The 53783-nt window shown below is 68.1% G+C and carries 58 protein-coding genes and 4 tRNA genes (1 of these 62 running past the window's edge); 33 read left to right on the top strand and 29 right to left on the bottom strand.

What is annotated here, in order from left to right; all coding sequences use genetic code 11:
• The 12 genes from ACE3T8_RS08575 to ACE3T8_RS08630 form a co-directional block, all read right to left on the bottom strand.
• Nucleotides 1-316 (bottom strand): GTP-binding protein (locus tag ACE3T8_RS08575; RefSeq protein WP_374608486.1); only part of this gene is annotated, 316 nt, incomplete at its 3' end.
• A 27-nt stretch (nt 317-343) separates the two neighbouring features.
• Nucleotides 344-419: transfer RNA gene (locus ACE3T8_RS08580), tRNA-Thr, on the bottom strand.
• A 38-nt stretch (nt 420-457) separates the two neighbouring features.
• Nucleotides 458-531: transfer RNA gene (locus ACE3T8_RS08585), tRNA-Gly, on the bottom strand.
• Between the two features lie 68 nt (nt 532-599).
• Nucleotides 600-685, bottom strand: a tRNA-Tyr gene (locus ACE3T8_RS08590).
• A 93-nt stretch (nt 686-778) separates the two neighbouring features.
• Complete coding sequence (gene ychF, locus ACE3T8_RS08595) at nt 779-1870, bottom strand: redox-regulated ATPase YchF (protein WP_374608488.1); 1092 nt, start codon at nt 1868-1870, stop codon at nt 779-781.
• Between the two features lie 58 nt (nt 1871-1928).
• Complete coding sequence (gene pth, locus ACE3T8_RS08600) at nt 1929-2513, bottom strand: aminoacyl-tRNA hydrolase (protein ID WP_374608733.1); 585 nt, start codon at nt 2511-2513, stop codon at nt 1929-1931.
• A gap of 60 nt (nt 2514-2573) precedes the next feature.
• Entirely contained in the window at nt 2574-3224 is a 651-nt protein-coding gene (locus ACE3T8_RS08605) for a 50S ribosomal protein L25/general stress protein Ctc (protein WP_374608490.1), read from the bottom strand.
• 109 nt (nt 3225-3333) lie between these two features.
• Nucleotides 3334-4293, bottom strand: coding sequence for a ribose-phosphate diphosphokinase (locus tag ACE3T8_RS08610; RefSeq protein WP_374608492.1), 960 nt, complete (start codon nt 4291-4293; stop codon nt 3334-3336).
• 93 nt (nt 4294-4386) lie between these two features.
• Nucleotides 4387-4462, bottom strand: a tRNA-Gln gene (locus tag ACE3T8_RS08615).
• Nucleotides 4441-5349 carry a 4-(cytidine 5'-diphospho)-2-C-methyl-D-erythritol kinase gene (gene ispE / locus ACE3T8_RS08620; RefSeq protein ID WP_374608494.1) on the bottom strand — a complete coding sequence of 303 codons (909 nt, stop codon included), beginning with the start codon at nt 5347-5349 and terminating at the stop codon, nt 4441-4443. The genes ACE3T8_RS08615 and ispE overlap by 22 nt, the downstream gene beginning before the upstream one ends.
• An 8-nt stretch (nt 5350-5357) precedes the next feature.
• Entirely contained in the window at nt 5358-6023 is a 666-nt protein-coding gene (gene lolB / locus ACE3T8_RS08625; protein ID WP_374608496.1) for a lipoprotein insertase outer membrane protein LolB, read from the bottom strand.
• Complete coding sequence (locus tag ACE3T8_RS08630) at nt 6020-7702, bottom strand: tetratricopeptide repeat protein (protein WP_374608498.1); 1683 nt, start codon at nt 7700-7702, stop codon at nt 6020-6022. The genes lolB and ACE3T8_RS08630 overlap by 4 nt, the downstream gene beginning before the upstream one ends.
• 67 nt (nt 7703-7769) lie before the next feature.
• Between ACE3T8_RS08630 and hemA the strand changes: the two genes are divergently transcribed.
• Genes hemA through ppk2 form a run of 6 tightly spaced genes read left to right on the top strand, consistent with a single transcriptional unit; the run spans nt 7770 to nt 12248 of the window.
• Nucleotides 7770-9035, top strand: a complete 1266-nt coding sequence (gene hemA, locus ACE3T8_RS08635; protein WP_374608500.1) for a glutamyl-tRNA reductase — start codon at nt 7770-7772, stop codon at nt 9033-9035.
• Nucleotides 9032-10120 (top strand): peptide chain release factor 1, encoded by a 1089-nt coding sequence (prfA, locus tag ACE3T8_RS08640; RefSeq protein ID WP_374608502.1) that lies wholly within the window; start codon nt 9032-9034, stop codon nt 10118-10120. The genes hemA and prfA overlap by 4 nt, the downstream gene beginning before the upstream one ends.
• Nucleotides 10121-10122: 2 nt before the next feature.
• Nucleotides 10123-10587 (top strand): N-acetyltransferase family protein, encoded by a 465-nt coding sequence (locus ACE3T8_RS08645; RefSeq protein WP_374608504.1) that lies wholly within the window; start codon nt 10123-10125, stop codon nt 10585-10587.
• A 34-nt stretch (nt 10588-10621) separates the two neighbouring features.
• Nucleotides 10622-11140, top strand: coding sequence for a molybdenum cofactor biosynthesis protein B (gene moaB, locus ACE3T8_RS08650; RefSeq protein WP_374608506.1), 519 nt, complete (start codon nt 10622-10624; stop codon nt 11138-11140).
• Nucleotides 11141-11142: 2 nt separating this feature from the next.
• Entirely contained in the window at nt 11143-11475 is a 333-nt protein-coding gene (locus ACE3T8_RS08655) for a helix-turn-helix domain-containing protein (RefSeq protein WP_374608509.1), read from the top strand.
• Entirely contained in the window at nt 11472-12248 is a 777-nt protein-coding gene (ppk2, locus tag ACE3T8_RS08660) for a polyphosphate kinase 2 (RefSeq protein WP_374608511.1), read from the top strand. The genes ACE3T8_RS08655 and ppk2 overlap by 4 nt, the downstream gene beginning before the upstream one ends.
• 3 nt (nt 12249-12251) lie before the next feature.
• On the opposite strand, the gene ACE3T8_RS08665 is transcribed toward ppk2, so the two are convergent.
• The 4 genes from ACE3T8_RS08665 to ACE3T8_RS08680 form a co-directional block, all read right to left on the bottom strand.
• Nucleotides 12252-14045, bottom strand: coding sequence for a tetratricopeptide repeat protein (locus ACE3T8_RS08665; protein ID WP_374608513.1), 1794 nt, complete (start codon nt 14043-14045; stop codon nt 12252-12254).
• A gap of 78 nt (nt 14046-14123) precedes the next feature.
• The gene (locus ACE3T8_RS08670; RefSeq protein WP_374608514.1) at nt 14124-14399 is read right to left on the bottom strand and encodes an acylphosphatase; all 276 of its coding nucleotides are present in this window, start codon (nt 14397-14399) and stop codon (nt 14124-14126) included.
• Between the two features lies 1 nt (nt 14400).
• Nucleotides 14401-14961: a TlpA family protein disulfide reductase gene (locus tag ACE3T8_RS08675; protein WP_374608735.1), complete on the bottom strand. Its 561-nt coding sequence runs from the start codon at nt 14959-14961 to the stop codon at nt 14401-14403.
• A 19-nt stretch (nt 14962-14980) separates the two neighbouring features.
• On the bottom strand, nt 14981-16252 hold the full coding sequence (locus ACE3T8_RS08680; RefSeq protein WP_374608516.1) for a YihY family inner membrane protein: 1272 nt from the start codon (nt 16250-16252) through the stop codon (nt 14981-14983).
• Between the two features lie 85 nt (nt 16253-16337).
• Between ACE3T8_RS08680 and wrbA the strand changes: the two genes are divergently transcribed.
• The 4 genes from wrbA to ACE3T8_RS08700 are packed head-to-tail and all read left to right on the top strand — an operon-like array spanning nt 16338 to nt 19372.
• A complete protein-coding gene (wrbA, locus tag ACE3T8_RS08685) occupies nt 16338-16931 on the top strand; it encodes an NAD(P)H:quinone oxidoreductase (protein WP_374608518.1) in 594 nt (197 codons plus the stop codon).
• A complete protein-coding gene (locus ACE3T8_RS08690) occupies nt 16928-17269 on the top strand; it encodes a DUF2069 domain-containing protein (protein ID WP_374608520.1) in 342 nt (113 codons plus the stop codon). The genes wrbA and ACE3T8_RS08690 overlap by 4 nt, the downstream gene beginning before the upstream one ends.
• Complete coding sequence (locus tag ACE3T8_RS08695) at nt 17266-18840, top strand: sulfotransferase (protein ID WP_374608522.1); 1575 nt, start codon at nt 17266-17268, stop codon at nt 18838-18840. Before ACE3T8_RS08690 ends, ACE3T8_RS08695 begins: the two co-directional genes overlap by 4 nt.
• 43 nt (nt 18841-18883) lie before the next feature.
• Nucleotides 18884-19372: an asparaginase domain-containing protein gene (locus tag ACE3T8_RS08700; protein ID WP_374352919.1), complete on the top strand. Its 489-nt coding sequence runs from the start codon at nt 18884-18886 to the stop codon at nt 19370-19372.
• Between the two features lie 90 nt (nt 19373-19462).
• On the opposite strand, the gene ACE3T8_RS08705 is transcribed toward ACE3T8_RS08700, so the two are convergent.
• Both ACE3T8_RS08705 and sufT read right to left on the bottom strand, forming a co-directional pair.
• Nucleotides 19463-21691 carry a M4 family metallopeptidase gene (locus tag ACE3T8_RS08705; RefSeq protein WP_374608524.1) on the bottom strand — a complete coding sequence of 743 codons (2229 nt, stop codon included), beginning with the start codon at nt 21689-21691 and terminating at the stop codon, nt 19463-19465.
• Nucleotides 21692-22140: 449 nt separating this feature from the next.
• Nucleotides 22141-22692 (bottom strand): putative Fe-S cluster assembly protein SufT, encoded by a 552-nt coding sequence (gene sufT, locus ACE3T8_RS08710; protein ID WP_374608526.1) that lies wholly within the window; start codon nt 22690-22692, stop codon nt 22141-22143.
• A 68-nt stretch (nt 22693-22760) separates the two neighbouring features.
• On the opposite strand from sufT, the gene ACE3T8_RS08715 reads away from it, so the two are divergent.
• A complete protein-coding gene (locus ACE3T8_RS08715; protein ID WP_374608528.1) occupies nt 22761-23219 on the top strand; it encodes a hypothetical protein in 459 nt (152 codons plus the stop codon).
• Here ACE3T8_RS08715 and ACE3T8_RS08720 read toward each other — a convergent pair.
• Nucleotides 23185-24573, bottom strand: a complete 1389-nt coding sequence (locus ACE3T8_RS08720; RefSeq protein WP_374608530.1) for an NAD(P)(+) transhydrogenase (Re/Si-specific) subunit beta — start codon at nt 24571-24573, stop codon at nt 23185-23187. The two genes, ACE3T8_RS08715 and ACE3T8_RS08720, sit on opposite strands and share 35 nt — an antisense overlap.
• On the bottom strand, nt 24570-24869 hold the full coding sequence (locus ACE3T8_RS08725; RefSeq protein ID WP_374608532.1) for an NAD(P) transhydrogenase subunit alpha: 300 nt from the start codon (nt 24867-24869) through the stop codon (nt 24570-24572). The genes ACE3T8_RS08720 and ACE3T8_RS08725 overlap by 4 nt, the downstream gene beginning before the upstream one ends.
• A gap of 199 nt (nt 24870-25068) precedes the next feature.
• On the opposite strand from ACE3T8_RS08725, the gene ACE3T8_RS08730 reads away from it, so the two are divergent.
• The 3 genes from ACE3T8_RS08730 to ACE3T8_RS08740 are packed head-to-tail and all read left to right on the top strand — an operon-like array spanning nt 25069 to nt 26435.
• The gene (locus ACE3T8_RS08730; RefSeq protein WP_374608737.1) at nt 25069-25626 is read left to right on the top strand and encodes an RNA polymerase sigma factor; all 558 of its coding nucleotides are present in this window, start codon (nt 25069-25071) and stop codon (nt 25624-25626) included.
• Nucleotides 25623-26000, top strand: a complete 378-nt coding sequence (locus ACE3T8_RS08735) for a hypothetical protein (protein ID WP_374608534.1) — start codon at nt 25623-25625, stop codon at nt 25998-26000. Before ACE3T8_RS08730 ends, ACE3T8_RS08735 begins: the two co-directional genes overlap by 4 nt.
• A gap of 3 nt (nt 26001-26003) precedes the next feature.
• Nucleotides 26004-26435 carry a DUF3106 domain-containing protein gene (locus tag ACE3T8_RS08740; protein WP_374608536.1) on the top strand — a complete coding sequence of 144 codons (432 nt, stop codon included), beginning with the start codon at nt 26004-26006 and terminating at the stop codon, nt 26433-26435.
• Nucleotides 26436-26482: 47 nt separating this feature from the next.
• On the opposite strand, the gene ACE3T8_RS08745 is transcribed toward ACE3T8_RS08740, so the two are convergent.
• Nucleotides 26483-27574 (bottom strand): NAD(P) transhydrogenase subunit alpha, encoded by a 1092-nt coding sequence (locus ACE3T8_RS08745; protein WP_374608537.1) that lies wholly within the window; start codon nt 27572-27574, stop codon nt 26483-26485.
• A 77-nt stretch (nt 27575-27651) separates the two neighbouring features.
• On the opposite strand from ACE3T8_RS08745, the gene ACE3T8_RS08750 reads away from it, so the two are divergent.
• The 3 genes from ACE3T8_RS08750 (at nt 27652) to ACE3T8_RS08760 (ending at nt 29900) form a co-directional block, all read left to right on the top strand.
• Nucleotides 27652-28239, top strand: coding sequence for a nitroreductase (locus tag ACE3T8_RS08750; protein ID WP_374608539.1), 588 nt, complete (start codon nt 27652-27654; stop codon nt 28237-28239).
• Between the two features lie 4 nt (nt 28240-28243).
• Nucleotides 28244-29137 (top strand): 5'-3' exonuclease H3TH domain-containing protein, encoded by an 894-nt coding sequence (locus tag ACE3T8_RS08755; RefSeq protein ID WP_374608541.1) that lies wholly within the window; start codon nt 28244-28246, stop codon nt 29135-29137.
• 217 nt (nt 29138-29354) lie between these two features.
• Nucleotides 29355-29900 (top strand): NUDIX hydrolase, encoded by a 546-nt coding sequence (locus ACE3T8_RS08760; RefSeq protein ID WP_374608542.1) that lies wholly within the window; start codon nt 29355-29357, stop codon nt 29898-29900.
• A 6-nt stretch (nt 29901-29906) separates the two neighbouring features.
• On the opposite strand, the gene pip is transcribed toward ACE3T8_RS08760, so the two are convergent.
• Both pip and prmC read right to left on the bottom strand, forming a co-directional pair.
• On the bottom strand, nt 29907-30851 hold the full coding sequence (pip, locus tag ACE3T8_RS08765) for a prolyl aminopeptidase (RefSeq protein WP_374608544.1): 945 nt from the start codon (nt 30849-30851) through the stop codon (nt 29907-29909).
• Nucleotides 30852-30913: 62 nt separating this feature from the next.
• Nucleotides 30914-31747, bottom strand: a complete 834-nt coding sequence (gene prmC, locus ACE3T8_RS08770) for a peptide chain release factor N(5)-glutamine methyltransferase (RefSeq protein ID WP_374608546.1) — start codon at nt 31745-31747, stop codon at nt 30914-30916.
• Between the two features lie 161 nt (nt 31748-31908).
• On the opposite strand from prmC, the gene ahpC reads away from it, so the two are divergent.
• From ahpC to ACE3T8_RS08805, 7 genes are all read left to right on the top strand, one after another.
• The gene (ahpC, locus tag ACE3T8_RS08775) at nt 31909-32508 is read left to right on the top strand and encodes an alkyl hydroperoxide reductase subunit C (RefSeq protein ID WP_374608548.1); all 600 of its coding nucleotides are present in this window, start codon (nt 31909-31911) and stop codon (nt 32506-32508) included.
• Nucleotides 32509-32662: 154 nt separating this feature from the next.
• A complete protein-coding gene (ahpF, locus tag ACE3T8_RS08780) occupies nt 32663-34246 on the top strand; it encodes an alkyl hydroperoxide reductase subunit F (RefSeq protein WP_374608549.1) in 1584 nt (527 codons plus the stop codon).
• Nucleotides 34247-34249: 3 nt separating this feature from the next.
• Nucleotides 34250-34675: a VOC family protein gene (locus ACE3T8_RS08785; RefSeq protein WP_374608551.1), complete on the top strand. Its 426-nt coding sequence runs from the start codon at nt 34250-34252 to the stop codon at nt 34673-34675.
• A complete protein-coding gene (gene oxyR / locus ACE3T8_RS08790; RefSeq protein ID WP_374608553.1) occupies nt 34672-35577 on the top strand; it encodes a DNA-binding transcriptional regulator OxyR in 906 nt (301 codons plus the stop codon). Before ACE3T8_RS08785 ends, oxyR begins: the two co-directional genes overlap by 4 nt.
• Before the next feature lie 11 nt (nt 35578-35588).
• On the top strand, nt 35589-36254 hold the full coding sequence (locus tag ACE3T8_RS08795) for a hypothetical protein (RefSeq protein ID WP_374608555.1): 666 nt from the start codon (nt 35589-35591) through the stop codon (nt 36252-36254).
• A 49-nt stretch (nt 36255-36303) separates the two neighbouring features.
• Nucleotides 36304-37290 (top strand): CapA family protein, encoded by a 987-nt coding sequence (locus tag ACE3T8_RS08800; RefSeq protein WP_374608556.1) that lies wholly within the window; start codon nt 36304-36306, stop codon nt 37288-37290.
• A complete protein-coding gene (locus tag ACE3T8_RS08805) occupies nt 37287-37670 on the top strand; it encodes a hypothetical protein (protein ID WP_374608558.1) in 384 nt (127 codons plus the stop codon). The genes ACE3T8_RS08800 and ACE3T8_RS08805 overlap by 4 nt, the downstream gene beginning before the upstream one ends.
• A gap of 15 nt (nt 37671-37685) precedes the next feature.
• On the opposite strand, the gene msrA is transcribed toward ACE3T8_RS08805, so the two are convergent.
• The 3 genes from msrA to ACE3T8_RS08820 all read right to left on the bottom strand — a co-directional run bounded on the left by msrA (nt 37686) and on the right by ACE3T8_RS08820 (nt 40852).
• Nucleotides 37686-38336, bottom strand: a complete 651-nt coding sequence (gene msrA / locus ACE3T8_RS08810) for a peptide-methionine (S)-S-oxide reductase MsrA (protein ID WP_374608560.1) — start codon at nt 38334-38336, stop codon at nt 37686-37688.
• A gap of 66 nt (nt 38337-38402) precedes the next feature.
• Nucleotides 38403-40589 (bottom strand): diguanylate cyclase, encoded by a 2187-nt coding sequence (locus ACE3T8_RS08815; RefSeq protein WP_374608562.1) that lies wholly within the window; start codon nt 40587-40589, stop codon nt 38403-38405.
• Nucleotides 40586-40852: a DUF2007 domain-containing protein gene (locus ACE3T8_RS08820; protein ID WP_374608564.1), complete on the bottom strand. Its 267-nt coding sequence runs from the start codon at nt 40850-40852 to the stop codon at nt 40586-40588. Before ACE3T8_RS08820 ends, ACE3T8_RS08815 begins: the two co-directional genes overlap by 4 nt.
• Before the next feature lie 107 nt (nt 40853-40959).
• Between ACE3T8_RS08820 and ACE3T8_RS08825 the strand changes: the two genes are divergently transcribed.
• The 3 genes from ACE3T8_RS08825 to rlmM are packed head-to-tail and all read left to right on the top strand — an operon-like array spanning nt 40960 to nt 44331.
• On the top strand, nt 40960-42708 hold the full coding sequence (locus tag ACE3T8_RS08825; RefSeq protein WP_374608566.1) for a glutamine--tRNA ligase/YqeY domain fusion protein: 1749 nt from the start codon (nt 40960-40962) through the stop codon (nt 42706-42708).
• Nucleotides 42708-43283, top strand: coding sequence for a nucleoside deaminase (locus ACE3T8_RS08830; RefSeq protein WP_374608568.1), 576 nt, complete (start codon nt 42708-42710; stop codon nt 43281-43283). The genes ACE3T8_RS08825 and ACE3T8_RS08830 overlap by 1 nt, the downstream gene beginning before the upstream one ends.
• Nucleotides 43279-44331, top strand: a complete 1053-nt coding sequence (gene rlmM, locus ACE3T8_RS08835) for a 23S rRNA (cytidine(2498)-2'-O)-methyltransferase RlmM (RefSeq protein ID WP_374608739.1) — start codon at nt 43279-43281, stop codon at nt 44329-44331. The genes ACE3T8_RS08830 and rlmM overlap by 5 nt, the downstream gene beginning before the upstream one ends.
• A gap of 90 nt (nt 44332-44421) precedes the next feature.
• Here rlmM and ACE3T8_RS08840 read toward each other — a convergent pair whose 3' ends face one another.
• Together ACE3T8_RS08840 and ubiH are read right to left on the bottom strand one after the other, a co-directional pair.
• Nucleotides 44422-45624 carry an FAD-dependent oxidoreductase gene (locus tag ACE3T8_RS08840; protein ID WP_374608570.1) on the bottom strand — a complete coding sequence of 401 codons (1203 nt, stop codon included), beginning with the start codon at nt 45622-45624 and terminating at the stop codon, nt 44422-44424.
• Nucleotides 45621-46853: a 2-octaprenyl-6-methoxyphenyl hydroxylase gene (ubiH, locus tag ACE3T8_RS08845; RefSeq protein WP_374608572.1), complete on the bottom strand. Its 1233-nt coding sequence runs from the start codon at nt 46851-46853 to the stop codon at nt 45621-45623. Before ubiH ends, ACE3T8_RS08840 begins: the two co-directional genes overlap by 4 nt.
• Before the next feature lie 44 nt (nt 46854-46897).
• Between ubiH and ACE3T8_RS08850 the strand changes: the two genes are divergently transcribed.
• The 3 genes from ACE3T8_RS08850 to ACE3T8_RS08860 are packed head-to-tail and all read left to right on the top strand — an operon-like array spanning nt 46898 to nt 48971.
• A complete protein-coding gene (locus ACE3T8_RS08850) occupies nt 46898-47467 on the top strand; it encodes a DUF6580 family putative transport protein (RefSeq protein ID WP_374608574.1) in 570 nt (189 codons plus the stop codon).
• An 18-nt stretch (nt 47468-47485) separates the two neighbouring features.
• On the top strand, nt 47486-48037 hold the full coding sequence (locus tag ACE3T8_RS08855) for a cob(I)yrinic acid a,c-diamide adenosyltransferase (RefSeq protein WP_374608575.1): 552 nt from the start codon (nt 47486-47488) through the stop codon (nt 48035-48037).
• A gap of 22 nt (nt 48038-48059) precedes the next feature.
• Nucleotides 48060-48971: a histone deacetylase family protein gene (locus tag ACE3T8_RS08860; RefSeq protein ID WP_374608577.1), complete on the top strand. Its 912-nt coding sequence runs from the start codon at nt 48060-48062 to the stop codon at nt 48969-48971.
• A gap of 13 nt (nt 48972-48984) precedes the next feature.
• Here the strand turns inward: ACE3T8_RS08860 and msrB are convergent, their stop codons facing one another.
• A complete protein-coding gene (gene msrB / locus ACE3T8_RS08865) occupies nt 48985-49389 on the bottom strand; it encodes a peptide-methionine (R)-S-oxide reductase MsrB (protein WP_374608578.1) in 405 nt (134 codons plus the stop codon).
• Between the two features lie 133 nt (nt 49390-49522).
• On the opposite strand from msrB, the gene lptD reads away from it, so the two are divergent.
• The 3 genes in view from lptD to pdxA are tightly spaced (at most 13 nt apart) and all read left to right on the top strand, a layout consistent with a single transcriptional unit that may run on beyond the window.
• On the top strand, nt 49523-51820 hold the full coding sequence (gene lptD, locus ACE3T8_RS08870) for an LPS assembly protein LptD (protein WP_374608580.1): 2298 nt from the start codon (nt 49523-49525) through the stop codon (nt 51818-51820).
• Nucleotides 51817-53244, top strand: coding sequence for a peptidylprolyl isomerase (locus tag ACE3T8_RS08875; protein WP_374608582.1), 1428 nt, complete (start codon nt 51817-51819; stop codon nt 53242-53244). Before lptD ends, ACE3T8_RS08875 begins: the two co-directional genes overlap by 4 nt.
• Nucleotides 53245-53257: 13 nt before the next feature.
• Nucleotides 53258-53783: the 5' portion of a 4-hydroxythreonine-4-phosphate dehydrogenase PdxA gene (gene pdxA, locus ACE3T8_RS08880; protein WP_374608584.1), read on the top strand. Its footprint extends 449 nt past the window's final position; the window shows 526 of its 975 coding nt (coding positions 1-526); its start codon is at nt 53258-53260; the stop codon falls past the right edge of the window.

Raw genomic sequence — 53783 nt, forward strand, 5'->3', positions numbered from 1 at the left:
ACACCAGGATCGCGCCGTCCATCTGCGCCGCACCCGTGATCATGTTCTTCACGTAGTCCGCGTGACCCGGGCAATCCACGTGCGCGTAGTGGCGCGTCGCCGACTCGTATTCCACGTGCGCCGTCGAAATCGTGATGCCGCGCGCCTTCTCTTCCGGCGCCGCGTCGATCGCGTCGTACGCCTTGAACTCGCCGCCAAAACGCTCCGCGCCCACCTTCGTCAGCGCCGCCGTCAGCGTCGTCTTTCCGTGGTCCACGTGGCCAATCGTGCCCACGTTCACGTGGGGCTTGGTGCGCTCGAACTTACCCTTTGCCATGGCTGCGTCTCGTTTGGAGGCTGGATATGGTGCTCACGAAAGGAATCGAACCTTCGACCTCCTCCTTACCAAGGAGGTGCTCTACCGACTGAGCTACGTGAGCGAGTTGTGACAGGGGGGCCGTGCGTTGCAATGCAATGGTGGAGCGGGAGAAGGGAATCGAACCCTCGTAATCAGTTTGGAAAACTGAGGTTCTACCATTGAACTACTCCCGCGCCGGGAGCCCTGCCTGTGTTGCACCGGTAGCTGGTAAGGCCGCCGGGTACCGCGAAATCCGTGGAGCTGGTGGAGGGAGGTGGATTCGAACCACCGAAGGCGTAAGCCAGCAGATTTACAGTCTGCCCCCGTTGGCCGCTTGGGTATCCCTCCGATTGTCCTCGATGGCGAACCGAAGCCCTCCAAAGAGCCCGCAATTTTGACCACCCGCCGCAGGACTGTCAACGCCTTCGTGCAGAAATTTGGTCAGACGTTGAAGCGGAAGTGAAGTACGTCGCCTTCCTGCACGCGGTATTCCTTGCCTTCCAGGCGCAGGCGGCCGGCGTCGCGGGCACCGGCTTCGCCCTTGTACTTGAGGTAATCGTCGTAACCGATGGTCTCGGCGCGGATGAAGCCCTTCTCGAAGTCGGTGTGGATCACGCCCGCGGCCTGCGGCGCGGTGGAACCGGCCTTGACCGTCCACGCACGGACTTCCTTGACCCCTGCGGTGAAATAGGTCTGCAGGCCGAGCAGCTTGTAGGCCGCGCGGATGACGCGGTTCAGGCCGGGTTCGTCGAGGCCAAGGTCCTTCAGGAACTCGTCGCGGTCGGCGTCGTCGAGCTGGCTCAACTCTTCCTCGATGGCCGCCGAGACCGGCACCACTTCGGCACCCTCGCCCGCCGCGCGGGCGCGCACCGCATCCAGGTGCGGGTTGTTGTCGAAACCGTCTTCCAGCACGTTGGCCACGTACATGACCGGCTTCAGGGTGATCAGGAACAGGTCGCGCACCGCCGCCTTGTCGTCGTCGGACAGGCCCAGCGAACGCGCCGACCTGCCTTCGTTCAACCCGGCGCTGATGCGTCCCAGCACCTCGGCGCGCGCCTTGGCGTCCTTGTCGCCGGTCTTGGCGGAACGCTCCGCCTTGTTCAGCGCCTTGTCGACCGACTCGAGGTCGGCCAGCGCCAGCTCGGTATCGATGGTGTCGATGTCGGCCAGCGGGTCGACCTTGTTGTTGACGTGGATGACGTCGTCGTTCTCGAAGCAGCGCACCACGTGGGTGATCGCGTCGACTTCGCGGATGTGGGCCAGGAACTTGTTGCCCAGGCCTTCGCCGCTGGCGGCACCGGCGACCAGGCCGGCAATGTCGACGAACTCGACCGCAGTCGGGATCACCTTCTGCGGCTTGACGATGTCGCTTAGCGCATTCAACCGCGGATCCGGCACCGGGACGATGCCGACGTTCGGCTCGATCGTGCAGAACGGGAAGTTGGCGGCCGCGATGCCGGCCTTGGTGAGCGCATTGAAGAGCGTGGACTTGCCGACGTTCGGCAGGCCGACGATGCCGCATTTGATGCCCATGTCGCGTGTTGCTCCGTTGTCGCGCGGCTGCTGGCCGCGCGAGGAAAAATCGGTTGGATCAGCTCGGCCGCGGCGTATGCAACCGGGTCATCGCGTCCTGGTAGTTGCCATCCATCGCCAGCGGCAGCACGCCGATGGCGTCGTCGATGGCACGCAGGATGCTCGCCTCGTCGTCGCGCCCGGGCTTGCCCAGCACCCACGGCGTGACCTTGTCCTTGTGCCCGGGATGGCCGATGCCGACCCGGAGGCGGTGGAACTTGCCATGCCCGAGCAGGCGCATGGTGTCGCGCAAGCCGTTCTGGCCACCATGGCCACCGTCGAACTTGAGCCGTGCCACGCCGGGCGGCATGTCCAGTTCGTCGTGCGCGACCAGCATTTCCTCGGGCTCGATCTTCCAGTAGCGCAATGCCGCGGTGATCGACTTGCCCGAGAGATTCATGAAGGTCGCGGGCCTCAGCAACCAGACATCGCGGCCGGCGATGTCGACCTTGGCGATCTCGCCGAACAGCTTGCTGTCCAGCCCGAAGCGCGCGCCCGCCTGTTCCGCCAGCGCGTCAATAAACCAGAACCCGGCGTTGTGCCGGGTTCGGGCGTGTTCGGGTCCGGGATTGCCCAGCCCGACGATGAGGCGCAAGCCTGCCATCGCGGCATCGCAAAGCAATGCGGGCATCCCGCCGGCGCGAACCGGCGGGACGCGACGCGATTACTTGTCGTCCTTCTTGGCGGCCTTGGTCGCCGGCACTTCCGCGGTTTCCGGCGCGGCTTCCTCGACGTCTTCCTTGCCGTGCTTGGCGATCACGACGGCGACGTCGTGTTCCTTGCCCAGCTTCAGCTCCGGGATCTCAACGCCGGCCGGCAGCTTCAGCTCCGACAGGTGGATGATGTCGCCGACGGCCAGGTTCGACAGGTCGATCTCGATGAACTCCGGCAGGTCCTTCGGCAGGCAGCTCACTTCGACGTCGTTCAGTTCGTGCAGGACGACCACGTCGGCGGCCTTGCCCGCCGAGGACTTGTCCTCGTTGAGGAAGTGCAGCGGCACCTTCGCGCGCAGGGCCTGATCGGCGCTGACGCGCTGGAAGTCCAAGTGCATGACCAGCTGCTTGAAGGGGTGGCGCTGGATGTCGCGCAGCAGGACCTTCTGGATGTCGCCACCGAGGCTCAGGTCGAGGATCGAGGAGTAGAACCACTCGTTCTGCTGCGCCAGCCAGACCTTCTCGTGGTCGAGCTGGATGGCGACCGGATCGATGCCGCCACCGTAGACGATGGCCGGGATCTTGCCGCTGGTGCGGAGGCGGCGGCTCGCACCCTTGCCTTCCACTGCGCGGCGTTCGACGTTGATTTCATGCGTTGCCATGTTGTTTCACTCTCGTTGCGTTGGAACCGCCTCGCGGCGGCGATGTCACTCACCCGCGACCAGGTGAGTGGGGTGCGATGCCGGGGACCGGCATCGCGGATTCTCGGCGTCAGTCGACGTAGAGCGAACTGACGGATTCGCCGAACGCCACCCGGCGGATGGTTTCGGCCAGCAGCTCGGCCACGCTGAGCTGGCGGATCTTGGGGCAGGCCTTGGCGGCGTCGGACAAGCGGATGGTGTCGGTCACCACCAGTTCGTCCAGCTGCGAGCGGGTCACGTTGTCGATCGCCGCGCCAGACAGCACCGGATGGGTGCAGTACGCCGCGACCTTCAAGGCGCCACGCTCCTTCAGCGCGTTCGCGGCGGCGCACAGGGTGCCGGCGGTGTCGACGATGTCGTCGACCAGCACGCAGGTCTTGCCCTCGACGTCGCCGATGATGTTCATCACCGTGGACACGTTGGCCTTTGGCCGGCGCTTGTCGATGATGGCCAGGTCGGCGTCGTCCAGCCGCTTGGCGATCGCGCGTGCACGCACCACGCCACCCACGTCGGGCGAGACCACGATCAGGTTGTCGGTGCCATGCGCACGCCAGATGTCGGCCAGCAGCAGCGGCGACGCATACACGTTGTCCACCGGGATGTCGAAGAACCCCTGGATCTGGTCCGCGTGCAGGTCCACCGTCAGCACCCGGTCGCAGCCGACCGCGCCGAACATCTTGGCGGCCACCTTGGCCGTGATCGGAACGCGCGAAGACCGCGGGCGGCGATCCTGGCGGGCGTAGCCGAAGTACGGCACCACCGCGGTGACGCTGGCCGCCGAGGCGCGCTTCAGCGCATCCACCAGCACCAGCAGCTCCATGAAGTTCTCGGCGGTCGGCGCATTGGTCGGCTGGATGATGAAGACCTCCTGCCGGCGCACGTTCTCCTCGATCTCGACCTGTACTTCGCCGTCGGAGAAGGTGCTGACCAGGGCCTTGCCCGGACGCACGCCAAGTTCGCGGCACACCGCATCGGCCAGCGGCCGGTTGGCATTGCCGGAAAAGACCAGGAGATTGCGATCGTCTTGCATGGTGGGTTCCGCTGCGCTCTGACCGTGGCGGTGCAATGGACCGCGCTGGCACGCTGCGCGGCGGGGAAATGACGAACATGCAGCACTGGAAAATGGCAGGGGCGGAAGGATTCGAACCTACGCATGCCAGGATCAAAACCTGGTGCCTTAACCGCTTGGCGACGCCCCTGCATTGAAACCTTCCATTGCATCCAGCAATGGCGACCGATCCGCACCTCGCGCCAGCCAGGCATGGAGGCCGGGCGGAAGCGAGGCCAGCGCCGCTTCGGCGGACTCGCGATCTGCGAATTCGACGAAACAACCACTGCCGGAACCCGTCAAGCGCGGCCTGCCGATGCGTGCCAGTTGCGCGAACAGGGCCTCGACGGCAGGTTCACGACGGCGCAGCACCGGCTCGAACGCATTGTCGAGCACAGCCCCTGACGGGGATGATCCGGAAAGGAAGCCCGCTATTTTCGCGGGTGCAGCATTCCGCGTCAAATCAGGGGCTTGGAACAGGGCCGCTGTGGCGGAATGGACGCCCGGGCTGGCCACCACGTACCAGGCCGGCGGCAGGTCGACGGCGGTCAGTTCATCCCCCACGCCTTCGGCCCAGGCGTTGTGGCCGTGAACGAACACCGGCACGTCCGCGCCCAGCTGCAGGCCCAGCGCCGCCAGCCGGTCGATGCCGAGATTCAGGTTCCACAACCGATCCAGCACGACCAGAACGGTCGCAGCATCGGACGATCCACCACCGAAGCCGCCCCCCATCGGGATCTTTTTTTCGATGCCGATATCGGCACCTTGATGGCCATTCGACTCTTCTTGAAGGATTTTAGCGGCCCTCACCATCAGGTCGTCGACTTCGGAAACCCCTTCAGCACCGGCACCGACCCGGGCGATGACACCATCCTCTCGCGACCGCAGGTGGATGCCATCGCCCCAGTCCAGCAGCCGGAACACCGTCTGCAGCGTGTGGTAGCCATCCGCTCGACGACCGGTGATGCGCAGGAACAGGTTGAGCTTGGCGGGCGCGGGCCAGCGGCTCCAGCCTTCGGTGGCAGGGAAGTCCGCCATGCGCCGGATCAGTCCACCGCCCAGCGGTCCACCACCAGGCGTACCCGGTCCGCGTTGCGCTCAGCGGTGATCCGCGCCGGCAGATCCACTCCGCTGATGGCGTCAGGCTTCCAGTCGGCGTAATCGATGATCCAGCCGGCCTGCTCGATGCGCTGCACCCGCCCGTCCTCGCCATAGCCGACCAGGGCCGCGCCGAACGCGGCCTCGCTGGCCCAGGCGCCACGCACCCAGCAGCCCAGGCCAGCGATGGGGATGTCCCAGCCCGTGCGCTCGCGCAACAAGGCCGCGGCATCCCTGCCACGCACCGGGCCGTCGGGGACGCCCTGCAAGGTCGCGCCCTCCACATCGACCTCGAGCGCCCAGCCCTGGCGGGTGACCGGTGCGGTCAGTTCGATCCTCGCCTTGCCGGCGGACTGCGACCACTCGATGCGGCCGCTGCCACCGTCCTTGCCGTTGGACAGGGCGACACGGCCGGTCATGGCCCACGCCGGGCTGGCGCAATCGCCAGCGGCCAACCCCAGGCGTTCGATGCGCTGGCGCTGGGCCACGGCCTGCGCCGAATCGGCGTCGGTCCCGATGATCGTGCCGGGCGCCGCTTGCCGGGCGACAGGCATGCCCTGGCAGCCGGCCAGCACGGCCACGCCCAGCGCGGCCAACACGACCCGCGCATTCACGCGCCGGTCGCCTGCAGGGCGCGCTGCAGCGAGCGATTCTCGGGATCGATCTTGCGCGCTTCCTCGAAGTACTTGCGCGCTTCCTCGCGTTCGCCAAGGACCCACAGCACGTGGCCGAGATGGCTGCCGATGTCGGCGTCCTTCTGCAGCGCGTAGGCATGGCGCAGGTGGTCGAGCGCCTGGCGCGGCTTGCCCAACCGGAACAGCACCCAGCCGTAGCTGTCGATGATCGCGGCGTTACCCGGCGCGGCAACACGCGCGCGGTCAATCAGCTCCAGCGCTTCGCGGTAGCGGGTGGTCCGATCCGCGAGGGTGTAACCCAACGCGTTGAGCGTGTTCACGTCGTCCGGCGAGATCACCAGGATGCGGCGGAAGTCGGCCTCGGCCTTGGCGATCTCATCGCGGCGCTCCCACAGCAGCGCGCGGGAGTAGAGAAGCGCCTCATCGTCGGCGAATGCGGCCAGTCCGCGCGCATAGGCGTCGAGCTCGCCGGCGGCGTCCTTGTCCTTGAGCCGCAATTCGGCCTCCAGCAGGTAACCATCGCGACGTGCTTCTTCGTCCAGGGCCTGGTCGGACTGGATCGCGCGCAATTCGTCGAACCCGGCCGGCTTGCGGCCCATCGCGTGCAGCACGCTGGCCCCGCGCAGGCGGGCGATGCCCTGCACGCCGTCGCCGGGCACATTAGCATACCAGCCGCGTGCATCTTCATAACGCTCCAGCAACTCGGCCAACTGGCCCAGCAGCAGGCGCCGCATCGGGTTGGGATGAGTCGCCTCGCGCTTCAATTCCTCGTACAGCGCGGCCAGCCCGGCCTTGTCCTTGGCCTTGTCCAGCAGCATCGCGCGCTGCGCATGGCTGGCATCGTCCTGCGCGCCCCAACCCAACACCTGAGCGGCTTTGGCGCTGTCGCCCAGGGCATCGTATTCACCGGCCAGCGACCAGCGCAGTGGCGTGGACAACTTCGCCGCATCCTCCAGCCCGGCGAGCAGGGTCCGGGCCTCGTCCAGCTTGCCGCCCTCGCGCAGCAGTTGCGCGCGCAGCAGGGCCACCCGCGGCTCGCCCGGATAACGGCGGACGATCTCGCCGACGATGCGCTCCACCAGTTCCGGCTGTTCCAGGCGCTGCGCCAGCCCGCCGAAACCCAGCCAGGCCTGCAGGTCGTCGGGTAGCAGGTTGTCGTCGACGATCCCGTCGATCATCGCCACCACCAGCTTCTGTTGCTTGCCGACCGCGCCGAACAGCGCCGCCAGCGCGCTGCGCCAGCCCTTGCCGCCACCGGCCAGCAGGGCGCGCAGTTCGCGTCGGGAGGCGCGCTTGTCGCCGGCCCGCAGGGCCAGCCCGGCCGCGACCATGCGTTGCGCCTCGCCGCCGTCGGGTGCCAGCGACTGCCAGGTCCTGAAGGCGTCGCGGGCCAGCGCGTCCTCATCCGCCAGCAGGGCGATGCGGGTAGCACGTTCGGCCAGCACCGGGTCGCTGGCGCTGCGCGCGGCCTGCAGGTACTGGCGGGCGGCCTCCGGCAATTGCCCGGCCTGCAGGGCGAACTCGCCGGCCAGGCTGGCCTCCAGCGGATCGACCATGGCCTTCGCGGATCCTGGCCTGGAGGCGCTCATCGCCAGGGCGGGAGCGAGCAACGCCGCCAACAGCAGCAGGCGTGGACCAGCGTGTTGCGGGATGGGCATCGGGCGGGCCGGTACAATGACGGATCGGGCCAGCAGCTTATCGCAGGCACCTGAACGGATTTTCCGCATGGCCTTGCACGTCCTCGGCATCAACCACCAGACCGCGCCGGTCAGCCTGCGCGAGAAGGTGGCGTTCGCCCCGGATTCGCTGGCGCCGGCACTGGCCTCGCTGCGCGCGCTGCCCGAGGTGCACGAGGCCGTGCTGCTCTCCACCTGCAACCGCACCGAGCTGTACGCGCATTCGGACGACGACGGCCAGGCCCTGGCCGGCTGGCTGAGCACGCATCCCGAGGCCGGCGGCGACCTGCACGCCTATCTGTATCGCCACCGCGACGCCGACGCCGTGCGCCATCTGTTCCGGGTCGCCAGCGGGCTGGATTCGCTGGTGCTGGGCGAGCCGCAGATCCTCGGCCAGGTCAAGCAGGCCTGGTCCGCCGCGCGCCAGGCCGGCGCGCTGGGCGGCCAATTGGACCGACTGTTCCAGCAAGCCTTCGCCACCGCCAAGCGCGCGCGCACCGATACCCGCATCGGCGCGAACCCGGTTTCGGTGGCCTCCACCGCGGTGCGGCTGGCGCAGGAAAGCTTCGCCCGGCTCAGCGACTCCACGGTGCTGCTGATCGGTGCCGGCGAGACGATCGAACTCGCAGCCCGTCATCTGGTGGAAGCCAAGGCGCAGCGCCTGTTGATCGCCAACCGCACCCTCGCCCACGCGCAGGAACTGGCCACTCGCCACGGCGGCATGGCGTTGCCGCTGGCCGAGCTGGACAAGCACCTGGCCGAGGCCGACATCGTCATCTCCGCCACCGCCAGCCGCACGCCGATCCTGCATCGCGCGCAGGTCGAACATGCGCTGCGGCTGCGTCGACATCGGCCGATGCTGCTGCTCGACCTGGCCGTGCCGCGCGACATCGACAGCGATGTCTCCGGCCTGCGCGATGTGTTCCTGTACACGGTCGACGACCTGGAACGGGCGATCGAGGACAACCGCCGCGGCCGTCGCGAGGCCGCCCAGCAGGCCGAGGCGATCATCGAGCTGCAGACCGCGCGCTTCGTCGAGCACTGGCAGGCCAGCGGCCGCCAGCAGCCGCTGCTGCGCCTGCGCGCGCATGGCGACGCCGCCCGCGCGGACGCGCTGGCCAAGGCGCGCGCGCAACTCGCCGCGGGGATGCCGCCGGAACAGGCGCTGGACCTGCTCGCGCACACCCTGACCAATCGCCTGCTGCATGCGCCCACGGTGGCGTTGCGCGATGCCGCCCTCAGCGGCGACGGCGACCTGGCCCGCGCGGCGGAAAAGTTGTTCCCGGCGACCGGCACGGACGATTCGAACGCATGACCCCGGCGCTGCGACGCAAACTCGACGCGCTGGTGGAACGGCGCGAGGAAGTGGAGCGGCTGCTGGCCGACCCCACCATCGCCGCGGACCAGATGCGCTTCCGCAACCTGTCGCGCGAATTCGCCACGCTGCAGCCAGTCGCGGACGCGCTGGATGCCGAAGCGCGTGCGCGCGCCGACCTGGCCGCAGCCGAAGCGATGCGCGGCGATCCGGAGCTGCGCGAACTGGCCGACGACGAGATCGAAGCGGCCAACTCGCGGCTGCAGCAACTCGAAGGCGAACTGCTGGCGCAGCTGGTGCCGAAGGACGCGCGCGACGGCGGCGGCCTGTACCTGGAAGTGCGCGCCGGGACCGGCGGCGACGAGGCCGCGATCTTCGCCGGCGACCTGTTCCGCATGTATTCGCGGTACGCGGAGGCGCAGGGCTGGCGGGTCGAGGTGGAATCGGCGAATCCCGGCGAGCACGGTGGCTACAAGGAACTGGTCGCCCGCGTGGAAGGCGATGGGGCCTACGCGAAGCTCAAGTACGAATCCGGCACCCATCGCGTGCAGCGCGTGCCGGCGACTGAATCGCAGGGGCGCATCCACACCTCGGCAGCGACGGTGGCGATCATCGCGATCGAACCCGGCGGCGACACCGACATCGTGATCAACCCGGCCGACCTGCGCATCGATACCTTCCGCTCGTCCGGCGCGGGCGGCCAGCACGTCAACAAGACCGAATCGGCGATCCGCATCACCCACGTGCCCAGCGGCGTGGTCGTCGAGAACCAGACCGAGCGCAGCCAGCACGCGAACCGCGACAAGGCGATGAAGCGCCTGCAGGCGATGCTGGTGGATGCCGAACTCGAGAAGCGCACCGCAGCCACCGCCGCCGACCGCAAGCTGCAGGTGGGCAGCGGCGACCGCAGCCAGCGCATCCGCACCTACAGCTACCCGCAAGGCCGGATCACCGACCACCGCGTGGAAGGCCTGACCCTGTACGACCTGCCGAACATCCTCGAAGGCGACCTGGACCCGCTGGTCCTGCGCCTGCAACAGGAACAGCAGGCCGAAGCCCTCGCCCGACTGGCACTGGAGCCATGACGATGGACGAAAACACGACAATCTCCCGCGCCGGCCCGGCCGACCTCGACGCACTGGCCGCGCTGTTCGATGCCTACCGCCAGTTCTACGAACAGCCCTCCGACCTCCCGCGCGCGCGCCAATGGCTGCGCGAACGCCTGCGCTTCGGCGAGTCGATGGTGCTGGTGGCCAAGCGTGGCGGCATCGCCGTGGGCTTCACCCAGTTGTATCCGATGTTCTCCTCGGTGCGTACCGCCAGGACCTGGATCCTCAACGACCTGTTCGTGGACGCCGGCGCGCGCCGCAAGGGCGTGGCACGCGCGTTGCTGGACGCCGCCGCCGCGTTCGCGCGCGAGGACGGCGCGATGGGCATCTCGCTGGAAACCAGCCAGGACAATGCCGCGGCCCGCGCGCTGTACCGCGCCGCCGGCTGGAACGAGGACGCCACCCAGTGGTATTCGCTGGGGTTCTCGAAGCTGCACCACTGATGCAGCGCGCGCGGCCGCGGCCTACACTCGGCGCATGACCGCCGCCCCTGATTTCCAACCATTGTCGCTGTGCGTGCTGACCGTGTCGGACACGCGCAGCGCGGACAACGACACCTCCGGCAACACCTTGTGCGACGCGCTGCGCGATGCCGGCCATCGCCTGTTCGAGCGCGCCATCGTCCGCGACGACAAGTACGCGATGCGCGCGCTGGTCTCGCGCTGGATCGCCGATGCCGAAGTGGACGGCATCCTGGTCACCGGCGGTACCGGCTTCACCGGCCGCGACTCCACCCCGGAAGCACTGCTGCCGCTGCTGGACAAACAGATGCCCGGCTTCGGCGAACTGTTCCGTGCGATCAGCTTCGAGGACATCGGCACCTCGACGCTGCAATCGCGCGCGTTCGCCGGGCTGGCCAACGCCACCTTCCTGTTCGCACTGCCCGGCTCGACCTCGGCCTGCCGCACCGGCTGGGACCGGATCATCGCCGCGCAACTCGATGCACGCACCAAGCCCTGCAACCTCGCCAATTTGAAGCCCCGGCTCAAGGAGTGACGATGGCCCTCGATACCACCCTGCGACTGCTCAGCAAGGCCAGCGGCCTGACCGTGGTCGACATCGCCACCGCCATCCCGCGCGCCGGCGTGAGCACGGTGAATGCCTGGCTCAAGGGCGAGAAATTGCCGGGCAAGGACCAGGTGGATGCGCTGGCGCGGACCTTCGGGGTGCCGGCGGGCGCACTGCTTTCGGAACTGGCCAGCACGCTGGACCCGGCGCGCACCAAGGGCGAGCACGACCTGCTGGCCGCCTACCGCAGCCTGGGCACGCGCCAGCAGGGTGCGTTGCTGGAAGTGGCGCGCAGCATGAAGCCGGCGAAGCCTCGGAAATGACCAAGCTCAAGCGCAAGGACTACGAGGCGCTGCTGCAGCCGCTGCAGACCGAGCTGGCGAACATGGCGCGCTGGGTGCAGCACACCGGCCAGCGCGTGGTCGTAGTGTTCGAGGGCCGCGACACCGCCGGCAAGGGCGGCGCGATCAACGCGATCCGCGAACACCTCAACCCGCGCCAGTGCCACGTGGTCGCGCTGCCCAAGCCGACCGAGCGCGAAGCCGGCCAGTGGTATTTCCAGCGCTATGCGGCGCAGCTGCCGGCGGCGGGCGAGATCGCGCTGTTCGACCGCAGCTGGTACAACCGCGCCGGCGTGGAGAAGGTCATGGGCTTCGCCAGCGACGCGCAGGTCGAGGCCTTCCTGCACGCCACGCCGCAGTTCGAGCAGCAACTGGTCGATGACGGCATCCTGCTGTTCAAGTACTGGCTGTGCTGCGACCAGGAACAACAGGAAAAGCGCTTCGCCGAACGCCTGGAGGACCCGCTGAAGGGCTGGAAGCTCTCGCCGATCGACCTCGAGGCGCGCAAGCGCTACCGCGACTACACCCGCGCCCGCGAGGACATGCTCAAGGCCACCCACACGCGGCATGCGCCGTGGACGCTGGTGGATTTCAACGACCAGAAGCGCGGCCGGCTGGCGCTGATCCGCGACCTGCTGGACCGTTTGCCGGACACCGCGATCGACGCGCCGAAGATCGAATTCCCGAACCTGGTCGGCAAGCCAGCCAGGGAACGCTACGGCGTACTCAAGCCCATCCCGCCGTTCAAAGCCTGAGGCTCAGGGTTTGGGCGGCGGCGCAACCGCGGCTGCCGGCTTGGCCGCGACCGGCGGCCATGGCAGGCCAGCTTGCTTCGCCAACGCGGCATAGCGTGGATCGTCGCGATAGCGCAGCAACAGGGCGTCGTACAGCAGGCTCTGCATGCCCGGGTCCCGTGCCTTCAACGCACGTTGCAACCAGTCGAACATCGCATCTGGCTCGCCGCGCACCGCATACACCTGCGCCATCTGGAACGCCCAGCCCTCGGCGTACTGCTCTACCGCTTGCAGACTGGCATCGGCGACAGTGCGATCCGGACCCGCTTGCGCCGCAAACGCAAGGGCGAAGTCACGCCAGGGTCCTGCGGGTTCCGCTTCGGCCGCTTTGCGCGCACCTGCTGGATCCTTGCGCAGCACCTTCGCGATCGCCAGCAAGTGATGGTTGTAGATGCCTTGCGGCTGGAGCTCGATCGCCTTGCCGATGGCCTGTTCCGCCTCGTCCAGCCGACCCAATGGCATCAGGTAGGCGACCAGCCAGCGGTACCAGTCCGCGCTGCGCGGATTCAACTGCAGGGCCTTGCGGGTCAATTCGACCGCCTGCGCGAGGTCGCCCTGGCTGGCCCGCGCCACACCCAGCTGGAACAACGCATCACCATCGTCCGGGTCGAGTTCGACCGCACGCTTGAGTTCGGCCTCGGCGTCGTGCCAGTTGAAGTCACGCAGCATCAGCAACTGGCCGCGCGCGATCCTGGTCTGTGGCTGGTTGGGCGCGAGCCGCATCGCCTGCTCGATGGACGCGTCCGCCTGCGCGAATGCCTGCTCGGCCTGTTCGCCGGACAATCCACCGGCGGACAAGGTGTCGATCAACATCCGACCTTTCCACGCATAGGCAAGCGCGTAATCCGGGTCCAGTTCGATGGCATGGTCGTACGCCTCGACCGCCGCCTCCAGCTTCGTGGCCGACCGTGCTTCCAGGTAGGCGTTGTAGGCATCCAGGTTGCCGCTGGGCGGCCGGTCGCTTTGCGCCTTCGGTGCCGTGGCCGGCTGCAGGCGCGACTTGAGCGCCGTGGCGACCTGCGCGGTGATCTGGTCCTGCAGGGCGAACAGATCCTTGTAGGGGCGGTCGAAGCTGGCGGCCCACAGGGTGCTGCCATCCGCGGCCTTGGTCAGGGTGGCGCTGACGCGGACGGTGTCGCCGACCCGGCGCACGCTGCCCTCCAGCAGGTGCGAGACCCCCAGCTTGGCGGCGATGGCCCTGCTGTCTTCCTTGCTGTCGCGGAACTCGAACGACGACTTGCGGTTGATCACCCGCAGCCCGTCGATCCGCGCCAGGGCGATGATGAACCCCTCGGACAGGCCGTCGGAGAAATATTGCTGGTCCTTGTCGCTGCTCTGGTTCTCGAACGGCAACACCGCGATGGAATTGCCCACCTGAGCGACCTGCACGGCCTGCGCGGGCGACGTGCGTTCCACCAGCCGATCGGTCAGCAGCAGCACCACCGCGATGGCCAGCACGCCGATGATGATCAGGTCGGTGCGGCGCTTGACCTTGCGTGCGTCCGGCGCGTTGTCGTCGACCTCGCCTTCGAGCTTGAGGCCGTGGCTGGTGAACTCGTAGCGCCAGGAGAATGCCAGCCACAGCGGGAAGCCGATCGCGGCGGCGATCAGGAACCAGCGCGTGGCGGATTCCGGCGCCCCGAGTTCCGGCCCCAACTGGGCGATGCCCTGGGCCAGCGCCCACACCGAACCGATGTAGAGGATCGCCGCGCGCGGCACGTTGCGGCGCTTCAACTCCCCGATGAACCTGCCGATCATGCCGCGCCCTGTGGCATCCCCTGCCCGATTCTTGCATAACGAAGGCGCAAGTCGGCGCAGGACAGGCTCATGTGAAGATCAACCCGTCTCGAAACCTCCGCCTGCCTGCGACGCATCATCCGGCAACACCAAACGCGACACCGCATCGACCCGTGCCAGCGGCGGTCCGAGGTGCAGCCATCGTTCCAGCATGTCGATGGCGGCCGCATCGCCGATGGCGAGCACGTCCACGCTGCCATCGGCCAGGTTGCGCGCATGCCCGGCCAGCCCGAGGCGCATGGCTTCATCGCGGGTCGAGGCGCGGAACCACACGCCCTGCACCTTGCCACGGACGATGAACCGCGCCGATGCCATCTCAGCCGGCCGCAGGTCCGCCCGCCGCGGCGATGTCTTCTTCCAGCATCCGCGCGCTGACCGGGCCGGTGTACTTCTTCACCACCGCGCCATCGGGGCCGATCAGGTAGGTGAACGGCAGGCCGCGCGGCGTGTCGAAATCGGCCGGCGGGTTGTACACGTCGATCAGCGCCATCGGATAGACCACCGGGTGTTTCACCAGGAACGTGCGCAATGCATCCTCGGTGGTGTCCTCATAGGCCAGGCCGACGACCACGATGTGCTCGCGCATGGCATCCAGCGCGGACAGCTCCGGCATTTCCTTCAGGCACGGGCCGCACCAGGTCGCCCAGAAATTGACGATGGCCCACTTGCCGCGCTGCGCGGCCAGGTCGAAGGCCTGGCCATCCAGCGTGTTCACTTTCAGCGTGGGGAACTTGGCATTCGTCGCCGCGGACGGTTTGGGCGCGGGCGCCTGCGGCGTGGCGACCGGTGCGGAGGCCACGGGTGCCCCATCGACGGCAGCATCCCGCTTGCAACCAGCGCCCGTCGCCAACAGGACCAGCGCCAGCGGGACGAACATGGTGCGCGGTGCGTTCAATTCACTCTCCGGGAATGCGTTCGTAGACGCAGGACACGCGCTGCTTGAGCAGGTCGCGCAAGGGCATGCGCAGGCCATTGATGACGTCCATCACCGCGACGCCCAGCGCATCGTCGCGATGCGGCAGGTGGACTTCGGCCACCGGCACGCGTAGGTGCGCGGCCTCGTACAACTCGGCCAGGGTCACGTCGTTCAGGTCGCGGGCCAGCAGCCATTCGCCGGTTTCGGCGCGGCTGACCACGTTGATCGCCGCCATCTTCCCCAGCAGTTCCTGGATCAGGCTGTCGGTGAGGATCGGTTCCAGGTGCTGGATCTCGTCGCTGTGCAGGCCCTTGCCGGCCGCGCGCGCATGGTGGAAGCGACCGAGCATGCGCAGCAGGCCGTACAACTCGTAGCCATGCGGCAGCCGCAACGCCACCGGCTGGTAGCGGAACGCCGACATCGACGAGGCGAACGATGCGCCGAACAGGATCGAAGTCCAGCCAAGGAAGATCCACAGCATCAGGATCGGCACGAAGGCGATCGCGCCGTAGATTTTCTGGTAGGAATCGAAGCTGCCCAGGTACAGGGCGAGCCCCGACTTCACGCATTCGAACAGGAACACCGACAGCGCCGCGCCGGCGAAGGCGTGTCGCCATTTCACCGTGCGATGCGGCACCACTTTGAAGATCGCGGCGAAGGCGAGCAGCTCGATCGCCATCGGGGTGGCGCGCAGCATCAACGCCTCCAGCCAGCGCCCGGGAACGGTTTCGAAGATCGCCAGGGCAAAGAACCGGGTGAGCAGCGCCAGGCTGGTGGCGGCGACCAGCGCGCCCAGGGTCAGCACGGTCCAGTACACCAGGAAACGGCTGAACTTCGGACGCGCCGTCGGCACCCGCCAGATCCGGTTGAACACCGCTTCCACGCTGTTCAGGGTCACCAGCAGCGACACGATCAGCGCCAGCGCGCCGGCCGCGGTGAGCTTGCTGGTGTTCGCCGAGAAATCGGTGAGGTAACCGGAGACCGCGCGCGCCGCGCTGGGCACGAAGTTGGCGAAGATGTAGGTGGTCAGGCTCTCGCTCCACTGGTTGAACACCGGGAACGCGGACAGCACGCCGAACACGACCATCGACAACGGCACCAGCGCGAACACGGTGGTGTAGGACAGCGCGCCGGCGGCCTCGAACAAGCGGTCGCCAAGGAAGCGCTTCAGCACGAAGCGGCCGAAGCTGCCGGCGCGCGCGCGGTCGCGCAAGCGGTCGCTCCAGCGGTTGAGGGAATCCAGTGGCTCCATCGTCCAAGCCTAACCGATGGCATGTTGTGGCCGCATGCCATGCCGCATCGCCTATCCTTCGCACTCTCTCCCGATGGCGCGCGGCATGCCCGAGATCCTGGTCCTCTACTACAGCCGCGGCGGTTCCGTTGCGCGGCTGGCGCGGCAGGTCGCGCGCGGCATCGGCGAAGTCGACGGCATGCAGGCACGCCTGCGCACGGTGCCGCCGGTGGCGCCGGTCACCACGATCGCCAGCCCGCCCGAACCCGAGGACGGCGCGCCCTACGTGGACAGGCGCGACCTCGCCGAATGCGCCGGCCTGCTGATCGGCAGCCCGACCCGCTTCGGCAACATGGCCGCGCCGATGAAGCACTTCATCGACACCCTCGGCGCCGAATGGGCCAGCGGCACGCTGGTGGGCAAGCCAGCCGCGGCGTTCACCTCCACCGCGACCATGCACGGCGGCCAGGAATCGACCCTGCTGACGATGCTGGTCCCGCTGCTGCACCACGGCTGCGTGATCAGCGGCATCCCGTTCACCGAGGCCGCGCTCAACACCACCCGCAGCGGCGGCACGCCCTATGGCGCCAGCCATGTGGCCGGCGGGCAGGACGACCCGGAACTCAGCGATGACGAAGCCGTGCTCGCGCGCGCGCTGGGTCGCCGCATCGCCGATCTCGCCCGGCGGTTGCAGGCATGACGGCGTTGCGGCCATTGGCGTTCGCGTTGCTCGCGCTGGCGATGTTCTACGTGGCCTGGTTCGCGCGCGACGAGCACCTTCTGACCGGGCTGGTGGCGTTCGCGTTGCCGCCGTTCCTGCTGGGGGTCGCCGCCTGGCGCGGCTGGCATCGCGCCGCGTTCGTGGCCGGCGTGCTCGCCCTGCTGTGGTTCTCGCACGGCGTGATGCTGGCCTGGTCGGAACCCGCGCAGCGTTGGATGGCCCTGCTCGAAGTCGCGCTGGCGCTGGCGATCATCTATGCCGCCTGCCTGCCGGGCGCGCGCGCCCGGCGCGAGAAAAAGTCCGGCAAGCCGGAATGAGCGGCGATCCGCGCATGGCCGGCTTGCCGCCGGCCGTGGTCGATCTGGTGCATGCCGGCGCACGCGCACTGCGCGATGGCCAGCCACAACGTGCGGAGCCGTTCCTCCTGCAGGCCTGTGCGCAGGCAACCACGCATCCGGAACCGCTGCGTTACCTGGCGATCCTGCAACTGCACACGCGCCGCGCGCCGATGGCGATGCAGACCCTGCAGCGCGCATTGGCGCTCGCGCCCGACGACGCGCTGCTGCATTGCGACCTGGGCACGGCGCAATCCGCCAGCGGCGACATCGAATCCGCATTGTCGAGCTGGCAACGCGCCTGCACGCTCGATCCCGCGCAACCGATGCCGTGGTTCAACCGCGGCCGCAACCTGCAGCAACTCGGACGCACCGACGAGGCCATCGCCGCCCTGCAACAGGCCACCGTACTGGCAGCGGAGATGTTGCCGGCGCACATCCTGCTGGGCGATGCGCTGGTGCATGCCGGGCGCTTCGACGAAGCGACGTCGTGCTATCGCGGCGCGCTGCACCTGCACCCTGCCTGCGGCGATGCTTGGCGCGGCCTGTCAAACATCAAGAGCCGCGCGCTCGGCGATGAGGATGCACGGGCACTGCAGGCGCAACTGCAGCGGCTCGACATCGCGGATGCCGACCGCGTGGCGATGGGCCATGCGCTCGGCAAGCTGCGCGAGGACCAGGGCCGTCACGCCGATGCGCATGCCGCCTTCGTCGCCGCGAATGCGCTGCAGAAACGACTGACGCCGTGGAGCCGGCAGGCATTCGAGCAATTCGTGGCACGCGCGCTGGCGGCATCCGAGGTATTGCCCGCCCCGCTCGATGCGGACCTCGGACGCGAGGCGATCTTCATCGTCGGCCAGCCACGCTCGGGGTCGACCCTGTTCGAACAGGTCCTGGCCGCGCATGCCGACGTGGAAGGCGCCAGCGAATTGCCGGACCTCGGCATCGTCATCCAGCAGGAATCGATGCGCCGGGGCGTGGCGTATCCGCAATGGATCCCGCAGGCCACGGCCGGAGACTGGCACCGACTCGGCAGCGACTACCTGGCGCGCACTGCGCGCTGGCGTGCGCACAAGCCGCGTTTCACCGACAAACTGCCGGAAAACTGGAAGCACGCCGGCATCCTGCGCGCGATGCTGCCCGGCGCCACGGTGATCGAGACGCGCCGCGATCCGCTGGAAACCGCGTGGTCGTGCTTCAAGCAGCAGTTCTACAGCCAGCCGCATTTCGCCAACGACCTCGGCGACATCGCCGTACACATCCGCGGCAGCGAACAAGCGATGGACACGTTCCGCGCGCGCGATCCGGCGCGGATCCGCCTGCATCGCTACGAAGACCTGCTGGCCGATCCGGAACCGCGCATCCGCGCCCTGCTCGACGACTGCGGCCTGCGCTTCGACCCGGCCTGCCTGGCCTCGCACGAGGCGCGGCGGAACGTGCGTACGGCAAGTGCTGCACAGGTGCGCCAGCCGTTGCGCCGCGACACTGCCCGTGCGTCGGCGTACGGCCCGCTGCTCGATCCACTGCGTGCCGCACTGGAGCCGCCACGCTGACCGGACGGTGTCGCCGCGCACGGTTTTGGCGGACAATCCGCGCATGGACAACCTGCTGATCGTCACCACCGGCGGCACCATCGACAAGGTGTACTTCGACGCGAAATCCGACTACCAGGTCGGCGACCCGCAGATCGGACGCATGCTGCAGGAACTGGGGGTGGCGTTCCGCTTCCACGTGATCCCGCTGCTGCGCAAGGACTCGCTGTTCGTGGACGACTCAGACCGCCAGTTGCTGCGCGCGACCATCGCGGCGCAGGACGAAGCCTGCGTGCTGGTGACCCACGGCACCGACAGCATGGTCGAGACCGCGCGCGTGCTGGCCGGCATCGAGGGCAAGACCATCGTGCTCACCGGCGCACTCAGCCCGGCGCGCTTCGAGGGCTCGGATGCCGAATTCAACATCGGCTGCGCGGTCGGCGCGGTGCAATCGCTGCCGCCGGGCACCTACATCGCCATGAACGGGCGCATCTGGGATCCGCTGAAGGTGCGCAAGAACGTGGACGCGAACCGCTTCGAGGCGCTGGGCTGATCGTTCACGGCGGCATCCCGATCACGGCTTCCAGCAAGGAAAACCCCGGCCGAAGCCGGGGTTTTTCGTTGTAGCGGGTCACACGCCGGCTTACATCGTGATGGACCAGCTGTTGATGTAGCCGGTGTCGGTGCTGGCGCGATCCTTCACCCGCAGCTTCCAGGCGCCGTTGATCGTTTCGCTGGACAGGTTGGTGGTGAAGGTCTTGACGATGTTGTCCGCGCTGCCACCGGTGCGGTTCTGCAGCGTATACACCGTGTTGTCCGGCGCCAGCAGCTCGACGATCAGGTCGCCGCTGTAGGTGTGGACGATGTTGACCGCCACCTGGGTGTTGCTCGGGGCGTTGCCGCTGCGGCCCGACACAGTGATGGTGCTGGTGATGCCGGTGTTGTTGTTGTCCGGGATGTTGTAGTCGGTGCCGTTGGTGTAGGTCTGCGGGCTGCCGCCACCGCCACCGCCAGTGGTGTAATTACCGATCAGGCTGACCCCGGAGAACGCCGAGTAGGCCTTCAGGCGGACGTGGTACGTGCCTGCCGACGGCGTGGCGAACGTGCAGGCCTCGGCATTGCCGGACTTGTACGGACGGCAGTCGTAGGACGAATCGGTCGGTGCCGAACCGAACTTCACATACATGTCGGCATCACCGGTGCCGCCGGACATGGTGAACGTCAGGTTGGTCGCACCGGACGGCACCACCATCGTGTAGTTCACCGAATTTCCGGCCGTCTGGTTGATGCCGGTGACCGCAACGCCCTTGGTCAACACGCCGCCGGTGCTGCCGCCACCGCCGCCACCGCCCGCGCAGCTGACGCCGACCGAGGTGAACGCCGCAGTGACATCGGCCACGGTGAAGCCGAGGTCGGCCGCCGCGGTCTGCACGCCGCAGGCACCCTGATTGAAGGTGCTGCTCGCGGTCCAGTAATCGCGGTTGGCGCGAGCGAAGACCTGGAACGCCTTGACCGTGCCCCAGCCCGGCTTGATCGCCAGCAGGTAGAACGCCTTGTTGTAGACGCCCGAGCTGTAATGCACGTCCATCGAGCTGGTGAAGTTGGCGGCGTTGTCGATCGAGCTGCCGTCCTGCGGCGGGTTGTTCATGTAGCGCAGCGCGCCGGTGCCCTTGAAGATGTCGGCGCCGACCTTCCAGTCGTTGCTGCCACGCATGTAGAACTCGGCGGCTTCGCCGGCCATGTCGGAGAACGCCTCGTTCATGCCGCCGGACTGGCCCGAGTAGGTCAGGTTGGACTGCTGCTCGGTGAAGCCGTGCGAAACCTCGTGGCTGGACACGTCCAGGCTGACCAGCGGGTAGAACGTGCTGGCGCCGTCGCCGAAGGTCATCGCGCTGCCGTCCCAGAACGCATTCTCGTAGCTGGTGCGGTAGTGCACCTTCATGGTGAGCTGGAAGGTCAGCGGCGCCTGGCCGATGTAGGCCTGGTACATGTTGTAGATCACGTTGCCGAAGTAGTGGGCATCGTTCAGCGGCGAATATGCGCCGTTGATGGCCTTCACCGTGTTGCGCGGGCAGGTGTAGGAGAACGCGGTATTGCTGGTGTTGCTGGTGCTGTTGTTGAGGTTGACCGTCTTCACGTTGGCGCTGTTCATGGTGCAGGTGCTGCCGCTCTGCGCCACGTCCAGGTAGCCGAAGTTGGTGCCGTACTCGTACTGGCCGGTCTTGCTGTTGCCGCCGGGGCCGGTACCGACCAGGGCGTGCTGGATGTTGTCCCACTGCTTCAGCACGCGGCCGCTGTTGGCATCGACGATCACCACCGGGCGCATCGGCGCACCGGCGCCATCGGCGAAGAACGAGACCTTGTAGGCCAGGTGGCCGCGGCCCGTGTCATCGATGAACACCACCAGGTCGGTGGTCTCGCGCTGGGTGAGCATGCCGGCGATGCTGTTGCCGAGGCCGGCGCGCTTGCCGGCGACCAGCGCGGCTGCCTTGCCCAGGCGCGGCGTGGTCGAGGCGATGTCCTGGTCCAGGCCCGAGATCAGGTTGCCGAACATGGTGCGCACGTTGCCGGCGCCGTCTTCGCTGACCACCACGTCCTGGCCGAGGATCGGGATGCCGCGCCAGACCTGGTCATAGCGGTAGTTGCGGACGCCGCGGTCGGCGCGCTGCTTGCGCATCAGCAGCGTGGTGTCGGCACCGGCGGCCATGAACTGGGCATGGCGGCGGTGGGCCATGTCGGCCACGCCCTGGGTGGCGATCCGGGACTGGTACTGCTGCTTGAGCTGGGCGACGTCGCGCTTCTGCAGGTCGACCTTGCCCGCCGCCTGGGCGCCGGTCGCGACGAGAGACAACGCGATGGCGGTGGCGAGCATGTTGATTCGGCTATGACGATTCACTGGCACTACCCCTAGTGGTGATGTTTGTTGAGTCGCCGCGGACGCGGCGCATGGTCAGGCAACACACGAATCGCCCGCGCTGCCCCTGCAGGGGTCTGTTGGTCGCGGGTCGTTCGGGAAAGCTGAACCGTTCCCGAAGCGATCCGGACAGTTACGTCGGTGACTATCGACCGTCAAGCGTCGACAGGCATATCCATATAACGAACGGTGATTAGTCGTTATGAAATCGTAGTCAATGGCGTTCCAGAGCCATTCATGAAATTGCTTCGATGCAGCATCGACGCACCTGAACAGTGACTGGTTGGCACTTCTGCTGCGCGGCAGCATGGAAATGCGCTGACTTCATGGGGCAAAAAGTGACGCAAGAGGGCTGTGTCGATGGTCACGAAGCAGTGACACCGGTCACCTTTGCGTGAAGCCCCCGCTCAGAGCATGCCTGTCTCGAGCTTGGCCAGCTCCGACATCATCGAACGGCCCCACGGCGGGTCGAAGACCAGCTCGACGTCCGCCTCGGCCACGGTCGGGATCAGCTCCAGCTTGCTGCGCACGTCGTCCACCAGCACTTCGCCCATGCCGCAGCCGGGGGCGGTCAGGGTCATGCGTACCTCGACCGTGCGTCCGCCGTCCTCGCGGGCACGCACGTCCGCCGCATAGACCAGGCCGAGTTCGACGATGTTGACCGGGATCTCGGGGTCGAAACAGGTCCGCAATTGCTGCCAGACCAGGGCTTCCACGTCTTCGTCGCTGGCCCCTTCCGGCAGGGCGATCGGCGCCGGCGGCTCCTTGCCGATCGCGTCGCCGTCCTTGCCGGCGATGCGCATCAGGTTGCCTTCCACGAACACGGTCCAGCTGCCGCCCAGCGACTGGGTGATGTAGCCCACGGTGCCGGCCGGCAGGGTGACTTCATCGCCCTGCGGCACCAGGACGGCGGCGCAATCGCGCTCGAAACGGACGGGTTCGCTGCTGCGGGAATACATGGGCAAGGCGGACGGTGGAATCCGTACCATTCTAGTCCCTTTGCCTGCTGGGTATGATGCGCGACCTCATGGCGACCCCCATCATGACCCCGGATCCCGCCGCCAAGCCTCGCTGGTTCGCCCTGCCCTTGCTGCTGCTGGGCCTGCTGGGCTTCGTCTCGGCGTGGGTGCTGCTGGCGCTGCTGCTGGCGCGTCAGTGCGCGTGGCTGGCCCCATTGGCCGCGCTGGACATGGTGCTGCTGTTGGCGATCGGTCGCTGGCCCGCCGGTGCCGGGCGTGCCGGTCTGGCATTCGCGGGCACCGCGCTTGCCATCGTGCTGGCCAATTTCGGCATCGCCGCCGGCGAACTCGGCCAGAGCTTCGGCATGCGCCCGTGGGAATCCGCGACGATGCTGGGCGCGAACCACGCCTGGACACTGCTGCAGATGGCGAACACGCCGCTCGACCTGGCCTTTTATGCGTCCGGGTTGCTGCTGGCGCTGGTCGTGGGCTTCAGTGCCCGCCGTCGAGGGCCTTCAGTTCGCTGACCAGCGCGCTGGCCACGCCGGCGCCATCGCCGTAGAGCATGCGGGTGTTGTCGGCATAGAACAGGGCGTTTTCGATGCCGGCGAACCCGGTGCCCTTGCCTCGCTTGATCACGATGGTGTTCTTCGAATTGACCACGTCGAGGATCGGCATGCCGTAGATCGGCGATGCCGGATCGGTCTTGGCAACCGGGTTGACCACGTCGTTCGCGCCGATCACCAGCGACACGTCGGTGTTGGCGAATTCCGGGTTGATATCGTCCATGTCGGCGATCAGGTCGTAGGGCACGCCGGCCTCGGCCAGCAGCACGTTCATGTGCCCCGGCATGCGCCCGGCGACCGGGTGGATCGCGAACTTCACCTTGACCCCGCGCTCCATCAACCGCTGGCTCAGTTCCCAGATCTTGTGCTGGGCCTGCGCCACCGCCATGCCGTAGCCCGGCACGATCACCACGCGCTCGGCGTAGGCCATCATCGCGGCGACGTCGGACGCTTCGATCGGCTTCATCGAGCCACCGATCTCCTGCATCGCCCCGCTGCCGCCACCGAAGTCGGAGAACAGCACGTTGCTGATCTTGCGGTTCATCGCCTTGGCCATCAGCCGGGTCAGCAGCATGCCGGCCGCACCGACCATGGTGCCGGCGATGATCAGCGCCTCGTTGCCCAGCACGTAGCCCTCGAATGCCACCGCCAGGCCGGTGAAGGCGTTGTAGAGCGAGATGACGACGGGCATGTCGGCGCCACCGATCGGCAGCGTCATCAGCACGCCCAGCGCCAGCGCCAGCGCGAAGAACGCCACGATCCACGGCATCGCCAGCGTCTGCAGCGCCATCGCCCCGCACACCACCGCGGCAACCGCGATGGCGGCGTTGAACCATTGCTGGCCGGGGAAGGTGTAACGCTTGTCCATGCGCCCGTCGAGCTTGGCCCAGGCGATGACCGAGCCGGTCAGCGACACCGCACCGATCAGCGAGCCCAGCACCGCCAGCACGCCCGGCACCATGCCGGGCGATTGCCCGGCGGCCGACCAGCGCACCAGCTCGACTGCGCCGATGCCCGCTGCGGAACCACCGCCCATGCCATTGAACAGGGCAACCATCTGCGGCATGTCGGTGATCGCCACCTTCTTGCCCCAGGCCCAGTTCGCGGCCACGCCGATGACGATGGCCGCGACCATCAGGCCGATGTTGTGCAGGCCGGGAAGGAAGAACGTGGCCACGGTCGCGATGAGCATGCCCACGCCGGCCCATTGGATGCCGCTGCGCGCGGTCTTCGGGCTGGCCATGCGTTGCAGGCCGAGCAGGAACAACGTCGCCGCGACGAAATAACTCAGCTTGACCAGCACCAGCAGGCTCATGCCTTCGGCTCCGTCTTCTGCGACGGCTTGAACATCTCCAGCATGCGCTCGGTAACCACGTAACCGCCGGCGGCGTTGCCCGCGCCCAGCAGCACCGCGATGAAGCCCAGCGCCTTTTCGAGGGTGGTATCGGCGTGGCCCAGCACCACCATGGCGCCGATCAGGACGATGCCGTGGATGAAGTTGGAGCCGGACATCAGCGGCGTGTGCAGGATCACCGGCACCCGCGAGATGATCACGTCGCCGGCGATCGCCGCCAGCATGAAGATGTACAGCGCCACGAATCCGTCGCCCACGAAGCCTCTCCCCGATCGCCTGCCCGCATCATAACCACGGCCCGCGCGCTTGTGCCCCCTGTCAACCGATGCACCACATGGGCGTTTCGCATGTCGTGAATCCCACCCATCCCTCCCGTGCCCAACCCCGGCATGGCATGCCCCGAGACTGCCCGACATGCTGTTCGTCGCCGCTAAGCTAGGCCAGGTGGAAGAGGCCATGCATGCAGGAGGGGAGTCCGGCGATGTCGTCGCCGTGCCCCCCTTGCCCACCTCGCTGGAGCAATTCCTGGCGGGCATCGACGCGCGCGCGTTCCGCTTCGCCGAGCTCGGCCTGCGCCATCGCGAGGACGCACTGGACGCAGTGCAGGATTCGATGATGAAGATGCTCGGCTACCGCGACCGGCCGGCATCGGAATGGAGCCCGCTGTTCTGGAGCATCCTTCGCAACCGCATCATCGACATCCAGCGGCGCGGCCTGTTCCGCCTGCGCTGGCTGCTCCCCGGCAGCACCGACAAGGACGGCGAGCCGGTGGACTGGGCCGACGACAGCCCGGATCCGTCCCGCACCAACGACAGCCGCGAAGCCTGGTCGCGGATCAGCGAGGCCCTGCGCACGCTGCCGGCGCGCCAGCGCGAAGCCTTCACCCTGCGCGTGCTCGAGGAACTGGACGTGGCCGATACCGCGCGCGCCATGGGGTGCAGCGAAGGCTCGGTCAAGACCCATCTTTCGCGCGCCCGCGAGGCGCTGCAGCGGCAACTGGAGGAATTCCGATGACCATCCACCCCGACCACACCGGCGTCGACGCCGATGCACGCTTCGATGACGCGTTGCGACGCCAGCATGCGACGGCGCTCGATCGCCTGTCGCCGCGGGTGCGCGCGCAACTCGCCCAGCGGCGCAATGCCGCCCTGCGCGGCGAACGGGTCGCGCCTGCGCGCGGCGGCATGCGTTACGCCGCAGCCGGTTTCGCCGCCGTCTGTGCACTGGCCATCGGCCTGCAGTTCGGGCTCGCGCCGTCCCCCGACACGCCCGCCACTGGCCTTGCCTCCGTGGTTGCGACCGGCAACGACACGACCATGCTCGATGAAGACCCCGAGTTCTACGCATGGCTGGCATCCGCCGATGCCCAGCAGATCGCGATGGAGTAACCGATGAACCGCACGATCCGCCTCACCGTCCTGGCCTTGGCCCTGTGGCCTGCATTCGCCTTCGCGCAGTCCGCTACCGTTGCCACGCAATATCCCGAATGGGACCAGCTCACCCCCGCCCAGCGCGATGCCCTCATCGCGCCGCTGCGCGAGCGCTGGAATCGCAATCCCGACGAACGCGCGCGCATGGTCGAACGCGCGCAGCGCTGGAAGGCGATGCCGCGCGACCAGCGCGAGCGCGCCGGGCACGGCATGCAGCGCTGGGAACACATGACGCCCGAGCAGCGCAGCGAGGCGCGCGCGCTGTTCCATGCCATGCGCGGCATGGACAAGGACCAGCGCAAGGCGTTCATGGCGCAGTGGCGGCAGAAGACCCCGCAACAGAAGACCGACTGGCTGAAGGCGCATCCGGCGCCGGAGAAGCGGGAGCGCTAGGCGCTCACTGGGCCTTGGCGGCGCGCGACCCGGCGAGCGCCAGCGACTTACGCAGCAACCACCCGCTCCGGCCACACCGTCTTGGCCAGCAGCTCGTCGTCCCAGTCGAACGCCAGCGCGCCGTCCTTGAGCAACAGGCTGACGAAGTTGTAGACATTGCGGGCGTACATCTCGCTGGCGTGCTGCGCGCCCATCGAGGCCAGGTTGAGCGGGCCGGCGATGGCCACGCCGTGGCTGTCGACGGTCTCGCCCGGCTGGGTCAGTTCGCAATTGCCCCCGGTCTCGGCGGCCAGGTCGACGACCACGCTGCCCGGCTTCATCCCGCCCAACATCGCCGCGCTGATGATCTTCGGCGCGGGACGGCCCGGCACCGCGGCGGTGCAGACCACCACGTCGATGCCCTTCAGGTGATCGGCCAGCCGTTGCTGCTGCAGCGCGCGTTCCTCATCGGTGAGCTGGCGCGCATAGCCGCCCTCGCCCGCCGCGGACACGCCGAGGTCGAGGAACTTGCCGCCGAGCGATTCGATCTGTTCGCGGGTTTCCGGGCGCACGTCGAAGCCTTCCACCGCCGCACCGAGGCGCTTCGCCGTGGCGATCGCCTGCAGGCCAGCCACGCCAGCACCGACGATCAATACCTTCGACGGACGGATCGTGCCGGCGGCGGTGGTCAGCATCGGGAAGAAGCGCGGCGCCAGCTGCGCGGCGATCAACACCGCCTTGTAGCCGGCCATGCCCGCCTGCGAGCTGAGCACGTCCATCGCTTGCGCGCGGGTGGTGCGCGGGAGCTTTTCCAGCGGGAAGGCGACGATGCCGCGCGACGTGATCGCTTCGCCGCGCGCGGGGTCCGCCTGCGGCTGCAGGCTGCCGACCAGGACAGCACCGGACTTCAACCCACCGATCGCTGCAACGGACGGCGGCTGCACGCACAGGACGATGTCGGCGCCTTCGCGCGGGTGTGCGGTGATATGCGCGCCGGCATCCACATAGGCCTGGTCGGGGAAATACGCGCCATCGCCGATGCCGGGCTCGATCCGCACCGTCGCGCCCGCTGCCACGAGCTTCTTGCAGGTCTCCGGGGTCAACGCAACGCGCCGTTCGCCCGCGACGCTTTCGCGCGCCACGCCAATATTCACCGCCATCGCCCGCTCCCTCGCCGTGATGGCTGCATCCTACCGAATGCAGGCTGGATGCACGCAGGCGCCGTTACCATGACGACATGACCAAGTCCCCCACGACGCTCAGCCTTGCCGCCCTCGACAGCCGGTTGTCGGTGCCGACCCGGCAACTGGCCGCACCCGGTCCGGACGACCATCAATTGCACTGGATCCTGCGCAGCGCCTCGCGCGTGCCCGACCACGGCAAGCGGGTGCCGTTCCGCTTCCTGCGCATCGCCGGCGATGCCCGCGCTGCCCTCGCCGACGCCACCATCGCCCGCCTGCTCGAACGCGAAACCCGGCCGGCAGAAGGCGCGATCGAGAAACTGCGCAACCGGTTCATCCTGCCGCCGCTGACCATCGCGGTCATCGCCAGGCTGGGTGATGACGAGAAGATCCCGGCATCCGAACGCTTCTCGACCGCGTCCTGCGTCTGCCTGTTGCTGCTGCAGGCCGCCCAGGCCGAAGGCTATGGCGCGCAATGGTTGACCGGCTGGCCCTGCTACGACCGCCCGTTCCTGGAAAACACGCTCGGCCTGCAGGCGGACGAGCAACTGGTCGGCACTATTGCGATGGGCACGCCGCAGGTCGATGTGCCGGATCGCGAGCGACCGGATCCGCGCGACCTGCTCACCGATCTTGTCCTGTAACCGGATGACCCAGCCCACCCTCCATCTGGTCGATGCGTCGATGTACGTGTTCCGTGCCTGGCATTCGATGCCGGACGAGTTCCACGATGCCGATGGCTGGCCGACCAATGCCGTGCACGGCTTCACGCGCTTCCTGCTGGAGCTGCTGGAACGCGAGCGGCCGACGCATATTGCGATCGCCTTCGACGAGGCGCTGGACTCCTGTTTCCGCAACGCGCTGTACCCGGCCTACAAGGCCAACCGCGATCCGGCGCCGCCGGAACTCAAGCGCCAGTTCGCCTGGTGCAAGGCCCTGTGCAGGGCGGTGGGGTTGGCCACGCTCGCGCACGGCGACTTCGAGGCGGACGACCTGATCGGCAGCGCCGTGCACCGCTCGCGCGGCAACGGTTTCCGCAGCGTGATCGTGTCGGCCGACAAGGACCTGTCGCAGTTGCTGGCGGCGCACGACGAGCAATACGACTTCGCCAAGGGCCAGCGGTGGGGCGCAGACGGAGTGAAAGCGCGGCATGGCGTGCATGCGCACCAGATCGCCGACTACCTGGCGCTCACCGGAGATGCGGTGGACAACATCCCCGGCATCAGCGGGATCGGCGCGAAATCGGCGGCGGTGCTGCTGGCGCATTTCGGATCGCTGGATGCCCTGCTGGCGCGCATCGACGAGGTGCCGTACCTCCGACTGCGCGGTGCGGCGGGGATGGCGACGCGCCTGCGCGAACAGCGCGAGCATGCGCTGCTGTGGCGGCAACTCACCACGATTCCGCTCGACGTGCCCCTGCCCGACGGCGATTTCGCGCGCGGCACCGGGGACACGGCCGAGCTGCAATCGCTTGCGGACTGGATGGGCTTCGGACCGTTGACCCGCAAGCGGCTACAGGAAGCCGCACGCCTGTCGGCTTAGGGATTCGATGCGGCGGCGTCAACCGGCGGGCGACTCGCGCAGCGGCATTTCGAGCCGCGAAGCGAGCCGCCCGTCGGTTGGCGACGTCGCGGCGCCAGCACCCATCGCGCCCAAGGGGCAGCGGCGGGTATCCGCTACGCGCCTCGAAATGCCGCTGCGCGGCCACCCACCGCTGCCGCTTCGTCGGCCTGTCGCCTTCCGCGGTTAAGATCGGGGCATGGGCAAGAACCTCAAGCAGACCTTGTACGAAGGCGACTGGCTGCGGCTGGTGCGCATCGACCACTGGGAGTCCTGCGAACGCACCCACGGCCAGGGCATGGCGGTGATCGTGATCGCGGTGACGCCGGACGATGAAGTGCTGTTCGTCGAGCAATTCCGCGTGCCGCTGGGCTCGCGCACCATCGAGATGCCGGCCGGCCTGGTCGGCGACGACCATGCGCAGGACACCCTGGCCGATGCCGCCCGGCGCGAGCTGATCGAGGAGACCGGCTGGTCGCCCGGCCGGGTGGACGTGCTGCTGGTCGGCCCCACCAGTTCGGGCATGAGCAACGAGCGGATCGCCTTCGTCCGCGCCCGCGACCTGACCAAGGTCGGCGAGGGCGGCGGCGTCGACAACGAGGACATCACCGTGCACACCGTGCCGCGCAGCGACGCGCCGCGCTGGCTGATGCAGAAGCACGCCGAAGGCTTCGAGCTCGACCTCAAGCTGTGGGCCGGGTTGTGGATGATCGACCGCAACCCGGACGGAAGCCCGGCGACCTGAGTGTGCTCAGGCGGCGAAGCGGTCGGTAGCTTCCACCAGCGCCGCGATGTTCTCCGCCTCGAAGCCGGAATGGCCGGACGCCGCGCTGACGATCAGTTCCGACTTCGGCCACGCCTTGTGCAGGTCGAACGCGCTCTGGATCGGGCAGACCACGTCGTAGCGGCCGTGCACGATCACGCCGGGGATGTCCTTGATCCGGTGCGCGTCGCGCAACAGCTGGTCCTCGACCTCGAAGAAGCCGCCGTTGACGAAGTAGTGGTTCTCGATCCGCGCGAACGCCAGCGCGAATTGCGGGTTGCCGTGGGTGGTCGCGTAGTTCGGGTCGACGTGCAGGTAGCTGGTGCCGCCTTCCCAGATGCTCCAGGCCTTGGCGGCGGCGAGGCGCGTGGCCTCGTCGTCGCTGGTGAGGCGGCGGTGGAACGCGGAGATCAGGTCATGGCGTTCGACCGGCGGAATCGCGCTCAGGTAGTGCTCCCACGCATCCGGGAACAGGCGGTTGGCGCCTTCCTGGTAGAACCATTCCAGTTCCCAGCGGCGCAGCATGAAGATGCCGCGCAGCACCAGTTCGGTGACGCGCTGCGGGTGGGTTTCGGCATACGCCAAGGCCAGCGTGGAACCCCACGAACCGCCGAACACCTGCCAGCGCTCGATGCCGAGCCGCTCGCGCAGTTTCTCGATGTCGGCGACCAGGCTCCAGGTGTCGTTGTCGGTCAGGTCCGCATGCGGCGTGGAACGACCGGCGCCACGCTGGTCGAACAGCACGATCCGGTACTTCGCCGGGTCGTGGAAACGCCGCATCTTCTCGTTGCAACCCGCGCCCGGCCCGCCATGCAGCATCACCACCGGCTTGCCGTCCGGATTGCCGCACTGTTCCCAGTACAGGGTGTGGCGGTCGTCGACCTTCAGCGTGCCGGTTTCGTAGGGGGCGATCTCCGGATACAGCGTGCGCATGGGCAGGATCCGTGGGTGTGTGGGGATGGGCATTGTAACGCCCGTGCCTCGGGCAGCCCGGCTCAGCCGGCCCATCGTCCCAGCGTGACACGCTCGCGGTCTTCCAGGTCGCGCGCGGTCTCGACGTCGATGAAGCCCGCCTCCCGCAACAACGCACGTGCCGTCTCGCCCTGCTGCCAACCATGCTCCAGCAATAGCCAGCCATCGTCGAGCAGGTGATGTGGCGCGGCGGCGGTGATGCTGCGGATAGCATCGAAGCCATCACTGCCCGACGACAAGGCACTCGCCGGCTCGAAACGCAGGTCGCCCTCGTCGAGGTGCGGATCGCCCTCGGCGATGTAGGGCGGATTGCTGGCGATCAGGTCGAAGCGCTCGCCGACCAGCGGCACGAACCAGTCGCCGTGGCGGAACTCGATGTTGGCGACTTGGTTGCGCGCGGCATTGCGGCGCGCCACCGCCAGAGCTGGCTCGCTGGCATCAGTGGCGACCACGTGCGCGCGCGGGCGCTCCTTCGCGATCGCCAGCGCGATCGCCCCGCTGCCGGTACCGAGGTCGGCGATCCGCGCAGCCGTGCCCGTCCGGATCCGCGCCAGCGCCAGTTCGACCAGCAATTCGGTCTCCGGGCGCGGGATCAGGGTGGCCGGAGACACCTCCAGCTCCAGCGTCCAGAAGCCCTGCACCCCGGTCAGGTAGGCCACCGGCTCGCCGGCTTCCCGGCGCGCCAGCAGATCCGCGAAGCGCTCGGCGGCGGCCTCGGCCACGGCATCGCCTGAATGCGCGAACAGCCAGCTTCGCGGTCGCCCAAGCGCATGCGCCAGCAGCCACTCGGCATCGACGCGGTCAATGGCAGCGGCCTGTCGTAACAGGGTTTCGATGGTCGCGGGCGCGGCGGACATGGCCCCAGTGTCGCATCCGGACTTGAATCAACGCGTTCGAGTCGCCATCCATAGACCCCATCTATACAAACAATTCAATCAATCTAATTGATCAATAATCCGGCGTTCGTTAGATTGAGCGCGTTGCAGCAACCCACCCCCCAACTCCAGCTGAGGTTCCAATGTCCCCGCTCGATTCCAGCGTCACCCTGAACCAGCGTCCGCTGATCAACACCAAGATGCCGGCGTTCAAGGCCAATGCCTACAAGAACGGTGCCTTCATCACCGTCAGCGACGACGACCTGAAGGGCAAGTGGTCCGTGCTGATCTTCATGCCGGCCGCCTTCACCTTCAATTGCCCGACCGAGATCGAAGACGCCGCCGACCATTACGCCGAGTTCCAGGCCATGGGCGCGGAGGTCTACATCATCACCACCGACACCCATTTCAGCCACAAGGTGTGGCACGAGACCTCGCCGGCCGTCGGCAAGGCGCAGTTCCCGCTGGTCGGCGACCCGACCCACCAGCTGACCCGCGCGTTCGGCGTGCACATCGACGAGGAAGGCCTGGCCCTGCGCGGCACCTTCATCGTCAACCCGGATGGCGTCATCAAGACCGCCGAGATCCACGACAACGCGATCGCCCGCGACGTCAAGGAAACCGTGCGCAAGCTGAAGGCCGCCAAGTACGTGGCCGAGCACCCCAACGAGGTCTGCCCGGCCAAGTGGAACGACGGCGCCAAGACCATCAAGCCTTCGCTGGACCTGGTCGGCAAGATCTGAGTACCGCTGCGCGCGGTCCTGTCGCCGCGCGCAGTCCGCCCCTCTCCCCTCCCGGGAGAGGGCTCCGGCCAGCCCCTCGCGGGCGGTTGGCCGCAGCCCTTTCCGCTTCACCGCCGCGCGCACTGCGCGCCGCGTCATCACGCGAGGATCCCCCATGCTCGACGCCGACCTCAAGACCCAACTCGCCGCCTACCTCGAGAAGCTGCAACAGCCGATCGAGCTGGTCGCCTCGCTGGACGATGCCGACACCTCGCGCGAACTCGACGTGCTGCTGGGCGAGATCGCCGCGCTCTCGCCGAAAATTTCCCGCGCCGTGGGCGATGACGTACGCACGCCCTCGTTCCTGATCCGCCGCGTTGGTAGCGACGTGCAAGTCGGCTTCGCGGCGATCCCGCTGGGCCATGAGTTCACCTCGCTGGTGCTGGCCCTGCTGCAGGTCGGCGGCCATCCGGTGCGCATCGACGATGCGCTGGCCGCGCAGGTGCATGCGCTGCAGGGTGAGTACGCGTTCGAGACGTACATGTCGCTGCATTGCCAGAGCTGCCCGGACACGATTCAGGCGCTGAACGCGATGAGCGTGCTGAACCCGCGCATCCGCCACGTGGCGATCGACGGCGCGCTGTTCCAGGCCGAAGTGGAAGCGCGCGAGATCCTGTCGGTGCCGACCATCTACCTCAACGGCGCGGTGTTCGACGCCGGCCGCATGAGCATCGAACAGATCGTCGCCAAGCTCGACACCGGCGCCGCCGCGCGTGCCGCCGAAGCGTTGAACGATGCCGCGCCCTACGACGTGCTGATCGTCGGTGGCGGCCCGGCCGGTGCCGCCGCGGCGATCTATGCCGCGCGCAAGGGCATCCGCACCGGCATCCTCACCGAGCGCTTCGGTGGCCAGGTGCTGGACACCATGGCGATCGAGAATTTCCCCTCGGTCGAATACACCGAGGGCCCGAAGCTGGCGGCCTCGCTGGAAGCGCACGTGCGCAGCTACGGCGTTGACCTGGTCACCTCGCAGCGGGCGAAGGCCCTGCATCCGGCGGCCTCCGCCGGTGGCCTGGTCGGGATCGAACTCGATAGCGGCGCGACCCTGCGCGCGAAGACGGTGGTGCTCGCACCCGGTGCGCGCTGGCGGCAGACCGGCGTGCCCGGCGAAGCCGAATACCGCAACAAGGGCGTGACCTACTGCCCGCATTGCGATGGACCGCTGTTCAAGGGCAAGCGCGTGGCGGTGATCGGCGGCGGCAACTCCGGCGTGGAAGCGGCAATCGACCTGGCCGGCATCGTCGAGCACGTTACCCTGCTCGAATTCGACGGCAAGCTGCGCGCCGACGAGGTGCTGCAGCGCAAGCTCTACAGCCTGCCCAACGCCACCGTGCACGTGAATGCGCAGACCACCGCTTTCACTGGTGATGGCAGCAAGCTGCAGGCGCTCGAATACACCGACCATGGCACCGGCATTGCGCACAGGATCGACGTGGCCGGCGTGTTCGTGCAGATCGGCCTGCTGCCGAACAGCGAATGGCTGAAGGACACCGTGCTACTGACGCCGCGCGGCGAGATCGTCATCGACGACCGCGGCCACACCAACCTGCCTGGCGTGTTCGCCGCCGGCGACGCCACCACCGAGCCCTTCAAGCAGATCGTGGTGGCGATGGGCGGCGGCTCGACCGCGGCGCTGTCCGCCTTCGATCATCTCATCCGCCATTCCGCGCCCGCCGCCGGCGAATCAGTGGCGGCCTGAGCGATGACCGCCCCGGCACCGACGTTCGTGGTGCAGCGCCTCGACCACGTGGTGCTGCGCGTCCGCGACCTCGACATCGCCGAGGCGTTCTACCGCGAGGTGCTGGGCTGCGACGTGGTGCGCAGGCGCGATGACCTCGGCCTGCGCCACCTGCGCGCAGGGGCGTCGATGATCGATCTGGTTGCAGTGGATGGAAAGCTCGGCCTGCGAGGTGGCAGTGCCGCCGGGAGCGAAGGCCGCAACGTCGACCATCTCTGCCTGCGGATCGAGCCGTTCGACGAGGCCGCCATCGTCCGCCACCTCGCCGCGCATGGCCTCGCGCCGCATGGCCCGGCGAGCTCGAACTTCGGCGCCGAGGGCGATGGCCCGTCGTTGTACCTTGGCGATCCGGACGGCAACACCGTCGAGCTGAAGGGGCCTTCGCGTTGAACCTGCGCGACCTCAAGTACCTGATCGCCCTGGCCGACCTGCGCCACTTCGGCAAGGCCGCGGATGCCTGTTTCGTCAGCCAGCCCACCCTGTCCACCCAGGTCCGCAAGCTGGAGGAGGAGCTCGGGGTGACGCTGGTGGAACGCGCGCCGCGCAAGGTGATGCTGACCCCGACCGGGCAGGACGTGGTGCAGCGCGCGCGCCGGATCGTGGCCGATGTCGAACAGATGCGCGAGGCGGCACGGCGCAGCAAGGACCCGGAATCCGGCTCGCTGCGACTAGGCGTGTTCCCGACGTTGGGACCCTACCTGCTGCCGCACGTGGTGCCGCAATTGCGCGAGCGTTTCCCGCAACTGGAACTGCTGCTGGTCGAGGAGAAAAGCGACGTGCTGCTGCAGCGGCTGCGCGAAGGCCGGCTCGATGCAGCCCTGCTGGCGCTGCCGGTGCACGACGAGCAGTTGCATGCCGAATTCCTGTTCGACGAACCGTTCGTGCTGGCCGCGCCGCGCGGGCACGAACTCACATCGCGTGCGTCGCTCGGCGTCGACGAACTCTCCGATGAAACCCTGTTGCTGCTGGAGGATGGCCACTGCCTGCGCGACCAGGCGCTGGACGTGTGCCGGCTGTCCGGCGCGCACGAGAAGTCCGGTTTCCGCGCCACCAGCCTGGAAACCCTGCGGCAGATGGTCGCGGCCGGGGTGGGCGTGACCCTGTTGCCGGCACTCTCCGTGCATGCGCCGGTCGCGCAGCCTGCCGGCATCCAGCTGGTGGCATTCCGCGCGCCGGCACCAAACAGGCGGATCGCCCTGGTCTGGCGCAAGTCGTCGGCGATGGAGGCATTCCTGCGCCAGCTGGCCGACGCCATCGGTACGCTGGCCCGCGCGCAACTGCAGGCCGGCTGAGTCCACCGCCCATGGGATTGCCAGTGCGCTGGATCGTGATCGCGGTGCTAGGCTGCCTGCTGCTGGGTTGGTGGTTGTCGAATCCGCCGTCATCGTTGCCCGCTCCCGACGGGACGACAGTCGGCAACAGCGTGCGCGCCGCCACCAGCGGATGCCCCTTGCCGCCGCGGGTCGAGCGCGGCGGCATGCCGCTGCAAAGCGAGATCCCGTCGACGATGCCGAGGCTGTCGATGGAAGGCGCAACGCTGCAGCCGCTGGCCGGCTTCAGCATCGAGGCACGCGTGCTCGGCCGCGAGGATTACCGGATGGGCCGCGAAGCCGATTTCTCGCCCACCGACCTCGCGCTGGGCTGGGGCCGGATGACGGAAGACGCCGTCCTGGGACAGTTGCAGATCAGCCAGGGCGGCCGCTGGTACCGCTACAGCTGGAAGAATGATCCGCCGATCCCGCTGGGCGAGATCGTGCGCAGCAGCGCGAACATGCACATGCTGCCGGCCGACGACGCAGTGGCCGCGGCGTTGGGCGATGTCGAAGCCGGCGATCGCGTGCGCATCGACGGCTGGCTGGTGCAGGTGAATGCACCGGACGGCTGGCGCTGGCGCAGCTCGCTCACCCGCGAGGACAGCGGCGGCGGTGCCTGCGAGGTGGTCTACGTCTGCTCGGTGAGCCAGCTGTAGGCGGGCGGGGCTTGCGCGCGGATCGGCGATTCGCGCGATGATGCCCTGCATGAAACGACTCATCCTGACCTGTGCGCTGGCCTGGCCCCTGGCCACCATGGCGCAGTCCGCCACGGGCATCAGGGAGGAAGTCAGCATCGTGTTCGTCGGCGACGTGATGGTGGCGGAGACCCCGGGCCAGCTCATCGCCAGCGGCGTCGATCCGTTCCTGCCGTTCCAGTCCATCCTGCAGTCGCACGACATCCGCATCGGCAACCTGGAATGCGTGGTCGCTACCGGCGGCAAGGCCGAAACCAAGCCCTACACCTTTCGCGCGGACCCGGCCGTGCTGCCGGTGCTGCTGCGCCACTTCGACGCGATGTCGCTGGCCAACAACCATTCCGGCGACTTCGGCAAGGCGGCGTTCGCCGAGCAACTCGGGCTGATGAAACAAGCCGGACTGCCGTACTTCGGGGGCGGCCTTGATGCGACCGAAGCGCATGCGCCGTGGATCGTGGAACGCAACGGCCTGCGCATCGCCCTGCTCGGCTATCTGGAATACAAGCCGCGTTCGTTCGAAGCCGATGCCCACCGTCCCGGCGTGGCATGGAGCGGCGAAGACGACCGGGTGATCGAGGACATCATCGCCGCGCGCACCGTACACCACGCCGACATCGTGATCCCGTACATGCACTGGGGCTGGGAAGAGGAAGCCCAACCCAGCCCGCGCCTGCGCGCATTCGCGCGGCGGATGATCGATGCCGGCGCCGACATGGTGGTCGGTGGCCACCCGCACGTGACCCAGGGCGCGGAAACCTACAAGGGCAAGCCGATCGTCTTCAGCCTGGGCAATTTCCTGTTCAACGGCTTCGACACCGAAGCGACGACCACCGGCTGGGTGCTGTCCGTAAAATTGAGCCGCGAGGGCGTGCGCGAATGGCGCACCCACGTGGCCAGGCTCGACGCCAACGGCGTGCCGCATCCCGCCATCGACGCCACCAGCCCATGCGGCGTCGCCGGCGACCCGGCCGTCCGGCAATGCAAGGGCACTCCATGAAGCGGATCGCTGCCTGTGTCCTGCTGGGCCTGGCCTGCAGCGATGCAGCCGCCGCCAGCGCTCGCTGCCACATCATCTACGGCGGCGAGGAATGGACGATCGACGCCGCGCCCACCGGGCAGCCGTATCGCGTCGAAGGCAAGAAGATCGGCCGCTACTTCGAGTTCAAGCCGGTATTCGCCAACCAGCCCGCGACCGGCCAGTCCATCAGCATCTACACCTACGGCATGTCCACGGGTGAGCCTGTGCTGATCCACCAGGCGCTGTATCGCCCGCCGTTCGATGAGCGCGCCGACGGTTACGGGTTCACCGGCTTCCAGTACGTCTACGAACCAAGCAAGAGCAGCGAACTGCAGTACTGGTGCCAGGCACTGCCCTGAGTAAGCACGAGTACCTCAGGCGCCAGTACCGATCTGGCAACTCACGCCGGTGCCACCCAACCCGCAATAGCCCATCGGATTCTTCGACAGGTATTGCTGGTGTTCGTCCTCCGCGTAATAGAACGGCGGCGCGGGGAACAGGATTTCGGTGGTGACTTCACCAAGCCCGGCATCGACCAGCCGGCGCTGGTAGGCATCGCGGCTGGCCATGGCGATATCGAACTGTTCCTGCGTGGAACAGTAGATCGCGGAACGGTACTGGGTGCCGATGTCGTTGCCCTGGCGCATGCCCTGGGTGGGGTCGTGGCTTTCCCAGAACGTCTTCAGCAATGCGTCGAACCCGACGTCGTTCGCGTCGTACACCACCAGCACCACTTCGGCATGACCGGTTTCGCCGGAACAGACTTCGCGATAGGTCGGGTTGGGCGTGATGCCGCCGGCATAGCCGACCGCAGTGGTGAACACGCCGGGCAGCGTCCAGAACTTGCGCTCGGCGCCCCAGAAGCAGCCCATGCCGAATTGCACCGATTGCATAGCGGCGAATTCGCCCGCGATCGGGCGACCGTGCACGTGATGCGCGTTGCGCACCGGCATCGGGGTCTCGCGCCCGGGCAGCGCGCGCGAGGGATCGACCATCCTTTGTTTCCAGCCGCCGATGCCCAGCATGTCGAATCTCCTTCAGGACCGACTTGCTGGATGGCGGCGGTTCGCCTGCTTTGCAACCCGGCGCGATCAGTCCACGTAGGCCGGCGCGGCGCAGACGCGATTGCGGCCTTCGCGCTTGGCCCGGTACAGCGCCTTGTCGGCGCGGGCCAGCAGTTTTTCCGGATCGTCGCCCTCGCGCAGCACCGCCATGCCGATGCTGATGGTGAAGCGCAGCGACTCGCCCTGCCAGTCCACCACCGCGGCTTCCACCGCTTCGCGCAGGCGGTCGCCGACCAGCCGCGCCGACGCCGCATCCTGCCCCGGCAACAGCACCAGGAATTCCTCGCCGCCGTAGCGGCCGAACACGTCCTGCGGGCGCAGCTCGGCGCGCAGGGTGGCGGCGACCTTGCGCAGGCATTCGTCGCCGCAGGGATGGCCGTGGGTATCGTTGATCCGCTTGAAGAAATCCAGGTCGATGAACAGCACGGCCAGCGGCTTGTGGTTGCCGGCCAGCTTGCATTCGCGCGCGGCCAGCTGGTCCAGCGTGCGCCGGTTGAAGCCACCGGTGAGCGCGTCGCGCTCCGCCGTGCGTCGCAGCAGGAACGCGGCATGCGCCGCATCGGCCTGCTCCACCGTCGTGCGCGCCATCTGCACCAGTGCGGCCTTGTCCTCGGCCGCCAGCATGCGCCGCACCGGCGCGACCAACGCCGCCCAGGCGGGCGCCTGCACCCGCAGCGGCACGATGAGGTAATTGCCATCGCCCGGATCGTCGCTGCGACGGCCAGCGGCCAGGCGCACCTCGACGGGCTCACGGTTGCGCGCATGGTCGCGCACCAACCCGCGCGCGGCCTGCACCGCCCGTGCTGTCGTCGTCGTCTTGGCGGTGGCCTGCACGAACAGCTTGCCGTCGCCAAGGTAATCGTCGCCGAGCACCAGCGCGTCCTCGGTGCCCAGCAATTCGCCGGCATGCGCGCCGAGCAGGCGGAACGCGGCGTGGGCGATGCGGTCCTCCGGCACCTCGCGCATGACCTGCTGCAGCGACTGGGTGAGGCGGGTGCGGACCTGCTCGTGGCGCAGCCGTGCCTCGCTGTCGCGACGCGCGCTGGTCTCGTCGTCCAGCTGCCGGCGCACCATGCCCACCCGACTGCTCAGGCCGACGAACAGCACCAGCGAGAACAGCACCAGCACGACCTGGTAGCCATGGCGGACCAGCATGCCGTCGACCAGCACGCCGCGATTCATCGCCATGTGCGCGATCGCGGCCAGCAGCAGCGCCACCAGCAATGTTGCGGCTGCCAGTGCCATCGGGATCCCGCGACGCGCGCCGTCCAGCATCGCCCAGATGCTTGCGGGCGCGGACAGCATCCACGCTAGCGGGGCCGCGACCTGCAACGCCGCGGACGCCGATGGCATCGGCAGGAAGGCGAGCACGATCGGCAGCGCGACCACCGGCAGCAGCATCGGCAAGCGCCGTACCTGCCGCGAGCGCGACGCGCCGGCATCGACGAACTGCAGGACCAGCCACAAGCTGCAGAGGTTGAACAGCAGCACTGCCAGCCAGAAGCCGCGCATGCCCATCCCGGCCATCGCGTCCATGCCTGGAAGCGCGTAGAGGTGGCCCTGCAGCACCGCCATGAACACCAGCGCCGTCAGGGTGTACGCCGCGTGGGCCAGGAACAGCACGTCGCGCACCGCCCAGTACAGCGCCAGCGAGGCGATCAGCAAGGTCGCCCAGGCGGCGTACAGCGCGCTGGCGAAGACCATCTCGCGCGCGGTCAGCCGCAGGGCCCCGTCGATGGCGATGACACGAGGCGTCAGCGCGGCCTGCAGCGCGGAATGCGCATTGAGCTGGAATCGCTGCGGACCCACCAGGCCTTCCGGCAGTACCACCGCATACCCCGCGGGCGAGAAGCCGTCATCGGCTTTCGGCGCGAAGAATCCGTCCGGCGTGCTGGTCCAGGGTTGGCCGCGCGCGTCCTTGCCGCTCAACTGCAGGGATTGCAGCGGCTCGCGCGGCAACCACAGCACCCGCGGGCCATTGCTCGATGCCGGCAGGTCGAAGTCCAGCGTCGCCTGCAACGGGATGCCGGCACCGGGGCCGGCGACGATCCGGGACCCGGCGGAAGCCGCATCGCCATCGCCGAGGCTCACCCGAACCGCCACCTCGCCCGGCATCGGCGCGTCGGCCTTGACCAGCCAGGCCAGGGCGAGGCCCAACACCGCCAGCGCACCCAGCAGGGCCAGCATCGGCAGCAGCCGGTTCACCACGGTCATCCGGCGATGTCCTCGCCCGTCGCATCGCCGGCATCGGTTTCGTCATCCGTGATGCCGCCAAGATCCAGCGCATCGACCAACGCGCGGGCGCGCCACCAGGCGGCCTCGGGAACCATCACCGCGACCAGGCCGAACACGCCGAGGTCACCCATGCCGCCGATCAGCGCCTCGCCGCGGACGAAGGCGGGGATGCCTTCGGCCTCCAGCGCCTGGCGGACCAGGTGGGCGTCGATCAGGTTCGCGGCCTCGTAGACAGTGCGCATGGATCCCCCCCACGCAGGGACATGCAAAGCCCGTGCCAAATGGCCAGGAATCCCGGCTTGGCTGGCCTCCGCTACACTTGCTGGCTGTTCCGCAAGCGCGATTCCACGTGTCCGACACCCTTCCCAGCACCGCCGCCGACGCCGCCCCGGCCAGGACCGACTTCATCCGCCAGATCGTCCGCGACGACCTGGCCAGCGGCAAGCACGCGGCAATCAAGACCCGCTTCCCGCCCGAGCCCAACGGCTACCTGCACATCGGCCATGCCAAGGCGATCTGCCTGGACTTCGGCGTGGCCGCCGAGTTCGGCGGCAGCTGCAACCTGCGCCTGGACGACACCAACCCGGCCCGCGAAGACCCGGAATACGTCCGCGCGATCCAGGACGACGTGCGCTGGCTGGGCTTCGACTGGGCCAGCCTGCGCCACGCCTCGGACTATTTCGGCGTGTACTACCTGGCCGCGCTGAAGCTGATCCGCCAGGGCGATGCCTTCGTCTGCGACCTGAGCGCCGATGAGGTCCGCGAATACCGCGGCAGCCTGGTCGAACCCGGCCGCAACTCGCCGTACCGCGAGCGCAGCGTCGAGGAGAACCTCGACCTGTTCACCCGCATGCGCGCCGGCGAATTCGCCGATGGCGCGCGCACCCTGCGCGCGAAGATCGACATGGCCAGCGGCAACATCAACCTGCGCGATCCGGCGCTGTACCGGATCAAGCACGTCGAGCACCAGAACACCGGCGCCGAATGGCCGATCTACCCGATGTACGACTTCGCCCACGCACTCGGCGACGCCGTCGAAGGGATCACCCATTCGCTGTGCACGCTGGAGTTCGAGGACCACCGCCCGCTGTACGACTGGTGCGTGGACCGGGTCGACCTGGCCGCGAATCCCGACCTGCTGGAACCGCTGGTGCCGCAGGGCCTGCCGAAGGAAGCCGGCAAGCCGCGGCAGATCGAGTTCTCCCGGCTCAACTTCAACTACCTGGTGATGAGCAAGCGCAAGCTGCTGGCGATGGTCGAAGACCGGCTGGTCGACGGCTGGGACGATCCGCGCATGCCGACCCTGCAGGGCATCCGCCGCCGCGGCTACACGCCGTCCGCGCTCCGGCTGATGGTCGATCGCGTCGGCATCAGCAAGCAGAACTCGCTGCTCGACATCTCGATCCTCGAGGGCGCGTTGCGCGATGACCTGGATGCGCACGCACCGCGCCGGATGGCGGTGATCGATCCGCTGAAGATCGTGCTCACCAACCTCGATGCAGCCCACGAAGAAGCCCTGACCTTCTCCAACCACCCGAAGGACGCGACCCAGGGCGAGCGCAACATCCCGTTCTCGCGCGAGCTGTGGATCGAGCGCGAGGACTTCGAGGAAATCCCGCCGCCGGGCTTCAAGCGCCTGACCGTGGGCGGCGACGTGCGCCTGCGCGGTGCCGGCATCCTGCGTTGCGATGAAGCGGTCAAGGACGCCGACGGCCGCGTCGTCGAACTGCGCTGCACGCTGGATCCGGACTCGCGCCCGGGCAAGGACGGCGCCAACCGCAAGGTCAAGGGCACCATCCATTGGGTGAGCGCGGTGCACGCGATTCCCGCCGAGATCCGCCTGTACGACCGCCTGTTCACCGTACCGAACCCGGACACGGAGGACGGTGGCAAGACCTATCGCGACTACCTCAATCCGGCGTCGCGCAAGGTCGTGACGGGCTATGTCGAACCGGCCGCGGCAGATTGCGCGCCCGAGCAGGGCTTCCAGTTCGAGCGCCTGGGCTATTTCACGGCTGATCGCTACGATCACGCTGCCGGCAAACCCGTGTTCAACCGCAGCGTGACCCTGCGCGATACCTGGGCAGGCAAGGCCTGATGCTGTACGCGCAAGTCCACCTGACCTTGCCCGCGTGGGTCCACGACGCCGTCGATACCGCGTGCGCCTACGCAAGCGATGCCGACAAGGTGGCGCTGGCGATTGCGCTGTCGCAACAGAATGTCGAAGCCGAGACCGGCGGCCCGTTCGGTGCCGCGGTGTTCGGTCCGGACGACCGCATCATCGCCATCGGCGTGAATCGCGTCGTGCCACATGCCTGCAGCGTGGCGCATGCCGAGATGATGGCCTACATGCTCGCGCAGGGCCGCACCCAGCGCCTGCGCCTGAATCGCGACGCCGACGACAACCCGATCGGCCCGATCACCCTGGCCACGTCCTCGCAACCGTGCTGCCAGTGCTACGGCGCGACCGTGTGGGCCGGCGTCGACCGCCTGCTGATCGGCGCGCGCGCCGAGGACGTGATGGCGCTGACCGAATTCGACGAAGGCCCGCTGCCCGCGGACTGGGTCGGCGAATTGAATGCGCGCGGCATCCACGTGGTGCGCGACATCGAGCGCGATGCCGCCTGCGCGGTGCTCAGGGCCTATGGCGAACGCGGCGGGCAGCGTTATTGACGGCCTGCTCTGCTACTGCCGTGCCGGCTTCGAGCCGGAACTCGCCGCCGAACTGACCGAGCGCGCCGCGCAGGCCGGGTTCGCCGGCTACGCGCGCACCGAACGCAACAGCGGTTACGTGATCTTCGTTTGCGAAGATGCGGACGAATTGTCGCGCGCGTTACCGTGGTCGACGCTGGTGTTCGCGCGGCAGAAGCTGCGCCTGTTCGCGGACCTGCAGGCACTGGATCCGCGCGATCGCATCACCCCGATCCAGAGTGCGTTGCCCGAAGACATCCGCTTCGGCGAACTGGTGATGGAGCATCCGGATTCGGATGCCGGCAAGCCGATGTCGGGACTGGCCCGCAGCCTGGGCAATGCCCTGCGCCCGGCACTGCGCAAGGCCGGCACGCTGACGAGGGACGACAACCCGCGGCTGTTGCGCCTGCATGCCTGCATGCTCGATGGCGACCACGCGCTGCTGGCCAGCGGCGATCCGGAAGACAGCGCGCCGTGGCCGCTCGGGATCCCGCGCTTGCGCATGCATGCCGATGCGCCCTCGCGTTCCGCGCTGAAGCTGGAAGAAGCCTTGCTGGTGTTGCTCGACGACGAGGAACGCAAGCGTCTGCTGCGCGACGGCATGCGCGCCGCCGACCTGGGCGCCGCGCCCGGTGGCTGGACCTGGGTGCTGATGCGCCAGGGCCTGCGCGTGCAATCCATCGACAACGGTCCGCTGCGACAACACGTACTGGACAGCGGCCTGGTCGAACACCTGCGCGCGGACGGCTTCAACTGGCAGCCGCAGCAGCCGCTGGACTGGATGGTCTGTGACATGGTCGAACAGCCACGCCGCGTCGCCGAACGCATGGCCACCTGGTTCCGCGAAGGCTGGTGCCGGCACGCGCTCTTCAACCTGAAATTGCCGATGAAGAAGCGCTGGCAGGAAACCCAGCTCTGCCTGGACCTGTTCGCCCAGCAGTCGGAAAAACCGCTGACGATCCGCGCGAAGCAGCTGTATCACGACCGCGAAGAGATCACGGTATTCGCGACGATCAACAAGAAGGCCTGAAGGAGAAATGGGGTCAGAGTGAATTTTGCGCCGATCCAGATCGGACTCGCCGGAAATTACGGTCGCAAAACTTCACTCTGACCCCATTTCTCACAACCCCGCCGCGTGCCGCCAGAGCGCGCGCGCAAGCGGCGGCAGTTTTCCGGCAAGACCCAATGCATGCCCACGCAACAACGTCGGCACCATCGCGTCATTGCTGTACACGCGGTTGATCGTCTCGAAGGCATGCGCATTCACCGTGTTCTCGCTGCGACGTTCGCGTGCCCAACGCGCCAATTGCGACGGCGACGCGATATCGCCACCACGCGCCTTCGCCGCACGCACATGCTCGCGCAACGCGGCGACATCACGCAGGCCCAGGTTCACGCCCTGCCCGGCCAGCGGATGCACCACGTGCGCGGCATCGCCCAGCAAGAGCACGCGCCCGGCGACATGGGTGTCCGCCAGTTGCCGTCGCAACGGGAACGCCGCGCGCGCGGACTGCAGCTGGAACGCCCCGAGTTCACCGCCGAATGCGGTTTCCAGCGCGCTGTCGAATTCGCTCGGATCGGCATCGCGCAGGCGCTGTGCTTCCGCGTCCGGCAAGGTCCACACGATGGACGACAGCCGGCCATGCAGTTCCGGATCGGCATCGTCATCGAACGGCAACAGCGCCACCGGCCCGCTCGGCAGGAAACGCTGCCAGCAGGTGTCGCGATGCGGCCGCTCGCTGGCGACGAACGCGACCAGACCTTGCTGTCGATAGTCATGGCCGCTGGTGCCGATGCCGGCCAGCGTGCGCAGCGCGGACTGGCCGCCATCCGCGGCGATCGCGAGTCGCGCATCCAGCACCAGGCCGTCGTCGAGGCCGACGCGCACGCTGGTGTCTTCCTGTTGCAGCGTCTCGATGCGCGCCGGGCAATGCAGGCGCACGCCCGCGGCGGGCAACAGGCGCCACAGCGCATCGACCAGCGCGTCGTTCTCGATGATCCAGCCCAGTTGCGGCTGGCCGAGGCTGTCGGCGTCGAAGGCCAACGCATCGCCGCCGGCGGCATCCCAGACCTGCATCCGCCGATACGGCTGCGCGCGCCTGGCCAGCACGCCGGGCCATGCGCCGAGGTCCGCGAACAGCACCGCGTTGTCGGGCGCAAAGGCATAGACGCGGAGGTCGCGCACCTCGCGCCGCCAAGCCGGCGGCTGTCGCGGCTCCACCAGCGCGACCTGCAAGCCTTCGCGCGCCAGCATCAATGCGGTTGCGGCACCGACCACGCCGCCGCCGGCGACCACCACGTCCAACGGGCCGCGCCGACTCACGCCGCAGCCCTGCGGCACAGCGCCGGCACATCGCCGCGATAGCCCATCGCACCACCGACCAGCCAGCCCTGCAGCCAGCCCATCGCGTCGCCGGCCAGCAGGCCCGCGCTGCGCAACGGGCGCAGCAGCGCTGCATCGTTCGAGGTCAGTTTCGCCAGCCCATCGGAGAACGCCAGCGTGCGCGTGCGATCGTCGGTGCGGCGTGCCGCGTAGCGCCGCAGCAATGCATCATCACCTGCATCGCCCGGTTGCGCCGCGATGCATTCGGCGAGGGTCAGCGCGTCGCGCAGGCCGAGGTTGAAGCCTTGTGCGCCCAGCGGATGCAGGCTCTGCGCCGCATTGCCGACCAGCACGGCGCGCGACGTCACCAGCGCATCGGCCACGCTGCCGATGATGGGGTACACGCTGCGCGGCCCGACGGACACAAAACGCCCCGCACGCCAGCCGAATGCGTCCTGCACCCGGGCCAGGAACGCGGCATCGTCCATCACCGCCACGGCATCGGCGTCATCGCGGGCGACGCCATGCACCAGGCCATAGTGGCCATCGCCACGCGGCAACAACGCGGTGGGGCCGTGTGCGGTCAGCCGCTCGTAGGCGGTGCCGTCCGGTGGGCGCTGCGTACGCAGGCGCGCGACCAGCAAGGTCTGCCCGTAATCGTGTTCGCGCGCACGGATGCCGAGCGCCTCGCGCACACTACTGCGGCTGCCGTCGGCAGCGACCAGCAGGCGCGTGGCGATCTCGCGCTCGCCATCGGCATCGGCGATCCGCACGAGGCGCAGTCCGTCGCATTCATCGCCCAACCCGTTGAAGCGCGCCGGGCGATAACGGGTGAGGTGTTGCAACGATGCGAGCCGCGCTTCGAGTGCCTCGCCGAAATCGCGCGCCACCACGACGCGGCCGAATTCATCGCGCCCGTGCGCCGAGGCCTCCAGGCGGATGCGGCCGAAATCGCCGGCACGGCTGATGTGGATGCGCTGGATACGACCGGTCGGCGCGCGCAGCAAGGGCATAACGCCGAGCGCATCGTGCGCATTCACGGTGGCCTCGGCGAAGCTGAGGTTGCGCTGGTCGAACACGGCCGGCAGTGCGCCCGCGGGCGTGGCTTCGACCAGGCCGACATCCAGCCCGAGGGTGTCGAGGGCGATCGCCAGGCTAGCGCCCACCAGCCCGCCGCCGATGATCAGGACATCGTGCGGGATGGTGGCGTCGCGGTCGGTGTTCGGCATTGCGTTATGCTACCGGCTCCGTTGCGCGCATACCCAAGATACCGATGAACAGCCACGCCCCAACGCCTGCCGCCGGCCCGCTGATGCTGGCCGCGCTGATCTTCATCGCCGCGCTGACCCGGGTGATCCCGCATCCGCCGAACTTCTCGCCGATCGAGGCCGTGGCCCTGTTCGGCGGCGCCTATTTCGCCAAGCGCCACTGGGCGCTGCTGGTGCCGCTACTGGCGATGTTCGCGTCCGACCTGGTGCTGGGCGTGATCAACGGCGGTGTCTACTGGGAGTACTTCGCCAGCGCCGGCTACCTGCTGGTGTACGCCTGCATCCTCCTGTCGACGCTGCTGGGCTTCGGCCTGCGCGGCAAGGTCGGTGCCGGCCGGGTGCTGGCGTATTCGCTGGCCGGCTCGATGCTGTTCTTCCTGGTCACCAATTTCGGCGTGTGGGCCTCCGGCACCATGTATCCGAAGAACATGGGCGGCCTGGTGGCGGCCTACGTGGCCGGCGTCCCGTTCTTCCAGTGGACCGTGCTCGGCACCCTGTTCTATTCGGCACTGCTGTTCGGCGGGTTCGAACTGATGCGCCGCCGCGTGCCGGCGCTGCGTCCGCAGACGGTCTGACGACGCAGCCGATCGCCCGTGGGCAATCGCCTCAGCAAGATCTACACGAAGACCGGCGACGACGGCACGACCGGCCTCGGCGACGGCAGTCGCGTCGCCAAGGATTCCGCGCGGGTCATCGCCTACGGCACCGTCGACGAAGCCAATTCCTGCATCGGCCTGCTGCTCGCCGGTAACGTGCCGGACGACGTGCGCGAGTTGCTGGTGCGCATCCAGCACCAGATGTTCGACCTCGGCGGCGAGCTGTGCATCCCCGGTCACGCAGCGATCTTCGATGCCGATGTCGAAGCCCTGGAGCAGCGCCTCGACCACTACAACGACGACCTGCCGGCGCTGAAGGATTTCATCCTGCCCGGCGGTGGCGAAGCCGCGGCGCGCTGCCACATCGCCCGCACCGTGGTGCGCCGCGCGGAGCGCGACACCGTGACCCTGTCGCGCCACGACGCCGTGCGGCCGCAGGCGATCCGCTATCTCAACCGGCTGTCCGATCTGCTGTTCGTGCTGGCCCGGGTGCTGGCGCGCGCCGATGGCCAGGGCGAAGTGCTGTGGGAACACGCGCGTCGGAAGTAGGACGGCGAGCCGGCGACCCCTGATGCGCGTCTACACCCACCCGGCCTGCCTGGCCCATGACACCGGCCCCGACCACGCCGAGCGTCCGGCGCGATTGACCGCGGTCGTCGACGCCCTGCGCCGCGGGTTGCCGGCGCTCGACTGGCACGAAGCTCCGCGCGCGACCCGCGGCCAGTTGCTGCGCGCGCACGCGCCCGAGCTGCTCGACGCGGTGCTGGAAACCCATCCCGCGCATCGGATCCTGCTGGATCCCGACACCGTGCTGTCGCCGGCCTCCGCAGAGGCTGCATTGCGCGCCGCCGGCGCGGCCGTGGCCGCGGTGGATGCGGTGCTGACCGGCAAGACCCGGCGCGCGTTCTGCGCGGTGCGCCCGCCCGGCCACCACGCCACCGGCGATGTGGCGATGGGCTTCTGCCTGTTCAACAACATCGCGGTCGCCGCCCTGCACGCACTCGACAAGCACGGACTGGAGCGGGTGGCGATCGTCGATTTCGACGTGCACCACGGCAACGGCACCCAGGCGATCTTCGAGCGCGACCCGCGCGTGCTGTTCGCCAGCTCGCACCAGTGGCCGCTGTATCCGGAGACCGGCGCGCGCAATGAAACCGGCGTGGGCAACATCGTCAACATGCCGTTGCCGGTCGAAGCCGAAGGGGTGCTGTTCCGCCGCGCGTGGGCGGACGTGCTGCTGCCGGCCGTGGACGACTTCCGCCCGCAGCTGCTGCTGGTCTCCGCCGGGTTCGACGCGCACTGGCGCGATCCGCTGGCCCAGCTGCGACTGCAGGCGGGCGACTACACCTGGATCAGCGAGGAACTGGTGGCCCTGGCCAACCGCCATTGCGGCGGCCGCATGGTGTCCAGCCTGGAAGGCGGTTACGACCTGGCGGCGTTGGCGGAATCCAGCGTGGCGTACGTCGGCGCGCTGTGCGCCTGAGCCGCGCGCCGGTTCACGCGGGATCGGGCAGGAAGGCCAAGGCCGCGGAATTGATGCAGTAGCGCAAGCCGGTCGGTGCCGGACCATCCGGGAACACATGGCCCAGGTGCGAATCGCAGCGCGCGCAGCGCACTTCGGTGCGGCGCATGCCATGGGTAACGTCTTCGTGCGCGGTCACCGCGCTGGCCGACAACGGCCGCACATAGCTCGGCCAGCCGCTGCCGGAATCGTACTTGTCCGCCGATGCGAACAGCGGCGCGGCGCATGCCGCGCAGGTGTAGACGCCCGCCGCCTTGTGATCCCAGTACTTGCCGGTGAAAGGAGGTTCCGTGGCCGAACACCGGCACACCGCGTATTGCTGCGGATCCAGCCGCGCGCGCCACTCGGCATCGGTCGTGGGCAGGTCGTGGTCGTTCATCGGATGCGTCCTCGGCGGTCTGCGGGCAGTCTGCGCGTTTCCCGCGGATCGCGGGTGAACAAGGTCGTCTGTTTGCCCGTGGGGGTCGCTTCCGGCAAGCTTGTCGTCTGTTTTTCCGCCAACCGGATCACCCGTGCGCCCAGTCCTGCGCCTGCTGCCCCTGCCGCTGTGCATCGCGTTCTCCCTGCATGCCCATGCCGCCGACGATCCGCCGAACTGGGGCCTGTGCCCGGTGCAGGACGTGCTCAAGCCGTTCGCGGAGGCGCAGGCCGCGCCGGAAGGCCTGCATGTCGACAACACCGACCAGTCCACCGACATCGAAGGTGATGCGCTGTCCGGCACCGAAGCGAATCCGGTCTTCCAGGGCAACGTGACCATGCGCCGCGGCGACCAGTTCATGGGCGCCGACCAGATCACCTTCGACAAGGAAGCGGACCGTTACACCGCGGAGGGCAGCATCCGCTACCAGGGCTCCGGCCTGCGCATGGTCGCGGCCCGCGCCGAAGGCAACCAGGGCACCGAAACCCACGTCATCCACGACCTCGACTACCAGTTGCTTTCGCGGCGCGGCAATGGCGGGGCGGACAGCGTGACCCTGGCCGGCGAACTCGGCACCCTGCGCGGCGCCACGTATTCGACCTGCCCGCCGGAAGCGCGCCAGTGGGAACTGCGCGCCCGCCAGATCGACATCGACACCGAGGAAGGCATGGCCGTCGCGCGCGGCGCGACCCTGCGCGTCGGCAAGGTGCCGGTGCTGTACATGCCGTGGTTCATGTTTCCCACCGACGAGCGCCGCCGCACCGGCCTGCTGTTCCCGTCGATCTCCAATTCCAGCCGCAACGGCTTCGACTACCGGCAGCCGATCTACCTGAACCTGGCGCCGAACTACGACCTCACCCTCAATCCGCGCCTGATGACCGAGCGCGGCGTGCAATTGGGCGCGCAGTTCCGCTACCTGGTCGAAGGCGGGCAAGGCACGCTGGAAGGCACGTGGATGCCCGACGACGACCTGCGCGAGCGCGACCGCAGCCTGATCCGCTACCAGGCCTTCCAGAACCTCACGCCGCACTGGCAAGCGCGGGCAGACCTGAACTGGATCAGCGACTCGCGCTATTACGAAGATTTCAGCAACAGCCTGGACGGGCTGTCGCAGACCAGCGCCTACAGCGCCATCGGCGTGTACGGGCGCGGCCAGGGCTGGGACGCGGGCGTCACCGCCGATCACTGGCAACTGGCCGATTTCACCCTGACCGAACAGGCACTCCCGTTCAGCCGTCTGCCGCGCGCTTACGTCAACTGGGAACAGCGGCTGGCCGGCCTGCTGGTGGGCGGCATCGGTGCCGAGGCCGTGCGTTTCCAGCACGAAGCCTTCGACGCCGGCTCGCGCATCGACCTGAAGCCCTGGATCAGCCTGCCGCTGGAAGGCGATGCCTGGTTCCTGCGGCCGACCGCGGCCTACCGCTATACCGCGTATTCGCTCGACCCGGGCGCGAGGATGCCGGGAGGCAGCAGCTCCCCGTCACGCGGGCAGTCCATCCTGAGTGTCGATGCCGGCCTGTTCTTCGATCGCGACACCACGGTCAAGGGCAAGCAGTACCTGCAGACCATCGAACCGCGCCTGTTCTACCTGAACGTGCCTTACGCCGACCAGACCGACATGCCGCAGTTCGACACCCAGCCGCTGACCTTCAGCTGGGGCCAGCTGTTCCGCGACAACCGCTATTCCGGCGCCGACCGCCAGGCCGATGCCCACCAGCTCACCCTGGCGGTGAGCACCCGCATGATCCGCCAGTCCGACGGGCGCGAACGCTTCTCCGCCAGCCTCGGCCAGATCCGCTACTTCGACGAATCGCGGGTGCGCCTGCCGAACGAGCCGATCACCGAAAAGGGGCGATCGGCGTGGGTGGCGGATGCCAACTACGCGCCCACCGACCGCTGGACCATCGGTGCCTCCTACCAGTGGGATCCCAAGTTCAAGCGCACCGACCTGGCCAGCGTGCGCGCACGCTACCTGCTGCCGGACGATGGCGTGTTCAACGTCGGCTACCGCTATCGCCGTTCGCTGCTGGAACAGGCGGACATCTCCTTCCTGTATCCGGTCAGCGCCAGTTGGAGCGTGGTCGGGCGCTATTACTACTCGCTGCACGACAACAAGACCCTGGAAACCATGGCCGGCCTGCAATGGGACAGCTGTTGTGTCGCCGTTCGGCTTGTCGGCAGGCGCTACGTGCACAATCGGCAGGGCGATCTCAGCAATGCATTGATGTTCGAGATCGAACTGAAGGGCCTTGGCTCCGCCGGCCAGGACACGCGTCGCGCCTTGCGCCGATCCATCCTCGGCTACAATCGCGACGACCTGTATCTGGTGCCGCCGCAGACCGCCACGGGCCAGCCCACCCCGCCCGATTCCGCTGCAGACACCCTTCCATGACCCCAGCTTTCGCCACGCGCGCCAAGCGCACTCTCCTTGCCGCCGCCCTCGCCAGCCTGTTGGTGGCGGGCAACGCGCAGGCACAGTCCTATGCCGGCACCCAGCCGGTCGACCGCATCGCCGCGGTCGTCAACGAGGACGTGATCCTGCGCAGCGAACTGGATCGCGCCATCGCCAACATCCGCGGCCAGTACGCCGGCAAGGAAAACCAGTTGCCGCCGGCCGACGTGCTCGAACGGCAGGTGCTCGAGCGGCTGGTGCTGATGCGCCTGCAGATCGCCCGCGCCACCGACTCCGGCATCAATGCGAGCGACGAGGAACTGGAACGCGCAGTGCAGGGCGTGGCCGAGCAGAACAGCATGAGCGTCGACCAGTTGCGCCAGCGGCTGGCCCAGGACGGCATGGCCTTCACCGAATTCCGCAACAACCTGCGCGACGAGATCGTCACCCAGAAACTCCGCCAGAGCTTCGCCCAGAGCCGCATCAACGTGAGCGAGGGCGAGGTCGACGCCGCCATGGCCACGGCCTCGGCGACCGCCAGCCAGCAGTTCCGCCTGGCCCACATCCTGGTGGGCGCGCCGGACGGCGCATCGCCGGAGCAGTTGGCGGTGGCGCAGAAGAAGATCGAAGGCGTGCAGGCGCTGATCCAGAAAGGCGAAATGACCTTCGCCGCCGCGGCCGTGCGCTACTCCGACAGCCCTAACGCGCTGGAAGGCGGCGACCTGGGCTGGCGCGGCCTCAACGAGATCCCGCCCGCATTCGCGCAGACCATCCAGCAGATGCAGGCCGGCCAGGTGATCGGCCCGATCCGCGGACCCAGCGGCTTCCAGTTGCTGCAACTGGTCGAAACCCGTACCCAGGCCGCCGGTTCCGGCGAACAGGTGACCCAGTTCTCGGCACGCCAGATTCTGGTCAAGGTCGACGACAAGACCGACGATGCCGCCGCCAAGTCGAAGGCCGAGACCCTCGCCGCGCGCATCACGGGTGGCGCCGAGTTCGCCAAGCTGGCGGGCGAATCTTCCGACGATGCGGCAACCAAGCGCCGCGGTGGCGACATGGGCTGGTTCGGCGCGGATACCTATGGCACCGATTTCGGCATGCAGGTCGCGTCCTTGTCCGACGGCCAGACCTCGGCGCCGTTCAAGACCGAGGCCGGCTGGGTGATCGTGCAGCGCATCGGCAGTCGCCAGGTGGCCGCGGCCGATGAGGGCCAGCGCGCCCAGGTCCGCGAAACCATCGGTCGGCGGAAGCTGGAAGAGGAATGGAACCGTTTCCTGCGCGAGATGCGCGGCGAAGCCTTCGTCGACGTGCGCGACGCCGCCGGCAATTCCACCACGCCCGTACCGACCGGCACCGCGCCGGAGGAGCGGCGCAAGCCGACGCTGACCCCGGAGCAAGGGCAGAAACGCGCCAGCGGTGGCTGATCGGCCCCCGCCGATGCGCCCACGGCTCGCGCTGGTCCCCGGCGAACCGGCGGGCATCGGTCCCGAACTGGTGGTTCGCGCCGCCCAGCATGACTGGGAGGCGCAACTGGTGGTCCACGGCGATGCGGCCAGCCTGCATCGCGCCGCCGATGCAGTGGGCCTGTCCATCGAATTGCATCGCAGGGGCGATGCTCCGCAGTCTTCGCGCAGCCTGGAATTGGTCGAGATCGTGCATCCGGTCGCCGCCGCGTTCGGGAAGCCAGCGCCAGCGAACGCCGCGTCGGTGGTCGAATCGCTGACCCTCGCCGCCCGTGCCTGCCTTGATGGCGAATGCGATGGCTTGGTCACAGGCCCGGTGCACAAGGCCGCGATCAACCAGGGTGGCATCGCCTTCACCGGCACCACCGGCTTGCTGGCCACGCTGGCCGGTTGCGAGGTGGTGATGATGCTGGCCAACCCCGGCATGCGCGTCGCCCTGCAGACGGTACACCTGCCGCTGCGCGCGGTTGCCGACGCGATCACCGCCGATGCGCTGGCCT

Origin of the sequence: Thermomonas sp. (assembly GCF_041919455.1) — a bacterium.
In the GTDB taxonomy this organism is placed as follows: domain Bacteria; phylum Pseudomonadota; class Gammaproteobacteria; order Xanthomonadales; family Xanthomonadaceae; genus Thermomonas.

Excerpts from the sequence above, each read along its gene's own strand:
- ychF (WP_374608488.1), bottom strand. The coding sequence starts at position 1,870 with ATGGGCATCAAATGCGGCATCGTCGGCCTGCCGAACGTCGGCAAGTCC.
- pth (WP_374608733.1), bottom strand. The coding sequence starts at position 2,513 with ATGGCAGGCTTGCGCCTCATCGTCGGGCTGGGCAATCCCGGACCCGAA.
- ACE3T8_RS08605 (WP_374608490.1), bottom strand. The coding sequence starts at position 3,224 with ATGGCAACGCATGAAATCAACGTCGAACGCCGCGCAGTGGAAGGCAAG.
- ACE3T8_RS08610 (WP_374608492.1), bottom strand. The coding sequence starts at position 4,293 with ATGCAAGACGATCGCAATCTCCTGGTCTTTTCCGGCAATGCCAACCGG.
- ispE (WP_374608494.1), bottom strand. The coding sequence starts at position 5,349 with ATGGCGGACTTCCCTGCCACCGAAGGCTGGAGCCGCTGGCCCGCGCCC.
- ACE3T8_RS08630 (WP_374608498.1), bottom strand. The coding sequence starts at position 7,702 with ATGCCCATCCCGCAACACGCTGGTCCACGCCTGCTGCTGTTGGCGGCG.
- hemA (WP_374608500.1), top strand. The coding sequence starts at position 7,770 with ATGGCCTTGCACGTCCTCGGCATCAACCACCAGACCGCGCCGGTCAGC.
- prfA (WP_374608502.1), top strand. The coding sequence starts at position 9,032 with ATGACCCCGGCGCTGCGACGCAAACTCGACGCGCTGGTGGAACGGCGC.
- ACE3T8_RS08645 (WP_374608504.1), top strand. The coding sequence starts at position 10,123 with ATGGACGAAAACACGACAATCTCCCGCGCCGGCCCGGCCGACCTCGAC.
- moaB (WP_374608506.1), top strand. The coding sequence starts at position 10,622 with ATGACCGCCGCCCCTGATTTCCAACCATTGTCGCTGTGCGTGCTGACC.
- ACE3T8_RS08655 (WP_374608509.1), top strand. The coding sequence starts at position 11,143 with ATGGCCCTCGATACCACCCTGCGACTGCTCAGCAAGGCCAGCGGCCTG.
- ppk2 (WP_374608511.1), top strand. The coding sequence starts at position 11,472 with ATGACCAAGCTCAAGCGCAAGGACTACGAGGCGCTGCTGCAGCCGCTG.
- ACE3T8_RS08665 (WP_374608513.1), bottom strand. The coding sequence starts at position 14,045 with ATGATCGGCAGGTTCATCGGGGAGTTGAAGCGCCGCAACGTGCCGCGC.
- ACE3T8_RS08670 (WP_374608514.1), bottom strand. The coding sequence starts at position 14,399 with ATGGCATCGGCGCGGTTCATCGTCCGTGGCAAGGTGCAGGGCGTGTGG.
- ACE3T8_RS08675 (WP_374608735.1), bottom strand. The coding sequence starts at position 14,961 with ATGTTCGTCCCGCTGGCGCTGGTCCTGTTGGCGACGGGCGCTGGTTGC.
- ACE3T8_RS08680 (WP_374608516.1), bottom strand. The coding sequence starts at position 16,252 with ATGGAGCCACTGGATTCCCTCAACCGCTGGAGCGACCGCTTGCGCGAC.
- wrbA (WP_374608518.1), top strand. The coding sequence starts at position 16,338 with ATGCCCGAGATCCTGGTCCTCTACTACAGCCGCGGCGGTTCCGTTGCG.
- ACE3T8_RS08690 (WP_374608520.1), top strand. The coding sequence starts at position 16,928 with ATGACGGCGTTGCGGCCATTGGCGTTCGCGTTGCTCGCGCTGGCGATG.
- ACE3T8_RS08695 (WP_374608522.1), top strand. The coding sequence starts at position 17,266 with ATGAGCGGCGATCCGCGCATGGCCGGCTTGCCGCCGGCCGTGGTCGAT.
- ACE3T8_RS08700 (WP_374352919.1), top strand. The coding sequence starts at position 18,884 with ATGGACAACCTGCTGATCGTCACCACCGGCGGCACCATCGACAAGGTG.
- ACE3T8_RS08705 (WP_374608524.1), bottom strand. The coding sequence starts at position 21,691 with ATGCTCGCCACCGCCATCGCGTTGTCTCTCGTCGCGACCGGCGCCCAG.
- sufT (WP_374608526.1), bottom strand. The coding sequence starts at position 22,692 with ATGTATTCCCGCAGCAGCGAACCCGTCCGTTTCGAGCGCGATTGCGCC.
- ACE3T8_RS08715 (WP_374608528.1), top strand. The coding sequence starts at position 22,761 with ATGGCGACCCCCATCATGACCCCGGATCCCGCCGCCAAGCCTCGCTGG.
- ACE3T8_RS08720 (WP_374608530.1), bottom strand. The coding sequence starts at position 24,573 with ATGAGCCTGCTGGTGCTGGTCAAGCTGAGTTATTTCGTCGCGGCGACG.
- ACE3T8_RS08730 (WP_374608737.1), top strand. The coding sequence starts at position 25,069 with ATGCATGCAGGAGGGGAGTCCGGCGATGTCGTCGCCGTGCCCCCCTTG.
- ACE3T8_RS08735 (WP_374608534.1), top strand. The coding sequence starts at position 25,623 with ATGACCATCCACCCCGACCACACCGGCGTCGACGCCGATGCACGCTTC.
- ACE3T8_RS08740 (WP_374608536.1), top strand. The coding sequence starts at position 26,004 with ATGAACCGCACGATCCGCCTCACCGTCCTGGCCTTGGCCCTGTGGCCT.
- ACE3T8_RS08745 (WP_374608537.1), bottom strand. The coding sequence starts at position 27,574 with ATGGCGGTGAATATTGGCGTGGCGCGCGAAAGCGTCGCGGGCGAACGG.
- ACE3T8_RS08750 (WP_374608539.1), top strand. The coding sequence starts at position 27,652 with ATGACCAAGTCCCCCACGACGCTCAGCCTTGCCGCCCTCGACAGCCGG.
- ACE3T8_RS08755 (WP_374608541.1), top strand. The coding sequence starts at position 28,244 with ATGACCCAGCCCACCCTCCATCTGGTCGATGCGTCGATGTACGTGTTC.
- ACE3T8_RS08760 (WP_374608542.1), top strand. The coding sequence starts at position 29,355 with ATGGGCAAGAACCTCAAGCAGACCTTGTACGAAGGCGACTGGCTGCGG.
- pip (WP_374608544.1), bottom strand. The coding sequence starts at position 30,851 with ATGCGCACGCTGTATCCGGAGATCGCCCCCTACGAAACCGGCACGCTG.
- prmC (WP_374608546.1), bottom strand. The coding sequence starts at position 31,747 with ATGTCCGCCGCGCCCGCGACCATCGAAACCCTGTTACGACAGGCCGCT.
- ahpC (WP_374608548.1), top strand. The coding sequence starts at position 31,909 with ATGTCCCCGCTCGATTCCAGCGTCACCCTGAACCAGCGTCCGCTGATC.
- ahpF (WP_374608549.1), top strand. The coding sequence starts at position 32,663 with ATGCTCGACGCCGACCTCAAGACCCAACTCGCCGCCTACCTCGAGAAG.
- ACE3T8_RS08785 (WP_374608551.1), top strand. The coding sequence starts at position 34,250 with ATGACCGCCCCGGCACCGACGTTCGTGGTGCAGCGCCTCGACCACGTG.
- ACE3T8_RS08795 (WP_374608555.1), top strand. The coding sequence starts at position 35,589 with ATGGGATTGCCAGTGCGCTGGATCGTGATCGCGGTGCTAGGCTGCCTG.
- ACE3T8_RS08800 (WP_374608556.1), top strand. The coding sequence starts at position 36,304 with ATGAAACGACTCATCCTGACCTGTGCGCTGGCCTGGCCCCTGGCCACC.
- ACE3T8_RS08805 (WP_374608558.1), top strand. The coding sequence starts at position 37,287 with ATGAAGCGGATCGCTGCCTGTGTCCTGCTGGGCCTGGCCTGCAGCGAT.
- msrA (WP_374608560.1), bottom strand. The coding sequence starts at position 38,336 with ATGCTGGGCATCGGCGGCTGGAAACAAAGGATGGTCGATCCCTCGCGC.
- ACE3T8_RS08815 (WP_374608562.1), bottom strand. The coding sequence starts at position 40,589 with ATGACCGTGGTGAACCGGCTGCTGCCGATGCTGGCCCTGCTGGGTGCG.
- ACE3T8_RS08820 (WP_374608564.1), bottom strand. The coding sequence starts at position 40,852 with ATGCGCACTGTCTACGAGGCCGCGAACCTGATCGACGCCCACCTGGTC.
- ACE3T8_RS08830 (WP_374608568.1), top strand. The coding sequence starts at position 42,708 with ATGCTGTACGCGCAAGTCCACCTGACCTTGCCCGCGTGGGTCCACGAC.
- ubiH (WP_374608572.1), bottom strand. The coding sequence starts at position 46,853 with ATGCCGAACACCGACCGCGACGCCACCATCCCGCACGATGTCCTGATC.
- ACE3T8_RS08850 (WP_374608574.1), top strand. The coding sequence starts at position 46,898 with ATGAACAGCCACGCCCCAACGCCTGCCGCCGGCCCGCTGATGCTGGCC.
- ACE3T8_RS08860 (WP_374608577.1), top strand. The coding sequence starts at position 48,060 with ATGCGCGTCTACACCCACCCGGCCTGCCTGGCCCATGACACCGGCCCC.
- msrB (WP_374608578.1), bottom strand. The coding sequence starts at position 49,389 with ATGAACGACCACGACCTGCCCACGACCGATGCCGAGTGGCGCGCGCGG.
- ACE3T8_RS08875 (WP_374608582.1), top strand. The coding sequence starts at position 51,817 with ATGACCCCAGCTTTCGCCACGCGCGCCAAGCGCACTCTCCTTGCCGCC.